49 protein-coding genes and 1 pseudogene (2 of these 50 only partly in view) are annotated in these 57,319 nt (G+C 71.5%); 28 read left to right on the forward strand and 22 right to left on the reverse strand.

Translation table 11 applies throughout. The features are described from left to right. Positions 1-618, forward strand: the end of a protein-coding gene (locus tag ABZT17_RS04580; RefSeq protein ID WP_356343600.1) for an EAL domain-containing protein. It extends 1,518 nt beyond the left edge of the window; 618 of the gene's 2,136 nt are visible here — the last part of the coding sequence; its start codon lies beyond the left edge, outside the window; its stop codon occupies positions 616-618. A 14-nt stretch (positions 619-632) separates the two neighbouring features. On the opposite strand, the gene ABZT17_RS04585 is transcribed toward ABZT17_RS04580, so the two are convergent. After that, on the reverse strand, positions 633-1,886 hold the full coding sequence (locus ABZT17_RS04585; RefSeq protein ID WP_356343602.1) for a PQQ-binding-like beta-propeller repeat protein: 1,254 nt from the start codon (positions 1,884-1,886) through the stop codon (positions 633-635). A 43-nt stretch (positions 1,887-1,929) separates the two neighbouring features. Next, the gene (locus tag ABZT17_RS04590; RefSeq protein ID WP_356343604.1) at positions 1,930-2,817 is read right to left on the reverse strand and encodes a LysR substrate-binding domain-containing protein; all 888 of its coding nucleotides are present in this window, start codon (positions 2,815-2,817) and stop codon (positions 1,930-1,932) included. A gap of 120 nt (positions 2,818-2,937) precedes the next feature. Here ABZT17_RS04590 and ABZT17_RS04595 point away from each other — a divergent pair, with 120 nt between their 5' ends. The 6 genes and pseudogenes from ABZT17_RS04595 to ABZT17_RS04620 all read left to right on the forward strand — a co-directional run. Next, on the forward strand, positions 2,938-3,609 hold the full coding sequence (locus tag ABZT17_RS04595) for a succinate dehydrogenase (protein WP_356343755.1): 672 nt from the start codon (positions 2,938-2,940) through the stop codon (positions 3,607-3,609). A 1-nt stretch (position 3,610) separates the two neighbouring features. Next, positions 3,611-5,557, forward strand: coding sequence for a fumarate reductase/succinate dehydrogenase flavoprotein subunit (locus ABZT17_RS04600; RefSeq protein ID WP_356343607.1), 1,947 nt, complete (start codon positions 3,611-3,613; stop codon positions 5,555-5,557). Beyond that, entirely contained in the window at positions 5,554-6,303 is a 750-nt protein-coding gene (locus ABZT17_RS04605) for a succinate dehydrogenase/fumarate reductase iron-sulfur subunit (RefSeq protein WP_356343609.1), read from the forward strand. Before ABZT17_RS04600 ends, ABZT17_RS04605 begins: the two co-directional genes overlap by 4 nt. A 223-nt stretch (positions 6,304-6,526) precedes the next feature. Continuing rightward, positions 6,527-7,297, forward strand: coding sequence for a GNAT family N-acyltransferase (locus ABZT17_RS04610; protein WP_356343611.1), 771 nt, complete (start codon positions 6,527-6,529; stop codon positions 7,295-7,297). Positions 7,298-7,308: 11 nt separating this feature from the next. Further along, a complete protein-coding gene (locus ABZT17_RS04615) occupies positions 7,309-8,250 on the forward strand; it encodes a lysophospholipid acyltransferase family protein (RefSeq protein ID WP_356343613.1) in 942 nt (313 codons plus the stop codon). A gap of 343 nt (positions 8,251-8,593) precedes the next feature. Then, positions 8,594-9,679 (forward strand): annotated as a pseudogene (locus ABZT17_RS04620) (right-handed parallel beta-helix repeat-containing protein); the annotation flags it as partial. Positions 9,680-9,989: 310 nt separating this feature from the next. Here ABZT17_RS04620 and ABZT17_RS04625 read toward each other — a convergent pair. Together ABZT17_RS04625 and ABZT17_RS04630 are read right to left on the reverse strand one after the other, a co-directional pair. Next, the gene (locus ABZT17_RS04625; protein WP_356343615.1) at positions 9,990-12,341 is read right to left on the reverse strand and encodes an excinuclease ABC subunit UvrA; all 2,352 of its coding nucleotides are present in this window, start codon (positions 12,339-12,341) and stop codon (positions 9,990-9,992) included. A 10-nt stretch (positions 12,342-12,351) separates the two neighbouring features. After that, positions 12,352-13,350, reverse strand: a complete 999-nt coding sequence (locus ABZT17_RS04630; RefSeq protein ID WP_356343617.1) for an LLM class flavin-dependent oxidoreductase — start codon at positions 13,348-13,350, stop codon at positions 12,352-12,354. A 150-nt stretch (positions 13,351-13,500) separates the two neighbouring features. Between ABZT17_RS04630 and ABZT17_RS04635 the strand changes: the two genes are divergently transcribed. From ABZT17_RS04635 to ABZT17_RS04650, 4 genes are all read left to right on the forward strand, one after another. After that, on the forward strand, positions 13,501-14,178 hold the full coding sequence (locus tag ABZT17_RS04635) for a nucleotidyltransferase domain-containing protein (protein ID WP_356343620.1): 678 nt from the start codon (positions 13,501-13,503) through the stop codon (positions 14,176-14,178). Between the two features lie 206 nt (positions 14,179-14,384). Continuing rightward, positions 14,385-14,807 carry a YciI family protein gene (locus ABZT17_RS04640; protein ID WP_356343622.1) on the forward strand — a complete coding sequence of 141 codons (423 nt, stop codon included), beginning with the start codon at positions 14,385-14,387 and terminating at the stop codon, positions 14,805-14,807. Beyond that, positions 14,800-15,945, forward strand: a complete 1,146-nt coding sequence (locus ABZT17_RS04645; RefSeq protein ID WP_356343624.1) for a DUF6596 domain-containing protein — start codon at positions 14,800-14,802, stop codon at positions 15,943-15,945. The genes ABZT17_RS04640 and ABZT17_RS04645 overlap by 8 nt, the downstream gene beginning before the upstream one ends. A 99-nt stretch (positions 15,946-16,044) precedes the next feature. Next, positions 16,045-16,536 carry a hypothetical protein gene (locus tag ABZT17_RS04650; RefSeq protein WP_356343626.1) on the forward strand — a complete coding sequence of 164 codons (492 nt, stop codon included), beginning with the start codon at positions 16,045-16,047 and terminating at the stop codon, positions 16,534-16,536. A gap of 4 nt (positions 16,537-16,540) precedes the next feature. On the opposite strand, the gene ABZT17_RS04655 is transcribed toward ABZT17_RS04650, so the two are convergent. Further along, complete coding sequence (locus ABZT17_RS04655) at positions 16,541-16,759, reverse strand: dodecin (protein WP_356343628.1); 219 nt, start codon at positions 16,757-16,759, stop codon at positions 16,541-16,543. Positions 16,760-16,988: 229 nt separating this feature from the next. On the opposite strand from ABZT17_RS04655, the gene ABZT17_RS04660 reads away from it, so the two are divergent. After that, entirely contained in the window at positions 16,989-18,242 is a 1,254-nt protein-coding gene (locus ABZT17_RS04660; RefSeq protein ID WP_356343631.1) for an extracellular solute-binding protein, read from the forward strand. Positions 18,243-18,414: 172 nt separating this feature from the next. On the opposite strand, the gene egtD is transcribed toward ABZT17_RS04660, so the two are convergent. From egtD to egtA, 4 genes are read right to left on the reverse strand one after another with little or no spacing between them, the layout of a single operon-like run. Continuing rightward, the gene (egtD, locus tag ABZT17_RS04665; RefSeq protein ID WP_356343633.1) at positions 18,415-19,377 is read right to left on the reverse strand and encodes an L-histidine N(alpha)-methyltransferase; all 963 of its coding nucleotides are present in this window, start codon (positions 19,375-19,377) and stop codon (positions 18,415-18,417) included. Further along, positions 19,374-20,165 carry an ergothioneine biosynthesis protein EgtC gene (egtC, locus tag ABZT17_RS04670; RefSeq protein ID WP_356343636.1) on the reverse strand — a complete coding sequence of 264 codons (792 nt, stop codon included), beginning with the start codon at positions 20,163-20,165 and terminating at the stop codon, positions 19,374-19,376. Before egtC ends, egtD begins: the two co-directional genes overlap by 4 nt. After that, positions 20,165-21,484 (reverse strand): ergothioneine biosynthesis protein EgtB, encoded by a 1,320-nt coding sequence (egtB, locus tag ABZT17_RS04675; protein ID WP_356343638.1) that lies wholly within the window; start codon positions 21,482-21,484, stop codon positions 20,165-20,167. The genes egtC and egtB overlap by 1 nt, the downstream gene beginning before the upstream one ends. After that, positions 21,481-22,788: an ergothioneine biosynthesis glutamate--cysteine ligase EgtA gene (gene egtA / locus ABZT17_RS04680; RefSeq protein WP_356343640.1), complete on the reverse strand. Its 1,308-nt coding sequence runs from the start codon at positions 22,786-22,788 to the stop codon at positions 21,481-21,483. The genes egtB and egtA overlap by 4 nt, the downstream gene beginning before the upstream one ends. A 290-nt stretch (positions 22,789-23,078) precedes the next feature. On the opposite strand from egtA, the gene ABZT17_RS04685 reads away from it, so the two are divergent. Next, complete coding sequence (locus ABZT17_RS04685; protein WP_356343643.1) at positions 23,079-23,927, forward strand: TIGR02452 family protein; 849 nt, start codon at positions 23,079-23,081, stop codon at positions 23,925-23,927. Positions 23,928-24,047: 120 nt separating this feature from the next. On the opposite strand, the gene ABZT17_RS04690 is transcribed toward ABZT17_RS04685, so the two are convergent. The 5 genes from ABZT17_RS04690 to ABZT17_RS04710 form a co-directional block, all read right to left on the reverse strand. Continuing rightward, positions 24,048-24,494, reverse strand: coding sequence for a type II toxin-antitoxin system PemK/MazF family toxin (locus ABZT17_RS04690; protein WP_356343646.1), 447 nt, complete (start codon positions 24,492-24,494; stop codon positions 24,048-24,050). Between the two features lie 22 nt (positions 24,495-24,516). Beyond that, positions 24,517-24,870 carry a VOC family protein gene (locus tag ABZT17_RS04695; RefSeq protein WP_356343648.1) on the reverse strand — a complete coding sequence of 118 codons (354 nt, stop codon included), beginning with the start codon at positions 24,868-24,870 and terminating at the stop codon, positions 24,517-24,519. Between the two features lie 95 nt (positions 24,871-24,965). Further along, positions 24,966-26,453 (reverse strand): SPFH domain-containing protein, encoded by a 1,488-nt coding sequence (locus ABZT17_RS04700; protein WP_356343650.1) that lies wholly within the window; start codon positions 26,451-26,453, stop codon positions 24,966-24,968. A 144-nt stretch (positions 26,454-26,597) separates the two neighbouring features. Further along, positions 26,598-26,816: a hypothetical protein gene (locus tag ABZT17_RS04705; protein ID WP_356343652.1), complete on the reverse strand. Its 219-nt coding sequence runs from the start codon at positions 26,814-26,816 to the stop codon at positions 26,598-26,600. Positions 26,817-26,843: 27 nt separating this feature from the next. Then, a complete protein-coding gene (locus tag ABZT17_RS04710) occupies positions 26,844-28,268 on the reverse strand; it encodes an amidase (RefSeq protein WP_356343655.1) in 1,425 nt (474 codons plus the stop codon). Between the two features lie 211 nt (positions 28,269-28,479). Between ABZT17_RS04710 and ABZT17_RS04715 the strand changes: the two genes are divergently transcribed. After that, positions 28,480-29,868, forward strand: coding sequence for an AbfB domain-containing protein (locus ABZT17_RS04715; RefSeq protein WP_356343657.1), 1,389 nt, complete (start codon positions 28,480-28,482; stop codon positions 29,866-29,868). 22 nt (positions 29,869-29,890) lie between these two features. Here ABZT17_RS04715 and ABZT17_RS04720 read toward each other — a convergent pair whose 3' ends face one another. The 3 genes from ABZT17_RS04720 to ABZT17_RS04730 all read right to left on the reverse strand — a co-directional run bounded on the left by ABZT17_RS04720 (position 29,891) and on the right by ABZT17_RS04730 (position 35,450). Continuing rightward, complete coding sequence (locus ABZT17_RS04720; RefSeq protein ID WP_356343659.1) at positions 29,891-30,673, reverse strand: NPP1 family protein; 783 nt, start codon at positions 30,671-30,673, stop codon at positions 29,891-29,893. 8 nt (positions 30,674-30,681) lie between these two features. Next, entirely contained in the window at positions 30,682-32,877 is a 2,196-nt protein-coding gene (locus tag ABZT17_RS04725) for an RICIN domain-containing protein (RefSeq protein WP_356343662.1), read from the reverse strand. 155 nt (positions 32,878-33,032) lie between these two features. Further along, positions 33,033-35,450, reverse strand: coding sequence for a PQQ-binding-like beta-propeller repeat protein (locus tag ABZT17_RS04730; protein ID WP_356343664.1), 2,418 nt, complete (start codon positions 35,448-35,450; stop codon positions 33,033-33,035). A 370-nt stretch (positions 35,451-35,820) separates the two neighbouring features. On the opposite strand from ABZT17_RS04730, the gene ABZT17_RS04735 reads away from it, so the two are divergent. Continuing rightward, positions 35,821-36,519, forward strand: a complete 699-nt coding sequence (locus ABZT17_RS04735; RefSeq protein WP_356343666.1) for a helix-turn-helix domain-containing protein — start codon at positions 35,821-35,823, stop codon at positions 36,517-36,519. A 66-nt stretch (positions 36,520-36,585) separates the two neighbouring features. Here ABZT17_RS04735 and ABZT17_RS04740 read toward each other — a convergent pair whose 3' ends face one another. Continuing rightward, positions 36,586-37,206, reverse strand: a complete 621-nt coding sequence (locus ABZT17_RS04740; RefSeq protein WP_356343668.1) for a helix-turn-helix domain-containing protein — start codon at positions 37,204-37,206, stop codon at positions 36,586-36,588. Between the two features lie 98 nt (positions 37,207-37,304). On the opposite strand from ABZT17_RS04740, the gene ABZT17_RS04745 reads away from it, so the two are divergent. From ABZT17_RS04745 to ABZT17_RS04760, 4 genes are all read left to right on the forward strand, one after another. Further along, complete coding sequence (locus tag ABZT17_RS04745) at positions 37,305-37,670, forward strand: xanthine dehydrogenase family protein (protein ID WP_356343670.1); 366 nt, start codon at positions 37,305-37,307, stop codon at positions 37,668-37,670. A 71-nt stretch (positions 37,671-37,741) separates the two neighbouring features. After that, positions 37,742-38,578 carry a mycofactocin-coupled SDR family oxidoreductase gene (locus ABZT17_RS04750; RefSeq protein ID WP_356343672.1) on the forward strand — a complete coding sequence of 279 codons (837 nt, stop codon included), beginning with the start codon at positions 37,742-37,744 and terminating at the stop codon, positions 38,576-38,578. Between the two features lie 25 nt (positions 38,579-38,603). Further along, positions 38,604-39,800 (forward strand): cytochrome P450, encoded by a 1,197-nt coding sequence (locus ABZT17_RS04755; RefSeq protein WP_356343674.1) that lies wholly within the window; start codon positions 38,604-38,606, stop codon positions 39,798-39,800. Further along, positions 39,797-40,027: a ferredoxin gene (locus ABZT17_RS04760; protein ID WP_356343676.1), complete on the forward strand. Its 231-nt coding sequence runs from the start codon at positions 39,797-39,799 to the stop codon at positions 40,025-40,027. Before ABZT17_RS04755 ends, ABZT17_RS04760 begins: the two co-directional genes overlap by 4 nt. 33 nt (positions 40,028-40,060) lie before the next feature. Here the strand turns inward: ABZT17_RS04760 and ABZT17_RS04765 are convergent, their stop codons facing one another. Genes ABZT17_RS04765 through ABZT17_RS04775 form a run of 3 tightly spaced genes read right to left on the reverse strand, consistent with a single transcriptional unit; the run spans position 40,061 to position 43,315 of the window. Further along, entirely contained in the window at positions 40,061-41,083 is a 1,023-nt protein-coding gene (locus ABZT17_RS04765) for a TolB-like translocation protein (RefSeq protein ID WP_356343678.1), read from the reverse strand. A 23-nt stretch (positions 41,084-41,106) separates the two neighbouring features. Continuing rightward, complete coding sequence (locus ABZT17_RS04770) at positions 41,107-42,435, reverse strand: MFS transporter (RefSeq protein ID WP_356343681.1); 1,329 nt, start codon at positions 42,433-42,435, stop codon at positions 41,107-41,109. A 25-nt stretch (positions 42,436-42,460) separates the two neighbouring features. Beyond that, positions 42,461-43,315, reverse strand: coding sequence for a glycosyltransferase (locus ABZT17_RS04775; RefSeq protein ID WP_356343683.1), 855 nt, complete (start codon positions 43,313-43,315; stop codon positions 42,461-42,463). Between the two features lie 288 nt (positions 43,316-43,603). Between ABZT17_RS04775 and ABZT17_RS04780 the strand changes: the two genes are divergently transcribed. The 8 genes from ABZT17_RS04780 to ABZT17_RS04815 all read left to right on the forward strand — a co-directional run bounded on the left by ABZT17_RS04780 (position 43,604) and on the right by ABZT17_RS04815 (position 54,877). Continuing rightward, on the forward strand, positions 43,604-45,043 hold the full coding sequence (locus tag ABZT17_RS04780) for a sugar transferase (protein WP_356343685.1): 1,440 nt from the start codon (positions 43,604-43,606) through the stop codon (positions 45,041-45,043). A gap of 23 nt (positions 45,044-45,066) precedes the next feature. Next, positions 45,067-46,122, forward strand: coding sequence for a Gfo/Idh/MocA family oxidoreductase (locus tag ABZT17_RS04785; RefSeq protein ID WP_356343687.1), 1,056 nt, complete (start codon positions 45,067-45,069; stop codon positions 46,120-46,122). Between the two features lie 24 nt (positions 46,123-46,146). Beyond that, positions 46,147-47,127 carry an SDR family NAD(P)-dependent oxidoreductase gene (locus tag ABZT17_RS04790; RefSeq protein WP_356343689.1) on the forward strand — a complete coding sequence of 327 codons (981 nt, stop codon included), beginning with the start codon at positions 46,147-46,149 and terminating at the stop codon, positions 47,125-47,127. Continuing rightward, complete coding sequence (locus ABZT17_RS04795) at positions 47,124-48,263, forward strand: DegT/DnrJ/EryC1/StrS family aminotransferase (protein WP_356343692.1); 1,140 nt, start codon at positions 47,124-47,126, stop codon at positions 48,261-48,263. The genes ABZT17_RS04790 and ABZT17_RS04795 overlap by 4 nt, the downstream gene beginning before the upstream one ends. Beyond that, positions 48,260-48,937: an acetyltransferase gene (locus ABZT17_RS04800; protein ID WP_356343694.1), complete on the forward strand. Its 678-nt coding sequence runs from the start codon at positions 48,260-48,262 to the stop codon at positions 48,935-48,937. Before ABZT17_RS04795 ends, ABZT17_RS04800 begins: the two co-directional genes overlap by 4 nt. 30 nt (positions 48,938-48,967) lie before the next feature. Continuing rightward, positions 48,968-50,086 (forward strand): DegT/DnrJ/EryC1/StrS family aminotransferase, encoded by a 1,119-nt coding sequence (locus ABZT17_RS04805; protein WP_356343696.1) that lies wholly within the window; start codon positions 48,968-48,970, stop codon positions 50,084-50,086. Between the two features lie 113 nt (positions 50,087-50,199). Continuing rightward, a complete protein-coding gene (locus tag ABZT17_RS04810) occupies positions 50,200-53,754 on the forward strand; it encodes a DUF4082 domain-containing protein (RefSeq protein WP_356343698.1) in 3,555 nt (1,184 codons plus the stop codon). 76 nt (positions 53,755-53,830) lie between these two features. Continuing rightward, positions 53,831-54,877 (forward strand): glycosyltransferase, encoded by a 1,047-nt coding sequence (locus ABZT17_RS04815; RefSeq protein ID WP_356343701.1) that lies wholly within the window; start codon positions 53,831-53,833, stop codon positions 54,875-54,877. Between the two features lie 17 nt (positions 54,878-54,894). Here the strand turns inward: ABZT17_RS04815 and ABZT17_RS04820 are convergent, their stop codons facing one another. After that, positions 54,895-55,536, reverse strand: a complete 642-nt coding sequence (locus ABZT17_RS04820; RefSeq protein ID WP_356343703.1) for a hypothetical protein — start codon at positions 55,534-55,536, stop codon at positions 54,895-54,897. Positions 55,537-55,622: 86 nt separating this feature from the next. Here ABZT17_RS04820 and ABZT17_RS04825 point away from each other — a divergent pair, with 86 nt between their 5' ends. Beyond that, positions 55,623-57,319: the 5' portion of an O-antigen ligase family protein gene (locus ABZT17_RS04825; RefSeq protein ID WP_356343705.1), read on the forward strand. It continues 325 nt past the right edge of the window; only the first 1,697 of its 2,022 coding nucleotides appear in the window; the start codon lies at positions 55,623-55,625; its stop codon lies off the right edge, out of view.

Raw genomic sequence — 57,319 nt, forward strand, 5'->3', positions numbered from 1 at the left:
GCCGAACACACCGGCCTGATCGTGCCGTTGGGCCGCTGGGTCCTCGAACAGTCCGTCCGCCAGGCGCGCGAGTGGCGAGAACGGTACGACGAAGCCGGCCCCCTCCGTATCAACGTCAACCTCTCGCCCTGCCAGCTCACCCACCCCGGCCTGGTCCAGGACACGGTCGACATCCTGGAGCGCGCGGGGGTCGAACCGGACGCGCTGTGCCTGGAGGTCACCGAATCGGCCCTCATCGGCGCCGACGACGACCTGCTCAAACCCCTGCGCCGTCTGGCCGAGATGGGCGTCGACATCGCCCTCGACGACTTCGGCACCGGCTACTCGAACCTGGCGAACCTCCGCCGCCTCCCGGTCAGCATCCTCAAGCTGGACCGCTCCTTCACCCAGAGCATGCAGCAGTTCCCGGCCGACCCGGTGGATCTGAAGATCGTCGAGGGGATCGTTTCGCTCGCCCACAGCCTGGACCTCGCGGTCACGGTCGAGGGCGTGGAAACCGGGGCCCAGGCCGAGCAGTTGCGGATACTGGGCTGCGACACGGCCCAGGGCTGGTACTACGCCCGCCCGGGCCCACCGGACCGGCTGCACGAGCTGGCCCTGGTGGACGCGACGGGCTGACGCCCGCCCGGGTCCTAGGGCAGCGGAAACGACCGCAGCGAACCGTGGGTGCGGGCCATGACGACGACGTGGCCCGTGTCCCCGCCCGGTACGACGAGTTCGGGGTGTTCGCCGTCCCTCGTCTGCGAGTAGGCCGGGGACATGCGGGGCGCCGCGCTTCCGGTGCCCTGGGGACCGGCGTGCAGGTCGATCGTGATCACGCGGCCCCGCGCGCTGCCGTTGCCGGGGGTGAAGGTCACGAACCGGCGTCCGGCCACGCCGGCGCCGTCCGTCCTGGTGGCGTACGTGCTCCACAGCCTGCGGTCGTTCTCGAGGTCGTACGCGTACCAGTCGCCCGCGCTCGTGTCCTCGGCGCCGGCCTCGTACAGCACCAGGATCCCGTCGTCGGAGATCACACCCTGCACGGGCTTGTCGATCGTGTTCCGCGGGGTCGGCAGCGGCTTCAGCGTCGCCGGATCCAGGCGCCGCATGGGCGGGAAGACGTCCCCGGCCGAGTATGGGCTGCCGGTGCAGACCAGGTAGTGGCCGCCGGTGACGAGGTGCTGGCACTCGACGCCCGCGGGACTGGTCGCCACGGTGGCGCCGGTGCGGGCGTCGCGGGCGGTGACCCGGGTGACGCCGTCGGCCGTGTAGACGCGGCCCCGGAAGGCGGCGAGGGGCTCGCCGGTGCTCCAGGTGACGTTCCGGTGCCACAGGGGCGTGCCGTCGGACGCGCGGACGGCGTCGAGGACGGCGCCGGTGCGGATGAAGGGGTCCGGTGCGTGCAGGGCGTAGACGATCCCGTCCGTGGCGGCGAGGGAGACGTAGGCGCGACCGGTGGGCAGTCGACGGGTCCACGCCTGCTCACCCGTCCGCAGGTCCGCCGCGCGGAGCACGCCCGCGACTCCGGCGACGGCCCGCTCGTCGGCCGCGTCGACGAGGAGTTGGACGGTCTTGCCGTGGGCGTCGCCGGGCACGGTCCAGGTGACTCGGCCGTCGGCTCTCGAACGCCCCACGAGCGTCCCGGAGTTGGTCGCGCACACCACCTGGTGCGCGGTCGCGCCGCAACTGCCGTGGGCCTCCGGGCGGGTGATGGACGCCGTCCATGCGCGCCAGGGGCCCGAGACGGACACCGAGGTCGTCTGCACCGTCGGCCCCGAGCCGCCGGACGGCGACGAGACCGCCGGGCTCTTCGGGCCGCCCGACGCGGAGTTGCCCGACGCGGAGCGGCCCGAGCACCCCACCAGCACCAGAAGCGCCGCGCCCACCGCGGCGATCCGCCGTTTCATCCCCGCCCACCCCCGTGTGAGAGAACCCCCATGCTACGACCCCTCAGCGCTCCAGCAGCATCCGCTGCAACTCCCGTGCCGCCCGCGGCGGGGCCACGTCGCTGCGGTGCGCGAGGGCGATCGCCCGATGCAGGCCGGGCCGCGCCAGGGGGGTGACCCGCAGTCCCCGGCCCGTCCGTGTCGCCACCATCCGCGGGACGACGGCCACCCCCAGCCCCGCCCGCACAAAGCCCAGCACCGCGTCCATCTCCCCGCCCTCCACGGCGAAGACGGGCTCGAACCCTTCGGCCCGGCAGGCTGCCACGGTCAGTTCACGCAGGTCGTAGCCGTGCCGGAACATCACCAGAGGCTCCGTCTCCAGGTCGGAGATCCGGACGGTCCGCCGGCCCCGGCCCCCGGGCGCGGGCGCCTCCGGTGACGAGACGACCACCAGGTCCTCGCGCAGCAGCTCCACCGTCGTCAGCGCGGGGGACGGCGTGGGCAGCGGCAGCACCACGAGGGCCAGGTCCAGGGCGCCGCGCGCCAGCTCCCGCACGAGGTCGTGCGAGCCGCCCTCCTCGATCAGCAGCCGAATACCGGGATAACGGTGGTGGAAGGCGCGCAGCACGTCGGGCAGCAGCCCGGTGCACAGACTCGGTGTCGCCCCCAGCCGCACCCGGCCGCTGCGCAGCTGCACCAGCTCCTGCACCTCGTGCCGGGCGGTGTCCGCGTCGGCCAGGATGCGGCGGGCCAGCGGCAGCAGCGCCTCGCCCGCGTCGGTCAGCGTGATGTTGCCGCGCGCCCGCAGGAACAGATCGGCCCCCAGCTCCCGCTCCAGCGCCTTGATCTGCTGGGACAGGGACGGCTGGGCGACATGGACCAGATCGGCGGCCCGGGTGAAGTGCCGGGTCTCGGCGACCGCCACGAAGTACTGGAGCTGCTGGAACTGCACCCGCCCAGCATAGGCTCCCGCTATCGAAACGAGCCAGACCATGTCTTGGACCGATGGGGTCTTTCGGCCCTAGCGTCTTGACCCATGGCTCTGGCAACGCGGACGGACCGACGGCCGTCCATGGCGCGCACCGTGTGGGACAGCACCGTCGGCAAGAAGACGGTGATGGCCGTCAGCGGGCTGCTCATGCTGCTGTACCTGGTCGTCCACATGATCGGCAACCTGAAGATCTTCTTCGGCGCGGGCGAGTTCAACCACTACGCGCACTGGCTGCGCACCATCGGCGAGCCGTTCATGCACTACGAGTGGACGCTCTGGCTGATCCGCGTCGTGCTCGTGGCCGCCGTCGTCGCGCACGCCGTCTCCGCCTACCAGCTAAGCCGACGCGACATCAGGGCACGGCCCAGCAAGTACGTGCACAAGAGGCCGAAGGCCACCTACGCGACCCGGACCATGCGCTGGGGCGGGACCATCCTCGGCCTGTTCATCGTCTGGCACATCCTCGACCTCACGACCGGCACCGTGCACAGCGGCGGCTTCCAGCCTGGCCACCCGTACCAGAACGTCGTGGACACCTTCTCCACCTGGTACGGCAACGTCATCTACATCGTCGCGATGCTCGCCCTCGGCCTGCACGTACGGCACGGCTTCTGGAGCGCCGCCCAGACCCTCGGGGTCGGCAGCCGCGCCCGCGACCGCGCCCTGAAGACCATCGGCAACGTCCTCGCAGTGCTGCTCACGGCCGGCTTCGTCGCCGTCCCCGTGGGCGTCATGACCGGAGTGGTGAGCTGACATGACCTACACCGACTACGTCACCGGCGAACCCGTCGCCGACACCAAGGCCCCGGACGGACCGGTGAACGAGCGCTGGGACAGGCGCCGTTTCGAGGCCAGGCTGGTCAACCCGGCCAACCGGCGCAAGCACACGGTCATCGTCGTCGGCACCGGCCTCGCCGGCGGCTCCGCCGGCGCGACCCTCGCCGAACAGGGCTACCACGTCGTCCAGTTCTGCTACCAGGACTCCCCGCGCCGCGCCCACTCCATCGCCGCGCAAGGAGGCATCAACGCGGCGAAGAACTACCGCAACGACGGCGACTCCGTCCACCGGCTGTTCTACGACACCGTCAAGGGCGGCGACTTCCGCGCCCGCGAGTCCAACGTCCACCGCCTCGCGCAGATCTCCGTCGAGATCATCGACCAGTGCGTGGCACAGGGCGTCCCCTTCGCCCGGGAGTACGGCGGTCTGCTGGACACCCGCTCCTTCGGCGGCGTACAGGTCTCGCGAACCTTCTACGCCCGTGGCCAGACGGGCCAGCAGCTGCTGCTGGGCGCGTATCAGGCGCTGAGCCGGCAGATCGCGGCGGGCAACATCGAGATGCACCCCCGTACCGAGATGCTCGACCTGATCGTGGTCGGCGGGCGGGCCCGCGGGATCGTGGCCCGGGACCTGGTCACCGGAAAGGTCGACACGTACTTCGCGGACGCCGTCGTACTGGCGAGCGGTGGCTACGGAAACGTCTTCTACCTGTCGACGAACGCCATGAACTCCAACGCGACGGCAGTCTGGCGGGCCCATCGCCGCGGCGCCTACTTCGCCAACCCCTGCTTCACCCAGATCCACCCCACCTGCATTCCGCGCACCGGCGACCACCAGTCGAAGCTGACCCTGATGAGCGAGTCGCTGCGCAACGACGGCCGGATCTGGGTGCCCAGGGCCAAGGGCGACGACCGGCCGCCGAACAGGATCCCCGAGGACGAGCGCGACTACTACCTGGAGCGTATCTACCCCTCCTTCGGCAACCTGGTCCCACGCGACATCGCCTCCCGCGCCGCGAAGAACGTCTGCGACGACGGACGCGGGGTGGGCCCCGGCGGCCAGGGCGTCTACCTCGACTTCGCCGACGCCATCAAGCGGATGGGGCGAAAAGCGGTCGAGGCCAAGTACGGCAACCTCTTCGACATGTACCAGCGGATCACCGACGAGGATCCGTACGAGGTGCCCATGCGGATCTACCCGGCGGTGCACTACACGATGGGCGGGCTCTGGGTCGACTACGACCTGCAGACCACCGTGCCGGGCCTGTTCGCGATCGGCGAGGCCAACTTCTCCGACCACGGGGCGAACCGGCTCGGTGCCTCCGCGCTGATGCAGGGCCTGGCCGACGGCTACTTCGTCCTCCCCGCCACCATCAACGACTACCTCGCCCGCAACCCGCACCAGGAACCGGTGACTGACCAACACCCGGTCGTGCAGGAGGCGTTGGCGGAGACCGAGGACCGGCTCAACCTGCTCCTGTCGGTCGACGGCGACCGCACCCCCGACTCCTTCCACCGCGAAGTCGGCGAGCTGATGTGGGAGTTCTGCGGGATGGCCCGGACGGACGCCGGTCTGCGCAAGGCCCTGGAGCGCATCCCGCAGATCCGCGAGGAGTTCTGGCGGCGCGTCAAGGTGCCCGGCACCGGCGAGGAGTTCAACCAGTCGCTGGAGAAGGCCAACCGCGTCGTCGACTACCTGGAGCTCGCCGAGCTGATGTGCCTCGACGCGCTGCACCGCGCCGAGTCCTGCGGCGGCCACTTCCGCGAGGAGTCGCAGACAGCGGACGGCGAGGCCGCCCGCCGGGACGACGCGTTCTCCTACGCGGCGGCCTGGGAGTTCACCGCCACCGGCGAGGCTCCCACCCTGCACAGGGAAGACCTGGTCTTCGAGTACGTCCACCCCACCCAGCGGAGCTACGCATGAAGCTCACCCTGCGCGTCTGGCGGCAGCGCGACGCCGACGCCGACGGCGCCATGTCCACGTACGAGGTGGACGGCATCTCCTCCGACATGTCGTTCCTGGAGATGCTCGACACGCTCAACGAGGAGCTCATCCTGCGCGGTGAGGACCCGGTGGCCTTCGACCACGACTGCCGCGAGGGCATCTGCGGCGCGTGTTCCCTGGTGATCAACGGGGACGCGCACGGTCCCGAGCGGACCACCACCTGTCAGCTGCACATGCGGTCCTTCAAGGACGGAGACACGATCGACGTCGAGCCGTGGCGGGCGTCGGCTTTCCCGGTGATCAAGGACCTGGTCGTCGACCGGTCCGCGTTCGACCGGATCATCCAGGCCGGCGGGTACATCACCGCGCCCACCGGGGCCGCACCCGAGGCGCACGCCACACCGGTGCCCAAGCCGGACGCCGACTTCGCCTTCGAGCACGCGGAGTGCATCGGCTGCGGGGCGTGTGTGGCGGCCTGTCCCAACGGGGCGGCGATGCTGTTCACCTCGGCCAAGGTCAACCATCTGAACGTGCTGCCGCAGGGAGCGCCCGAGCGGGAGACCCGGGTGCTGGACATGGTGGCGCAGATGGACGAGGAAGGCTTCGGCGGCTGCACGCTGACGGGCGAGTGCGCCACCGCCTGCCCCAAGGGCATTCCCCTGGTGTCGATCACGAGCATGAACAGGGAGTGGCTACGGGCCACGCGGAAGTCCGCGAAGCGCTAGCACTGTGAACGTTCGCCGAACTCGTGCGGACGGGCGGGGTCGGGAGGGTGCTCCCCGGCCCCGTCTCGCATGTCCGGGACTTGCCGTTCAGCAACCTCACACCCGCTCTCCCCGCACCGGACACGCGAAGGTCAGTCGGCATCGGAAGAACTGTTGCGGCCGGACCTACGGCACCGGCCCGCGCGTTGCTCCGCCGTCCCCGGCCGTTGACCAGGAGAGTGCCATGACCGGCGTAACCACCCTCGACCGCCCCGCGCAACCCGCGGCCCCCACCCGCTACTCCGTCTCCCTCGCCCGTGACGAGGCCGATGTGCGGGCCGCGCAGCGGCTGCGGCACGAGGTGTTCGCCGGGGAGATGGGCGCCCTGCTGAGCACCCCGCAGCCGGGCCACGACATCGACGCCTTCGACGCGTACTGCGACCACCTGCTGGTGCGCGAGGAGATCACCGGCCTGGTCGTCGGGACGTACCGGCTGCTGCCGCCCGAGCGGGCCGCGATCGCCGGACGGCTGTACTCCGAGGGCGAGTTCGACCTGACCGCGCTCGACGCGATCCGCCCCGGCCTGGTCGAGGTCGGCCGCTCCTGTGTGCACCCCGACCACCGTGACGGCGCCGTCATCGGCCTCATCTGGGCCGGCATCGCCCGCTACATGGTGGACCGCGGGCACGAGTGGCTGGCCGGCTGCTGCTCGATCCCGCTCGCCGACGGCGGCGCCCTCGCCTCCGCGACCTGGGACCGGGTGCGGGCCAAGCACCTGGCTCCCGAGGAGTACCGCGTACGGCCGCTGCTGCCCTGGGTCCCCACCGCCGCCGCCCCGGCCGCCCCCGCCGAGCTTCCCGCCCTCCTGCGCGGCTACCTCCGGCTCGGCGCCTGGGTGTGCGCCGAGCCCGCCCACGACCCGGACTTCGGGGTCGCCGACCTGTACGTGCTGCTGTCGATGCGCCGTGTCAACGCGCGCTATCTACGGCACTTCCTCTCCCTCGTCCCGGCCTGATGAGCGTCTGGATGCCGAGCGCGCCCTGCACCCCCGGGGCGTGCATCGAGCAGACGGGGTCCGCCACGGCCGTACCGCGTGCCGTGGCGCGGATCGCGGCGGTCGTGGTCCTGATGCTCGTCGGGATCGCGCTGACGCCGCTCGGCGGGAGGATCCCCGCCGAGTGGGTGCGGCGGTGGTGCCGGCTGATCGTACGGGCCGCGGGCGTCCGGGTCCGGGTCACCGGCGCCGCCGCGCCCGCCATCGGCGGAGTGCTGCTGGTCGCCAACCACATCTCCTGGCTGGACATCCCGCTGCTCGCCGCGGTCCGGCCCGCCAGGATGCTCGCCAAGTCCGACATCCGGGACTGGCCGGTCGCCGGTCCGCTGGCCGCCCGCGGCGGTGTCCTGTTCATCGACCGCAACCGGCTGCGGGCCCTGCCCGACACCGTGTCCCGGATCGCCGGCGCGCTGCGCTCCGGGCAGGCCGTCGGGGTCTTCCCCGAGGGCAGCACCTGGTGCGGGCGCGCCCAGGGCCCCTTCCGCCGCGCCGTCTTCCAGGCCGCCCTCGACGCCGAAGTCCCCGTCCAGCCCGTGCACCTGGGCTATCGGGTGGCCGACGGCCCCGCCAGCACGGCACCCGCCTTCATCGGGGAGGACTCACTGCTGGCCTCGGTGTGGCGGGTGGCGATGACACGGGGGCTCGTCGCCGAGGTGGAGGTACGGGAGACCATCCCGGCGGGCGCCCACCCCGACCGCCGCTCCCTGGCACGGGCCGCGCAGCCGGGGGCCACGGACCGACCCGACTGGACGCACGCCGCGTTGGCGGCCGCGGCCCGGCCCACCGGCCCGGGCCGCCGGGAAACCCCGGGCGCGGTCCGGAGGAGGGGCATCGCCGTCGCCTTCGCGGAGGTCACCGGGCGAACCCGGACCGCGGCCGCGCGAGCGGCCGGCTCCCCGGCTGCCGACGCCTGACCTCACCACGACCACCCGGCGCCCGGAAACGGACCGCCGGGCTTCGTCGTATCCGCGCCCGTGGACCTTCCTGGGCACACGCCTCCTCGGCACAGGCCTCCTCGGCAAGGCCGCTTCCGTTCATATCTGTGAATAAGAATCAAGAACCCGGCTATTGACGCGTTCACAGCAAGCGCTTACGTTCCCGTCTGAGAACACGAGAAAGCGCTTTCTCCTGCACGGCACCCCTGGTCCCCGCACGAACCGGAGGAACCCCATGCACGTGAGATCCGTCCTCGCGTCGGTCAGTCTGTTGGCCGGCGCACTCGTCGGGCTGTCGGGCACACCCGCCCAGGCCGCGAGCAGTACGCAGTACGTGTCACCCAGCGGCACCGACAGCGCGGCCGGCACCCAGTCCGCCCCGACCACGCTCGCCACGGCGATCAGCCGTATCGCCTCGGGCGGCACCATCTACCTGCGCGGCGGGACGTACAACTACTCGTCGACGGTCACGATCCCGGCGGGCAGCAACGGCACATCCGGCGCCCGCACCACGCTGACCTCCTACCCGGGCGAGACGCCGGTGCTGAACTTCTCGGCGCAGAGCGAGAGTTCGTCGAACCGGGGCATCCAGCTCAACGCCAACTACTGGCACCTCTACGGCATCACCGTCCAGCACGCCGGCGACAACGGCATCTACGTCGGCGGCAGCAACAACGTCGTGGAGCGCGTGGTGACGGCGTACAACCGGGACACGGGGCTGCAGTTGGGCCGTATCTCCTCCAGCACCCCGAGCTCGCAGTGGCCGTCGAACAACCTGATCGTCAGTTCCGAGTCCCACGACAACTCGGACTCCGACGGGGAGGACGCGGACGGTTTCGCCTCGAAGCTCACGACGGGCACCGGAAACGTGTTCCGCTACGACGTCTCGCACAACAACATCGACGACGGCTGGGACCTCTTCACCAAGACCGACACGGGTGCGATCGGCCCGGTGACCATCGAGTACTCGCTCTCCTACGGCAACGGCACGCTGAGCGACGGCACCGTGAACGCCAACGGCGACCGCAACGGCTACAAGCTCGGCGGCGACGACATCGCGGTCAACCACGTCGTCCGGCACAGCATCGCCTACCGCAACGGCCACCACGGGTTCACCTACAACAGCAACCCCGGCACGATGGCGATCTCCGACAACGTCGGCGTCGACAACGCGCAGCGCAACTTCTCCTTCGACGCCGGCACATCGGTCTTCCGCACCAACACCTCGTGCCGCTTCGCGGTCTCCGGCTCCAACGACAAGACGGTCGGCGACGCGGACAGCAGCAACCAGTTCTGGACCGGTACGAACGGCTCCCGCTGCTCCTCGTACTCCGGCGCCCTGGGCTGGTCCTTCGCCTCGAACGGCAGCCTCGCGGTGACGTTCGGCGGCAAGGTGGTGACGCCGTAGCGACCGGCAGGTGACGCGGGTCCCGGCCGCTGAGGGCCGGGACCCTCGTTGGCATGGCGCGTGTTCTCGGTCGCGGCTGAGTACACGCGCTCTGTCCCCACCCTCGGCATCGTCAGCCACGGTGGTTGGGCGGCCGGCGTCCGGGCCGCCGGGGCACTGCGGCTCGTGCTCACCGAACTCCAGGTGGCCACGGTCCGGGCCAGCCCGCGATACCGCTGCTCCCCACGTTCTCGACCGGTGGCTTCGTTCCCCAGGACGGAGACGGACGCCGCGGCCTGAGGCCTGTCGGCGGGCGGTGGCGGACGCGGCCTCAGCGCTCGCCCGGCCGCAACGCCCGCGTCAGATAGGGCGCCGTGGCGCTCTTCGCCGCCCCCGCCACCTCCCGGGGTGTCCCCGCCGCCACGATCCGTCCGCCCGCGTCCCCGCCGCCCGGCCCCAGGTCGATCACCCAGTCCGCGCCCGCCACCACCGACATGTCGTGCTCGACGACGATCACGGTGTGCCCGGCGTCGACCAGCCCGTGCAGCCGGCCCATCAGGACCTCGACGTCGGCCGGATGGAGACCGGTCGTCGGCTCGTCGAGGAGGTAGAGGGTCCGGGCGCGCCGGTCACGCTGCAACTCGCTCGCGAGCTTGATGCGTTGGGCCTCCCCGCCGGACAGTTCCGTCGCCGGCTGGCCGAGCCGGAGATAGCCGAGACCGACGTCCAGGAGGGTGGCCAGGCTTCTGGCCACGGCCGGGGTCCCGGCGAAGAAGGCCGCGGCGCTCTCCACGGTCAGGTCCAGCACCTGCGCGATGTTCCGTCCCCGGTAGGTCACTTCGAGCGTCTCGGGGTTGTAGCGCGCCCCGCCGCAGTCCGGGCACGGCGCGTAGGTGCTCGGCAGGAACAGCAGCTCCACGCTGACGAACCCCTCGCCCTGGCAGGTCTCGCAGCGTCCGCCCGCGACATTGAAGGAGAAGCGGCCGACACCGTAACCGCGCGACCGTGCCTCCTCGGTCGCCGCGAACTCCTTGCGCACGACGTCGAACAGACCCGTGTAGGTGGCCAGATTGGAGCGCGGGGTGCGCCCGATGGGCTTCTGGTCGACCGAGACCAGCCGCCGTACACCCGGCAGTTCCTCGGTGATCTCGCCGATGAGCGTGGACTTCCCGGAACCGGACACGCCGGTGACCGCGGTGAACACACCGAGCGGGAACTCGGCCGTCACCCCGCGCAGGTTGTGCCGGGTGACCGGGCCGACCGTCAACCGGCCGCGTGCGGTGCGGAGTTGGCGGGCCGGGGCGGGCGAGCGGTCGAACAGGTAGCGGGCCGTGGCCGACTCCTCGACCTTCACCAGGTCCGCCACCGGTCCGCTGTGCAGCACCCGGCCGCCGTGCTCCCCGGCGTGCGGGCCCACGTCCACGAGCCAGTCGGCGCCGCGCATGACGTCCAGGTGGTGCTCGACCACGAACACCGAGTTCCCGGCCGTCTTCAGCCGCTCCAGCACGGTCAGCAGGGCCTCGGTGTCCGCCGGGTGCAGACCGGCGGACGGTTCGTCGAGGACGTAGACGACACCGAACAGGCCGGAGCGCAACTGCGTGGCCAGGCGCAGGCGTTGGAGTTCGCCGGCCGAGAGGGTGGGGGTGGCGCGGTCCAGTCCGAGGTAGCCGAGGCCGAGTTCGAGGACCGGGGCGATACGGGCCCTGAGGTCCTCGGTGAGGACGCGGGCCGTCTCCGAGGTGCCGTGCAGGAGCGCGGTGAGTTCCACCAGGGGCAGGGCCGCCAGCTCCGCGATCGTACGGCCCGCGAAGGTCACCGCCAGCGCCTGGGGGCGGAGCCTGCTCCCGCCGCAGACCGGGCAGGGCGCGCTGGTCAGGAAGCGCTCCGCCTTGGCCCGCAGGGTCGGGCTCCTGGAGTCGGAGAAGGTCTTCATGACATAGCGGCGGGCGCTCATGTACGTGCCCTGGTAGGGCCGTTGGATACGGTCCGCGTCCCTGACCGGGTGGACGGTGACGACCGGCTGCTCGTCCGTGAACAGGATCCACTGCCGCTGTTCGGCGGGGAGTTCGCGCCACGGCCGGTCCACGTCGTGGCCGAGGGCGTCCAGGATGTCGCGCAGGTTCTTGCCCTGCCAGGCACCCGGCCACGCGGCGATCGCGCCCTCCCGGATCGACAGCGAGGGGTCGGGGACCAGCGACTCCTCGGTCGTACGGTGCACCCGGCCCAGCCCGTGGCACTCGGGGCAGGCGCCGACGGCCGTGTTGGGGGAGAAGGCGTCCGAGTCGAGCCGCTCGGCGCCGGGCGGGTAGTCGCCGGCGCGGGAGAACAGCATGCGCAGATAATTGGAGAGGTTGGTGACGGTGCCCACGGAGGAGCGGGACATCGGGGCGGCGCGGCGCTGCTGGAGGGAGACGGCGGGCGGCAGACCGGTGATCTCGGCGACCTTCGGCGCCCCCACCTGGTGGATCAGCCTGCGCGCGTACGGCGCGACCGACTCGAAGTAGCGGCGCTGGGCCTCGGCGTAGATGGTGCCGAACGCCAGCGAGGACTTCCCGGAACCCGACACACCGGTGAACACGGCCAGCACGTCGCGCGGGATGTCGACGTCCACGCCCTGGAGGTTGTGCTCGCGGGCGCCTCGGACACGGACGTACGGGTCGTGGGGGCCGCCGGGGTCGTGCATGGGGACGACTCTAACCGGAGGTGATCGCCGCCAGCCTGCGATAGGAGTCCAGCAGGGCCCCGCGGTCGTACGTGCTGGTCGTGACCAGGACCTCCTGCGCGCCCGTCTCCTTCAGCACCGTCTCCAGCTCGTGGGCGACCTGGTCCTCGGTGCCGGCGAGCTGCCCGGTCAGTCCGGCCTCGTAGAAGCCGCGTTCCTTCGCGGTCATCGTGAGCCCCTCGACGCGCTCGACGGGCGGCAGGGGCGGGAAGGTGCCATGGGTGCGGGAGTACGCCATCGACCAGGCCTCCGGGACGAGCAGCCGCCGGGCGTCCTCGGGCGTGGCGGCCACCGCGATGGTGCCGGAGACGACGACGTACGGCTCGGGCGCCCAGGGGGAGGGGCGGAACCGGGCGCGGTAGCGGTCGATGCCGCGCCGCATCCTCTCCCGGTCGCGGAGGTCGCCGATCACCATCGGCAGGCCCGCGCGGGCCGCGATGTCGGCGCCCTCGCCCATCGCCAGCACGAACGGCGGCACCGTCAGTCCCTCCGCCGGGCGGGCGTGCACCCCCGTGCCGGAGGTGCCCCGGAACCAGCCGAGCAGCTCGTCGAGCTGGCCGGCGAAGTCCTCGGCGGCCCCCTTGTCACGCCCCAGCGCCCTGCGCACCCCGTCGGTGAACCCGACGGACCGGCCGAGCCCCATGTCGATCCGGCCGGGGAAGAGGGACTCCAGCACCCCGAACTGCTCGGCCACGACCAGCGGTCGGTGGTTGGGCAACATCACTCCGCCCGTGCCGACCCGGATGGTCCGGGTCGCGCCCGCGACGGCGGCGGCCAGCACGGTCGGCGCGGAGCCGGCGACCCCCGGCACCCCGTGGTGCTCCGAGACCCAGAACCGGTGGTAGCCGAGCCGCTCCAGCTCCCGCGCCAGCCCCACGGTGTCCCGCAGCGCCTCCGCGTTCGAGTGGCCCTCGCGGGTGCGGGAGCGGTCGAGGACGGAGAAGCGGGTGGCGGCGATCACTGAACTCACACCGGGTTCAACAACCGTGCCCGCGCCGCATTCCCGCCGCGGCGGCACGGAAAACCGGATGCCCCGGATCCTCGCAGGTCAGCACAATGGGACGCGCCCGCTCCGCGGCCGTACCCGCTCGCTTCGCCCTGCCCGGAAAGGCGGCCGTCCATGACCGTCCCGAACGTACTGCTCTCCGGCATCGTCGGTTCGACCGCGTACGGACTCGCCCGCGAGGGCTCCGACGTCGACCGCCTCGGCCTGTTCGCCGCGCCCACCGAAACCCTGCTCGGGCTGCACGCGCCGAAGGAGTCCCACGTCGGCACGGCACCGGACCACACCCTGCACGAGGCGGCGAAGTGGTGCCGGCTCGCGCTGAGCGGCAACCCGACCGTCATGGAGCTGGTGTGGCTGCCGGACGAGCTGTACGAGGTGCGCACCCCGCTGGGCGACGAACTCATCGGCATCCGCGGGTCGTTGCTGTCCGCCAAGCGGGTCCGGGACGCCTATCTCGGCTACGCCACCCAGCAGTTCAGGCGACTGCAGGGCCGCGACGGCGACCGCCGCACCGCCAAGCACGCCCGGCACCTGAAGCGGCTGTGCCACCAGGGCCTGGAGCTGTACGCCACCGGGCGGCTGACGGTGCGGCTGGAGGATCCCGAGGAGTACCACCGCTTCGGCGAGCGCGTCGCCGCCGACCCCTCAGCCGCCCGGCCGGTGCTGGAGGCCTACGAGTCCGCCTTCGCCGAGACCCGGACCGTCCTGCCGGAACACCCCGACGAGGCACCGGCCGAGGCCTGGCTCCGCCGGGTTCGCGCGCACTTCTACGACACGACGGCCGCGGTGTGACCGGGCGCGCGCCCGGTCGGCGCGCGCCCTCAGCCCTCAGCACTCGGGCCGCCGGCAGCCCGCACTCGTAGGCCCGGACCAGGTGCTGCGGAGGTCCGTCGGACCGGCCGGAAAAAATCCGCTCGGCGATGTCGAGAACGCGTGCCCGGCTCCGTCCCCGGGGTGAACGCGACCACAATGGGTCGCCCGACGCCCAGGAGAACACCATGGCGAAGTACCTGTTGCTGAAGCACTACCGCGGGGCCCCGGCAGCCGTGAACGACGTGCCCATGGACCAGTGGACCCCGGAGGAGATCTCCGCGCATGTGCGGTACATGAACGACTTCGCGGCCCGGCTGGAGAAGACCGGGGAGTTCGTCGACAGCCAGGCACTCGCCCCCGGGGGCGAGTGGGTGCGCTACGACGGGGAGGGGCGCCCGCCGGTCACCGACGGCCCGTTCGCCGAGACCAAGGACGTCATCGCCGGCTGGATGATCATCGACGTCGACAGCCATGAGCGCGCCGTCGAACTCGCCGGTGAGCTGTCGGCCGCCCCCGGGGCGGGCGGGAAGCCGATCCACGAGTGGCTGGAGCTGCGCCCGTTCCTGCACGCCACGCCGACCGTCACGGAGTGCCTCATCCATGGATGAGGCTCTGCTCAGGAGCCTCACACCGGGCGTCCTCGCCGTCCTCGTCCGCCGCGGAGCCGACTTCGCGGCGGCCGAGGACGCCGTACAGGACGCGCTGGTCGAGGCGGTCCGCGTGTGGCCCGCCGACCCGCCGCGGGACGCGAAGGGCTGGCTGGTCACCGTGGCCTGGCGCAAGTTCCTCGACGCGACCCGGGCGGACACGGCCCGGCGCCGGCGCGAGGACCGGGTGGAGGACGAGCCCGGACCCGGGCCCGCGTCCGCCGTCGACGACACGCTCCGGCTCTACTTCCTCTGCGCCCACCCCTCGCTCACGCCGTCGTCCGCCGTCGCGCTCACCCTGCGCGCCGTCGGCGGGCTGACCACCCGGCAGATCGCCCAGGCCTACCTGGTGCCCGAGGCGACCATGGCCCAGCGGATCAGCAGAGCCAAGCGCACCGTGTCCGACGTGCGGTTCGACCGGCCCGGCGATGTGGCCACCGTTCTGCGCGTCCTCTACCTGGTCTTCAACGAGGGCTACTCGGGCGATGTCGACCTCGCCGCCGAGGCCGTCCGGCTCACCCGGCAGCTCGCCGCCGCCATCGACCACCCGGAGGTGTCCGGGCTGCTCGCCCTGATGCTGCTCCACCACGCCCGGCGCGCCGCCCGCACCGCGCCCGACGGCAGTCTGGTGCCGCTCGCCGAGCAGGACCGGAGCCGATGGGACACCGACGCGATCACCGAGGGCGTCGAGATCCTGCGGACGGCGCTCGCCCGGGACCGGCTGGGCGAGTTCCAGGCCCAGGCCGCCATCGCCGCCCTGCACGCCGATGCGCCGACCGCCGAGGAGACCGACTGGGTGCAGATCGTCGAGTGGTACGACGAACTCGCCCGTCTGACCGACAGCCCGGTCGTCCGCCTCAACCGCGCGGTCGCCGTCGGGGAGGCCGACGGACCGCGTGCGGGACTCGCCGCGCTCGCGGACCTGGACGACTCCCTGCCCCGGCACACCGCGGTGGCGGCCTACCTCCACGAGCGCGACGGCGACCTGCCGAAGGCGGCCCGCCTCTACGCCGAGGCGGCCCGCAGAGCCCCCAACCTCGCCGAGCGGGACCACCTCACCCGCCAGGCCGCCCGCCTCAACGCCCGTGCACGGCACTGACGAGGGCGGTCTCGCGCGTACCGAACCGCCCTGCCGCGCAGGTGACTTGCCCCGCACGCTGTCACGGCGGCCCGGTAGCGCCCCGCTTAGGGTGGAGAGGTGACCGACAGCAGCGCACGCCCCGTCGCCGTGTTCGACCTGGACAACACCCTCGCCGACACGGCCCACCGCCAGCGCTTCCTGGAGCGCAGGCCGCGCGACTGGGACGCCTTCTTCGCCGCCGCGCCCCATGATCCGCCGCTCGCGGAGGGCATCGCGCTGGTGCTGAAGAGCGCGAAGGAGTGCGAGATCGTCTACCTCACCGGGCGGCCCGAACGCTGTCGGCGCGACACGCTGGAGTGGCTGCGCGCGCAGGGCCTGCCCGAGGGGCGGGTCCATATGCGGCGCGACGACGACCGCAGGCCGGCCCGCCGCACCAAGCTGGAGATCCTGCGACGCCTCGCGCGGACCCGGGACGTCCGGATGCTTGTGGACGACGACGAGCTGGTCTGCGACGACGCCCGGCGCGCGGGCTTCACCGTCGTACGGGCACAGTGGACCGGCACCTCCGCCGTGCTGGAGGAGGCCCAGGAGGGCGAGGGACGGACCTGAGAGGTCAGTCCTCCGACTCGTCCAGCCGGAAGCCGACCTTCAGCCCCACCTGCCAGTGGGCGATCTGCCCTTGCTCGATCTGGCCGCGCACCTGCGTCACCTCGAACCAGTCCAGGTTGTGGAGGGTCTGCGAGGCGCGCGAGATGCCGTTGCGGATGGCCTGGTCGACGCCGTCGGGTGAGGTGCCGACGATCTCCGTGACCCGGTAGGTGTGGTTCGACATGCGGGTGCTCCTCTCCGTGCGGCCGTGATGACCGGAGCGTCACGTGTGTCACGCGTCACTCCACCGTGCCCCAAGCTGGGACGGAGCGCGAGACGTCCGACCGATGGCCCGCCGCCCCTTGACCCCCCGTATTGGTCCATACCAAAATCCGGCACACCCGTACGAGCCCCGCGCTCGTCCCCCCACGTCGGGTCTTCCGCCCTGTCCACCAGACACCCCAGGACCCCACGTGAGACGTCGCCACCTCCTCGCCCTGGCCCCGGCCGGCCTCGTCGGCGCCTGCGGGCTCCTGCCCTCCCGCACCGACCGCCGCACGGTGACCGTGTGGCTGATGAAGGACAGCGCCTCGCACGATTTCCTACGGCGTTTCACCGCGTCCTTCGAACGCGAGCACCAGGACCTCCGGCTCGACATCCGCATCCAGCAGTGGACCGGCATCGGGGACAAGGTGCAGGCCGCCCTCGGCGCCGACTCCGGGCCCGGACCCGATGTCATCGAGGTCGGCAACACCCAGGTCCCGCAGTACGTGGAGGGCGACCGGCTGCTCGATCTGACGCTGGAGGCGCTGCGCTGGGGCGACCACGACTGGCTGCCCGGCCTCGCCGACCCCGGCAGCCAGGTCGCGCACCAGTACGGCATCCCCTGGTACGCGGCCAACCGCGTCGTCATCCACCGCAAGGACCTGTTCGCGAAGGCCGGCGTCAAGACCCCGCCACGCACCCGCGAGGAATGGCTCACCGCCACCGAGAAGCTCGACTCCGGCGGAGACCAGGGGATCTACCTCGCCGGACAGGACTGGTACACCCTCGCCGGCTTCATCTGGGACGAGGGCGGCGACCTCGCGAGCAACGGCGGGACGGGCGGCGGCTGGCGCGGGACGCTGGACACACCGGCCGCCCTGCGCGGGATGGACTTCTACCGGCGTCTGCAGGCCCTGGGCGACGGACCGGTCCGCGCCGACGAGGAACACCCGCCGCAGGCGGGGGTGTTCGCGCAAGGCCATGTGGCGCAGATCGTCGCCGTCCCGGGCCAGGCCCGGGCCGTCGTCCAGCAGAACCCCGAACTCCGGGGCAGGCTCGGCTTCTTCCCCGTGCCCGGCAAGGCGGCGGGCCGTCCCGGCACGGTCTTCACCGGCGGCTCCGACCTCGTCATACCGAACAACACCGGCGACCGGGACGGTGCCGTCGCCGTCGTCGCCGCGCTCACCGGCGCCCGCTGGGACACCGCGTTGGCCAGGACCATGAACTACGTCCCCAACCGGAAGTCCCTCGCCAAGGCCGTCGCGGGGGAGGAGGGCGTCGCCGCCATGGCCGCCGGGGCCGCGAGAGGGCGGGCGACCCCGGCCACGCCCCAGTGGGGCGCCGTCGAGGCCGACAACCCGATCAAGGAGTACATGACCAAGGTGCTCACCGGGGCCGACCCGGCGACCGAGGCCCGCCGCGCCTCCCGGCGGATCACGGACCTGCTCAACCGCCTGGACTGACGGCGACGACCCGCCGTACGCCGCCCGCTCCCTGCCCGGGACCTCGCTCACCCCCGCGTCCAGCAGCGCCGCGACATGGCGATGGAACCCCCGCCTGCACCCCGCTCGGCCTGACGAAACGCCCGGGGCGGGAGCCGGACCGTGCCGGCTCCCGCCCTGTCTGTGCCGACCGTCAGCGCGCCACGCTGAGCGACAGCGCGAACCGTCCCGCCTCGTCCGTCCACCACCGGGTCAACTCCAGCCCGGCTGCGGCGAGTTCGGCGCGGACGCCCTCCTTGCGGAACTTCGCCGACACCTCGGTGCGCAGCTCCTCGCCCTCGGTGAAGTCGACCGCGAGGTCGACCCCCGGGATCTTCACCGTCTGTTCCCGGCGCGACCTCAGACGCATCTCGATCCACTCGTTCTCGGTGTCCCACAACGCGACATGGTCGAAGGCGTCGGGATCGAAGTCGGCGTGGAGTTCGCGGTTGACCACGGACAGGACGTTCTTGTTGAAGGCCGCCGTCACCCCGGACGCGTCGTCGTAGGCCTCGACCAGCGTCTTCTCCTCCTTGACCAGGTCCGTGCCGAGCAGCAGCGCGTCGCCGGGGGAGAGCAGGGAGCGGACGGAGGCGAGGAAGACGGCCCGTTCGGCGGGGACCAGATTGCCGATCGTGCCGCCCAGGAAGGCGATCAGCCGGGGGCCGGGGGTGTCCGGCAGGGCGAGGCTCACCGTGAAGTCGGCTATCAGCGCGTGGACCTGGAGGCCGGGGCGTTCCGCGAGCAGCGCGTGACCGGCCTGCGTCAGGGCGCTCTCGCTGACGTCCACGGGGACGTAGGTGTGCAGGCCGTCGAGCGCGTCCAGCAGATACCGCGTCTTCTCCGACGAACCGGAGCCCAGCTCCACCAGCGTGCGGGCCCGCGCCGCGGCGGCGATCTCGCCCGAGCGGGCCACGAGGATCTCGCGCTCGGCCCGGGTCGGGTAGTACTCGGGCAGTTCCGTGATCCGCTCGAACAGATCGCTGCCGTGGGCGTCGTAGAACCACTTCGGCGGGAGTGTCTTCGGTGTGCCGGTGAGGCCGCTGAGGACGTCGGCGCGCAGAGCCGCGTCCGTGGCGTCCTCGGGCAGGGTGCGGGTGAGATGGAACGGGCTCACGTACGGGGCTCCTTCGGCAGTGGGGTTGCCAAGGCGTCGCTCGGCTCCTTGAGAGGGGTGAGCAGCACATCGGTGCGGCTCGCCGCGAGGAGGGTGCGGTCGGGGACCTCCTGCCAGTGCGGGTCGTCGTCGTAGGGCTCGGACGCCACGACCGTGCCTCGGTCGGGCCGCGACAGGTACCACAGGGTGTCGCCCCAGGTGGTCGCGGTGATGGTCTCGCCGTTGGTGAGCAGCAGGTTGAGCCGGGACCCGGGGGCCGCCTCGGCGACCTCCAGGACCGTGTCGGCCAGCGCCTGCCCCTCGTCGTCCCCGGCCCGCAGCCGCGCCAGGACCAGCGCCCACACGAGCGCCGAGTCGTTGCGCGCCTCCAGCGACAGCACGTCGACGGCGGGCAGGGTCTCGACGAGAGGCGCGAGCGACCCGGGCCAGCCGCGCACCGCGCCGTTGTGGCTGAACAGCCAGGGCCCGGACGCGTACGGCGCCGCCGCGGCCTCCGCGTCCGCCCCGGACAGGGTCGCGTCGCGTACGGCGGCCAGCAGCGCGGCCGTGCGCACCACCCGCGCCAGATCGGCGAAGGACAGGTCCGCCCAGATGGGTCCCGCCCGACGGTAGCGGGCCGGCACCGGGTCGCCCTCGGTGTACCAACCCACCCCGAAACCATCGGCGTTGACCGTCCCGTACCGCTGCCGGCGGGGCGCCCAGGACTGCCGGTACAGACTGTGCGCGGGCTCCACGAGGAGTCGGCCGAGCGGCTCCTCGGGGCCCAGATACGCCAGATGACGGCACATCAGACGTCTCCCGCGGACCGGGCGGTGCGGAACCCGGAGAAGATCTGCCGCCGGATCGGATAGTCCCAGTTGCGGAACGTCCCCCGGCAGGCCACCGGATCCACGGCGAACGAACCGCCGCGCAGCACCTTGTACTCCGGCCCGAAGAACACCTCCGAGTACTCCTTGTAGGGGAAGGCCTGGAACCCCGGGTAGGGCGTCAGGTCGCTCGATGTCCACTCCCACACGTCACCGATCAACTGCCGCACCCCGAGCGGGGATTCACCGGACGGATAGCTGCCCGCGGGGGCCGGACGCAGATGCCGCTGCCCGAGGTTGGCGTGCTCGGGCGCCGGGTCCGCGTCGCCCCACGGGTAGCGGGTCGAGCGGCCAGTCGCCGGATCGTGGCGGGCCGCCTTCTCCCACTCGGCCTCGGTGGGCAGCCGCCGCCCGGCCCAGCGGGCGTAGGCGTCCGCCTCGTACCAGCACACGTGCACCACCGGCTCGTCGGCCGGCACCACCTCGGTCACCCCGAACCGGCGCCGCAGCCACTGCCTGCCGTCCCGGCTCCAGAACAGCGGGGCGTGAAGGGAGTTCCGGCGGACGTGCGCCCAGCCGTCGGCCGTCCACCAGCGTTCGTCGTCGTAGCCGCCGTCCTCGATGAACGCCTGGTAGGCGCCGTTCGTGACCGGGGTGGTGTCGATGAAGTACGGGGCCACCTCACGGCGGTGCGCCGGGCGTTCGTTGTCCAGCGCCCAGGGCTCGGTGGAGGTGCCCATGGTGAACGGGCCGCCGGGGACCAGGACTTCGGCCGGTCCGGTGAACAGCGGGACCGGGTCCGGGTCGGGGGCGGTCAGGGCCTGGGGGCCCTTGCGGAGCTGATGGGTGATCAGCATGGTCTCGTCGTGCTGCTGTTCGTGCTGGGCGATCATCCCGAAGGCGAAGCCCGCCTCGGTCAGCCGTGTGCCGTGGAAGTCGGCGCTCTCCAGCACGTCCATCACCCGGCCCCGCACCTCGGCCGCGTACGCGCGGGCCTCGGCGGGCGGCAGCAGCGGCAGCGAGGGGCGTTCGGAGCGCGGATGCTCGAAGGCGTCGTAGAGGCCGTCGATCTCTGGGCGCATCGCCTCCCGGCCGGCGACGCCCCGCAGCAGCCACAGCTCCTCCTGGTTGCCGATGTGCGCGAGGTCCCAGACCAGCGGTGACATCAGCGGGGAGTGCTGGGCGGTGAGGTCCGGGTCCTCGACACAGCTGGTCAGCAGCGTGGTGCGGTCCCGGGCGGTGGTGAGGGTGGTCAGGGCCCGCTTCCGGAGCGCGTCGGCGTCGATGGCGGGGTCGGTCATGTGCGGTCCTTCCCATGGGTGTGAGCGCTCGTCTCGCGCAGGCGGTCCAGCAGGTCGTCGGCGGGGGTGCGGCCCTGGAGGACATAGCGCTCCAGGTACGCCGTCACGGCGTCCGTGACCCGGTCGCTCGCGCCGAGCCGGGGCAGGGCGTCCAGCGCCGCCGCGAAGCAGCCGACGGCCGCCTCGTGCAGTTCGGGGTCGGCCAGGCCGTACCGGGCCGCGTCGGACCAGAGCGGATTGTGCGGCGCCGGCAGTCCGAGCGCCCGCTCCGCGAGGGGCTTGACCAGGCGATAGGCGGTCTCCGCGGCCTCCGTGTCCTCGAAGAGCGCGGTCGTCACGGCGAGCGGCACGATCCAGCCGTCGTCGCCGGGCTGCGCGTCGATCATGCGCAGCTCCAGGAACCCGCGGGGTCTGACCGGCGGGAACAGCGTCGAGATGTGGTAGTCGAGGTCCTCGCGGGTGGGCGGCCGGGGCGCCCCCGACCTGGTCCACTGCCGGAAGGTGAACCCCTCCGGGACGTCCCAGGGCCCACTCTCCCGCCGAATGCACATCACCGGCGAGTCGAGGACGTGCCGGGCCCAGGTCTCCCGTGGATCGCCGTCCAGCGGGGGCCCGCCGGCCCGGTCCGCGCCGATCTCCATCCACGTCAGCTGCCGGGTGGAGCGCCAGCCCGTGGGCTCGCGGCCGACCAGCGGCGAATTGGCGAAGGCGGCCACCAGGACCGCGCCCAGCTGGTGCGCCAGCCACCAGCGCCGCCCGTGGCCCAGGGGACCGGGCTCCTCGTATCCGGCGTCCAGGCAGACCTGAACGGAGGCCGAGGTGCACATCATGCGGCGCCCGGCCGGTCCGGTCCGGTCGAGGCAGGTCTCCATGGCGTCGTAGCGCGGCTGGCGCAGAAAGCGCCGGGGCTGGTGCCAGGGGTCGTGGCCGACGCCGACGAGGCCGAGGTCGTGCCCGGCGAGCGCCGTACGGACGGCGTCCAGGTCGGCGGAGACGGTGTCCACGCACTCCATCAGGGAGGCGGCGGGCGGCGAGCTCAGCTCCAGCTGGCCGCCGGGCTCGATGGTGAGCGCCGACCTCAGGGGTACGGACCGCAGTGCGGCGTAGGCCGCTTCGAGTCGTTCGGTTGTCACGGGTAGCTGCGGCAGACGCAGCTCGTGGACGAGCCATTCCACCTCGACGCCGACGCCGCGGGGCGGGCCGGTCTTGAAGCAGATGCCCCTGACCAGGGCCTCCACCTCGGCTTCGGTCAGGGCGGTGCGAGGCTCCGTACAGTCGCCGCAGTCTGTTGCCGAATCGGACATGCCGGATCCCTTCTGAGATTCCACCGTGTCGTCGGCCGGGCCCTTCCAGGCGCCCGGACGGCGACACTCGTCCCACCCAAGACCCTCGCGTCGCTTCGCACAAGGGTGCGTACTGGTACGTTCCGGCTCGGTAATCTCCTCGTTCCCGGCGTTTCCTGTGGCTTTCCCGGGTGTTCTCGGACGCGGAAAACTCCGTTGCACCGCATGTCCAGCATCACCCACGATGCATGCATGAGCACGACGGGGGAGCGCGCAGGCCGCGTGCTCATGGCGCGTACGGGGGTCGCGCCATGAGCACGCGCCTGCGCGGCATCGCGCACGAGACGGAGAAGATCGTCGAGGCGGGGGCGTACCGCGCCGCCGACGGGCGCGAGGTGTCCATCGCCGCGGCCGTGGACGCCGCGCGCGCCGGTACGAGGGTGTTCGGCCCGGAACCGGTCCGAACACCTCCGACGGCCCGCGTCGACACGCTCTTCGAGGTCACCGGTGAGAGCAGCCTGGAGGCGGCCCGCCGGATCGGCGGCACGGTCGCCGTCCTGAACTTCGCCTCGGCCCGCAACCCCGGCGGCGGCTTTCTGAACGGCGCCCAGGCCCAGGAGGAGGCCCTGTGCCGCTCCTCCGCGCTGTACCGCTGCCTGCTCGAAGCCCCGCGGTTCTACGACCACCACCGCGCCCACCGCGACCCGTTCTACACCGACCGGGTCATCCACTCACCGGCCGTGCCGGTCTTCCGTGACGACCGCGGCCGCCTCCTGGACGAGCCCTACGCGGTGGGTTTCCTCACGGCCGCGGCACCGAACGCGGGCGTCATCCGGCGTACGGCCCCGGAGCGCGCCGCGGCGATCCCGGCCGCGCTGATGACGCGCGCCGAGCGGGTGCTGGAGACGGGCGCGGCCCATGGCTACCGGCGCCTGGTGCTGGGCGCCTGGGGCTGCGGGGTCTTCCAGAACGACCCGGCGCAGGTGGCCGGCGTCTTCCGGTCGTTGCTCGGTCCGGGCGGACGCTTCGCGGCGAGCTTCGCGCACGTGGTGTTCGGGGTGCTGGACCACAGGCCGGACAGCCCTCTGCGGGCGGCGTTCGCCTGGGAGTTCCCGGTGGGGCGGATCCGGCGGGGGGCGGCGGGGACCGGACCTGGGTGAGGCCCCCGCGGACGGGGGATGCCACGGGGGCCTCACCCAGGAAGACGGACGAGAGGCGGGCCGGGTTCCCGATGCTGCCGGCGACGATCCGGAGGCCGAAACCGGACCCGGCACCGGGGGTCAGTTCCAGCCGTAGCGCTCGTGCAGCCGCTGCCGGACCAGGTTGAACCGCCCCCGGTCCAGGGCGCAGGCCTCCCGGCGCATGCCTTCCTCGTGCAGTCGCAGTACCCGGTCGACGTCCACCCAGGAGTCACGTCCCGACCGGTCCCACGGTCCGCCGCCGATCGCCACCCACTCGCGGTCGCCGTCATGCCGTTTGCTGGACAGCTGCACGGCGAGCAGGGTGCCGGCCGCCTCGCGGGCGACGACGAGCACCGGCCGGTCCTTGCCGCGGCCGTCGTTCTCCTCGAAGGGCACCCAGGTCCAGACGATCTCGCCGGGGTCGGGGTCGCCGTCGTGCGCGGGGGAGTACTCGGTCCGCACCCTGCCGACCTGGCGCGGATCGGCCTCGGTGGTGGCGGCGGGGCCGAAGCGGCCCGGGACGTTCTCATCGGTAGACGCAGTCACGCAGGCACCTTACGGGACACGGTCAGGCGGGCTGCCACAGTTCGATCCGGTTGCCCTCGGGATCGGTGACCCAGCCGAAGCGGCCGACACCGTCCATGTCCTGGGCCTCCGCCGCCACGTCCGCCCCCTTGGCGCGCAGTTGGGCGAGCATCGCGTCCAGGTCGCGGACCCTGAAGTTGAGCATGGTCTGCTGGGCGGGGGAGCCGAAGTAGTCGGTCCCGGACTCGAAGGCCGCGAACACCGTCGGACCGGCCTCCTGCCGCCACAGGCCGTGTTCGTCGGCGTCCAGGCCCAGGCAGTCGCGGTACCACGCGCTCAGGGCCGCCGGGTCGGCCGCCCGCAGGAAGTATCCGCCGATTCCAAGCACACGTTCCATGCGGTCATCCTGCCAGGCCGAGGACGGCGATCGGGGGAAGAGGGAACCCGGGGGCCTCGTGGCCGAGACCCCCGGGCGCGGTGGCGCGGGTGGGACTAGCCCTCCTTCTCCACCGGTACCTTCTGCGACGGCGGTGCCGTGATCCCGTTCAGGGAGGGTGAAGTCCCGTGCGGGGGCTGTCCGTTCTGGTTCATCGAGGCCAGCAGCTGGCGGGCCAGACCGAGGCCGGTGCCGCCCATGGTGAGCGCCTTGGCGAGCATGTCGGCCATGCCGTCCGCGCCGTTGAGTACCACCATGTTGTCGACGCTGCCGAAGGCGGACGCGCCCGCCTTCACGATCTCCGGCCAGTTCTCGGCGAGTTGCTGGGCGACGACGGCCTCCTGGTTCTCGGCGAGGGCGGACGCCCGCGCCTTGATGGCCTCCGCCTCGGCGAGACCCTGGGCCTTGGTCGCCTCGGCCTCCGCCAGACCGCGTGCCTGCGCGGCGGCCGCCTCGGCCTCACCGGTGGCCCGGGTGGCGGCCGCCATGGCGGCACCCCGGGACTTCGTCGCCTCGGCCTCGGCACCCGCGGCCGTCTTGACGCGGGTGGCCTCGGCCGCCGCCGCGAGCTCCGTCTCCTTCGCCTTGGCCTCGGCCGCGGAGATACGCGCGTCACGCTCGGCCTCGGCCAGCGTCCGCTTCTCGTACGCCTTGGCGTCGGCCGGCTTGCGGACGTCCGCCTGGAGCTGCTGCTCCCGCCGGTGCGCCTCCAGTTCGGCGACCCGGGTCTCCTGGACGACGACCTCCTGCCGGGCCCCCGCGTCGGCGAGGGGACCGGCCTGACGCGCCTTCGCCGCCGCCTTGTCCCGCTCGGCCTGGTAGCCGGCCTGAAGGATCTCGCTGTCCCGGGTGGCCTCGGCCATCCGGGCGTACGACTGCTGCTCGGCCTCGGTGGCGAGCCGGTTCGCCTCCGCCTGCGCGATGCGCGCGTCCCGCTGGACGGCCGCCGCGTGGGGCATCGCCAGGTTCTGGATGTACCCCGTCGGGTCCTCGATCTCGTGGATCTGCAGGGAGTCGACGATGAGTCCCAGCTTCTCCATCTCCGTGCCGCAGGCGGCCCGGGTCTGCGCGGTGAGCTTCTCCCGGTCGCGGATCATGTCCTCGACGGTCAACCCGCCGACGATGGACCGCAGATGACCGGCGAACACGTTGTGCACCCGCTCGGACATCATCTTCTGCTGGTCCAGGAACCGCCGGGACGCGTTCGCGATCGACACGAAGTCGTCGCCCACCTTGAAGATGACCACGCCCCGCACCTTGAGCGGAATGCCCTGGTGGGTCACGCAGTCCACATGCAGCTCGGTCTCGTTCAGGTCCAGCGAGAGCTTGCGCACCGCCTGCACGCCGGGCAGCACCAGCGTGCCGCGCCCCGTGACGATGCGGAATCCCATGCCCTCCTCCAAGCCCTCCGTACGGTGCTTGGAACCGGAGATGACCAGCGCCTCATTGGGCTCGGCGACGCGCCACATCATCTTGAACAGACCGACCAGTACGGCGATGGCAAGAACGGCCACCCCCGCAACGACGCCGACAACCATCGGCATACGCCCCCTTTGGATGGTGCCCTTTCGGCACCGAACGAAGGGAGTGTGCTCCTGTGTGAAGCCCGGGTGAAGACGCCGGTGAATCCTTGTCGCAATCTTGACGCACAGACCCAAAAACCCGCTCTCACCTGGGGTGGAGCGTGCTCAACTGTCGTATGCGGCGGTCACGTAGACCGTGCGGGGCGGCAGGTACTCGACGACCATCACCACCGTGCCCCGCTCGATCCGGTCGCCGCCGGCGGCGCCGTACGCGAGGAAGTGCTCGGCGCCGCCGCGCACCCGGACGATCACCTCGCCGACGAGCCCGGGCCCGACCGTTCCGGTGACCCGCCCCATGAGCCCCACCATCGACGCATCGTCCATGCTCACAGGGTACGGGCGGAACATCCGCTAGGCGGCCGGCGAGTCCGTGACGAGCGGCTGCGGCGGCCATGCCTCGTGCCAGCGCGCCTGGGCCTCCAGCTGGGCGGCGAGCGAGATCAGCAACGGCTCGCTCCCGGCGGGGCCGAGGAGTTGGGCGCCGACGGGCAGGCCGTCCCCGACGAAACCGGCGGGCACGTTGACTCCCGGCCAGCCCAGCACGTTCCACGGCCAGGCATAGGGACAGGCGGCGATCATCGCGCGATCGGTGGCGAAGCCGCTCAGCGGCAGCATCGCGCCGACGCGGGGCGGGGGAGCGGCGGTCGTGGGCGCGAGAACGACGTCGTAGGAGGTGAGGAAGTGGCCGATACGACGGTGCAGCACCGCCTCCGCCCGCCGTGCCGCCCGCAGCGGTGCCCCGCCCAGGAGGCGGCCCAGCCGGGCGGCGTCCCGGGTGCGCCGGTCGAGGAGGGCCGGGAAGGGGGCCTCACCCACGCGTTCGGCGAGGCCGGCGGTGGCACGGGGGATGAAGGTGAGCCCGATCTGGCCGTAGGGCGGGTCGGCCTCCTCGACCGTGTGGCCCAAGGCGGCGAGATCCTCGGCGAGTTGGCGCACCCGCGCCGCTACCTCCGGCTGGAGGCGGGCGGGCAGCGCGGTGAACGGCGGCTTGAGCGAGAGCGCGATGCGCAGCCGCCCGGGATCGCGGGTGACCGCCGCGGAGGCGTCGATGGCCTGCGGCCGGTGCGGGTCGTGCTCGTGGTTGCCGCTCGCCGCGTCCAGCAGCAGGGCCGCGTCCGCGACCGTGCGGGCGAGGGTGCCGTTGACGGTGATGCCCTGGAAGGACTCGCCGCGCGGCCAGGTGGAGATACGGCCGCGCTGGGGCTTGATGCCGACGAGGTGGGTCCAGGAGGCCGGGATGCGTACCGAACCGGCGCCGTCGGAGCCGAGGGCGGCGGGCACCAGACCGGCGGCGACCGCGGCGGCCGACCCGCCGGAGGAACCGCCCGGGGTGTGCGCGGGGTTCCACGGATTGCGGGTCGCGCCGAACGCGGGTCCCTCGGTGAACGGCCACTGCCCGAACTCGCAGGTGTTGGTCTTGCCGACGATCACGGCTCCGGCCGCCCGCAGCCGGCGTACCGCCTCCCCGTCCTGGGCGACCGCCGGGAACTCCCCCTCGCATCCGAACGCGGTGGGCTCGCCGGCCACGTCCATGTCGTCCTTGACGGCGACGGGCACACCGAGCAGGGGCTTGCGCACCCCGGCGGCCAACTCCCTGTCCGCGGCGTCGGCTTCGGCGAGCGCGGCCCGCGTCCGCACCACCCGGAAGGCGTTGAGGCTGCCCTGTGTCGCCTCGATCCGCGCCAGTGCGCGCTCGAGAAGGGCCCGCGAGGTGACCTCGCCGGCGGCGAGCGCTCGGGCGGACTCCGCCAGGCCTGCGGAACGGTCGAGCGTCATGCGGGACACCTCCGGGAGCGCGTTGTCTACCGCACGGTAACGTCCGGCGGGCCGCCGCGATACACAGCCGCCTCCAAGCCCTGCACAAAGCATTGACGTGCACACGCCTCCCTCTTACCTTTCCCTCTTACCTTCTGGCCGAATTTCCGAACCACGTTCGTAATGACGAACGTCACGGCCCTCTTCTTTCGGTTCGATCAAGGAGCCGCACGTGAGCACCCGACCCCCCACCCCGTCCCGTCGCGCCCTGCTGCGCGCGCTGGCCGCCCTGCCCGCCTCGGCGCTGGTGCTGGGCGAACTGCCCGGCCTGCTCGGCACGGCACGGGCCGCCGCACCGGCGAGCGGCTCCGCCACCCGGTACACCATCGTGCCGTTCCTCGACAGCGACGACGGCACCGTGAACGTCTACGAGTCCGACGACGCCACGGACTTCCGTCTGGTGCGGTCCTCCGCCTACACGCCGCCCAGCGACAGGATCCGCGACGCGAGCGTCTTCAAGCACACCAACGGCTACTACTACCTCACCTACACCACCCACACCTGGCAGGACGTCAGCACGACCATCGGCTTCGCGCGCAGCTCGGACCGGGTCGACTGGACCTTCCTGTACGACTACACCGTGCCCATCACCGACCTGTCCCGGGCGTGGGCGCCGGAGTGGTTCGTCGACGGCGACGGCGGTGTGTACGTCATCGTGTCCTGCTCGACGGCCGACGACGAGTGGATCTTCACTCCGTACGCGCTGAAGGCCGCCGACTCGGCTCTCACGGCGTGGGGTTCACCGGTCGCCCTGTCCGGCATCGGCGCGAACCACATCGACACGTACATCGTGCGGATCGGCTCGACGTACCACGCCTTCACCAAGAACGAGACGGCCAAGTACATCGAGTACGGGACGGCTTCGAGCCTCACCGGGCCCTACATGATCTCCCGGACCGGCGACTGGGCGGGCTGGGGCAGCTACCGCGAGGGCCCCTCCGTCGTCCGGCTCGACAACGGCGCCTGGCGGATCTTCTTCGACGGCTACGGCGACGGCACCTACTACTACAGCGACAGCTACGACACGTTCGCCACCTGGACCGCGCCGAAGGCCCTGCCCTCGGTCTCCGGCACGGCCAGGCACTTCACGGTCGTCAAGGAGACGGTGACGGGCGGCCCGAGCCTCGCGACGAACATCTCCCGCTCCTTCCGGTCCGCCAACTACCCCACCCGGTACTGGCAGCAGCAGTCCAGCCTGCTCAACCTGCCCGTGGTCACCGCCTCCAGCACCGGCGCGGAGAAGTCCGCGGCCACCTTCACGGTCGTGGCCGGCCTGGCCGACCCGGGCGCCTTCTCCTTCCGGGACACGTCCGGCAACTATCTGCGCCACTACGGCTTCCGGGCCCGCTTCGACGCCGACGACGGCACGACGACCTTCGCGAAGGACGCGACGTTCGTCGCCAGAACGGGCTCGGCCTCGGGCTCGATCCGCTTCGAGTCGTACAACTACCCCGGCTACTACCTGCGGCACTACAACTACCAGCTGCAGGTGGCCGTGACGGACGGGACGGATCTGTTCCGCCAGGACAGCTCCTTCGTGCCGGTGAGCGCCTGGGCCTGATCCGTGCCGCCGCCCCGTGCCGTCAGGCGTTCGGGTCGAAGGGGATGCCCGACGGCATGGAGCGGGCGAGGGCGTACGCGAAGTCCCCGTCCCTGATCTTGATGGTGGCCGCGCCGAAGTCGGCGCTCAGGAGCTTGTCGCGGTAGCCGGCCGGGTAGCCGTTCCAGCCGACCAGGCGCGGGTGGAACCAGCCGCCGGTGGCGTTCTCCGGTGGCTCGTCGTTGGTGTTGGCGAAGCGGAAGTCATGGGTCGAGACACCGTCCTTGTGGTACACGATCTTGGGGTGGGTGCCGTCGAAGCGCACGGCCGAGGCGGCCGCGACCTGGTAACCGCTGTGCTGGGACACGGAGACGTACCGCACCTGGTTGTCGCTGATCCACACGACCACGTGTTCCCAGTCGTGCCGGTGCCCGATCGCCGCCGGGCCCAGCGTCGCCTGGTCCTTCTCGAAGTAGCTGGCGTACATCACGGCGCACCAGCCGTTGTCGCACTTCTCGCGTGAGTAGGTGTTGGCGTTGGCGAGTTGGGCCTGGTCGTGGCAGTGGCCGTTCACGTCGCCGCCGAGCGCCAGGCCCGGGTTGAGGGTGCCGTCGGCGCCGATGGCCGCGGTGGCGTAGCAACCGTCGCGGTCGTAGTCGTAGGCGGGGGAGAAGGTCTGTTCCAGGCCGTCGGCGTTCTGGGGGAGCAGGGTCAGCACGTCGGCGCCGGCCGGGGACGGGAGGGCGAGGACTAGAGCCAGCCCGCCGAGCGCGGCGGCGAGCGCCGTCCTGAGGGGTCTTCTTGCCGCGGGGCGAGGGTCGGGCACGTCAACTCCTACGGGTAGCTGGTCAGGTCGGCGACATTGGTGCCGGAGTTCGACGGGCCCCCGGTGTTGTTGACGATGTGGCTGATGGTGCCCGTGCCGCCGAGGGAGACCGTCACCATGCTGGTGAAACGGACGCCCGAGGTGTTCGGCGCCTCGATCGCGCGGGCGGCGACGACACCGGGGTCGGCATTGAAGTAGCAGTAGCTGCCGAGGCCGTAGGCCTGGTGGCTGGTGACCGAGCCGGCGACCTTGTAGGCGGCGTAGCCCTGGGTGGAACCGTTCATCCAGGCGGCCTGGTCGGGCGGGTCGTACGGCATCTCGTTCTGGAAGAAGTAGGTGCGGCCGCCGTTGCCGTTCCAGACCGTCTGGTACTTCTGGAAGTGCTCCACGAACAGGCCGTACAGGGTGACGTCGTCGCCGTTGACGATCAGCCCGGTGTCCGCGGTGTTGCTGGTCCAGCCGACGCCGCTGCCGTGGTCGGCGCGCCAGATCCACATGTGGTCGCCGATCACGTTGTCGCTGTTGACGACGAGGGCGGTGGTCGTCCTGCCGACACCGGCGCCGCCGACGCGGAAGTACACGTCGTGCAGGGAGGCCGGGTCGGCGGTGTGGGACGCGGCGGAGCCGGCCGGCCCCATCTCCAGCAGGGACGGCGAGTTGGTGGTGCCGGCGTCGAAGAGCAGGCCCGCGATCTTCACACCGTCGACGTCGGCGACCTTCATCGCGGTGATGCCGTTGTCCGGGACGAAGGTGGCCAGTCCCAGGCCGAGTACGACCGTGTCCGCGCGGTCGATCCGCAGGGTCCGGTCGAGATGGTAGACGCCTGGGGTGACCAGGAGGTTCTTGCCGGCGGCGAGCGCGGAGTCGATCTGGGAGGCGGTGGCGCCCGGCTTGACGACGTAGAAGCTGTCCAGCGGGAGCGAGGTGCCGGCCGGGTTGCCGCTTCCCCAGCTGGTGCCGGTGGAGTCGGAGCGCACGGACGGCACGAACACCTGGTAGGCGCCGGCGCCGTCGACGTACAGGAACGGCTTCTCGCGGGAGACCGGGCTCTGGGCGACCGTGGTGTACGGCGGACGGGGGAAGCTGGTGGCGGGCACGCCCGTACTGCCGGTGAAGACCATGTTCCAGTTGGCGCCGGTCCAGCCGCCCAACTGGGAGTTGCGGGTCAACCACTGCTGCTGCGAACCGGAGTCGACCCGGCCGTCGATCCCGCTGTCGGCGATGAGGCCGCCGCTGGACCAACCGCCGTCGTCCAGCGCGAGGTTGCCGCGCAGATGCATCCGGCGGTACGGCGCCGCCTGCGAGACCGCCCAACGGTCGCTGCCGCCGGTCGGGTTGACGGAGAGGTTCTCCGCGCCGCGCCAGAAGTTCTGGGTGGCGTTGCCCTGGAACCAGTCCGCCTCGGCGTGCACCGCGCCGTTGATCGTGACCGCGTCCGGTGACAGGCCGAGGCCCGAGACCTGGGTGTAGAAGCCGACGTTGACATCGGCGCTGTAGGCGCCGGGCTTGAACAGCACGGCGTAGCGCTGGGCGCCGAACTGGTTGGTCTCCTGCTGGTGGAAGACGGAGTCCAGCCTGCCCTGGATCGCCGACGAGGACATCGACGGGTCGAGGACGAGGACGTTCGGGCCGAGATCGGGGTTCGCGGCCGACTGGGTCACGGGGACCACCTGGAAGCGCTGGGCGGCGGTGCCGTTGCAGGTGTACTGCACGAACTGCACGCCGTCGGCGGTCGAGGCGCCCGGGTCGTCCAGACACTTGCCGCTGTTGCGGTTGACGAAGTGGTAGGCGCCGCCGCCGTCGTCCACGGGCAGCCACTGCTGGTTGGCGCCGCCGCCGTAACTCCAGAGGTGGACCTGCGCGTTGTCGGCGGTGGAGACATCGGCGACGTCCACGACCTGGCGGGTGTCGTTGGCGTTGTTGATCCGCACGTATCCGTCGCCGGCGGCGGTGAGGCTCCACTGCTGGGCCGCGGTGCCGTTGCAGCCGTACTGCTGCACGACGGTGCCGTTGGCGGTGGCGGCCGATCTGGCGTCGAGGCATCTGCCGCTCGCGGCGTTCATGACGGTCGCGAAACCCGTGGGCAGGGCGGAGGTCGCGGCCCGTGCGGGGGCGCCGGTGAGCAGGGCGGCGGCCGTGACGGCCACCAGGGCCGCCGCGGCGTGTCTGGCGCGACGGGGTGGGGAGGACAGGGGTCCGGCCATGAGGGGGCGGCCTTTCGTGGGGGGTGGGTCGCCCGGTGAAACTAGAGGTCCGGACCACTTACGTCAAGGCGTGAAGTAAGAGTTGAGGAAAGAGGGTTGAGCGTGCGGCCCGGCGGCCCGTCCTTGCCTCTCGGCTCGCCTGGGGGTGGTCCCGGTCAGTCGGCCGGCAGTCCGTAGGCCCGGTCGTAGTGCGTGGCCACCAGGTGTCCGGCCGCGTCGCAGGAGATCTGCCAGTCGTTGACGCCGGTCTCGCGGCCGTCGGTGAAGTTCCAGAGCAGGCGGCCGGTGGCGCTGTCGACGGCGAAGAAGCCGTCCTTGTTCTCCAGGGCCGGGACGTAGACGGTGTGCGCTCCGACGGCGATCGGGTTGTCGACGTTGAGCCGGGGCGTCTCGCAGAACCAGCGCCGGGAACCGGTCTCCGCGTCGAAGGCGTAGACGCCGTAGGGGTCGTTGCCCGTGGCGTAGACGGTGTCGCCGCCCACTCCCAGGGACGCGAACAAGCCGTGCTCGGCCTTCGCACGCCAGCGGAGCCTGCCCGTGCTCAGCTCCAGGGCGATCAGCTCCGAGCCGATGGCGAAGACCGTCCGGCCGAGTACGGCGAGTCCGGGGCGCAGGTCGTAGCCGACATGGTGCCGCCAGCGCAGGCTGCCCCCGTCCGTGGTGTTGCGGACCGCGACGTTGCGCAGTCCGTCGGCGTAGACGAAGTACTCGGAGGTGACGACCGGTTGCAGCGGGACGCCGACGTCCTCCGGGCTGATCGGGATGACCAGGGCCCGGCGGGCGCGCAGGTCGACGCCGAAGACCGCGCTGTTGGACGTCGCCACGCCCTGTTCCGACGACCGGCGCTGCAGCCGGGTGCCGAGGACGGACAGCGCGTAGCCGCTGTAGGTGCCGAGCAGTTGGTTGAACTGGACGTCCTGGCCGAAGTCGAGGGCGAAGTTCTGGGCGCCGCTGGTCGGGTCGACGCCGATTACGGTGGCGCCGGTACCGAGCGCGACGGCGGAGCCGTAGGTCAGCAGCACGGGAGTGGGCGAGAGGCTGATTCCGGGATAGACCCACTTGGGCCGGGAGCCGTTCTCGACGTCCAGACAGATCATGTCGCCCGGCCTGCCCTTGAGCAGGGCCGTACCGGCGTTGAAGACGGCCGGTGTCTGCAGCAGCGGGTCCCCGCGGTAGACCCAGGTGGGCTCGGGGGCCCGACCGCGCGGCCGCACCGGGCGGGCGCTCGTCGCCCGCCGGGAGGCGAGGAGGACCCCGCCCCCGACGACCGCCGTCCCGACGACCGCCGTCCCCACCGTCGCGGCCAGGATCGCGCGACGGGACAGGGCGGGGCGGGCGCGACGGTGCACGGGGGGCGTGGCGGGGCCGGGCGAGGGTCTCTCGGGTGACGCCGGGTGGCGGTGGAGGGACTCCGGTGCGGGTGCCCCGGGTGCCCCGGGTGCCCCGGGTGGCCCGGGTTTCACGGTGGTGAGTGGCGAGCCGCCGATGCTGTCGGTCTTCCACTCGGTCACGCCCCCGACCGGGGCGGCGGAGTGCGTCCGGCCCACCGCGCCGTCCACGCCGATGACCGGTCGGTGCGCGGGCCGGGTCGCCGTCGCGTGGGCCGAACTCTGCCGGTCGGTGGCCGACGGCACCGCGTCGGATGTGTCGGGGCACCGCGTGGGAGCAGGCGCCTGGGCGAGGAGGCCGAGATCCGCGACGGCCGCCTTGTGCCCGGCGATCGCGGCCGCCACGGGCGTGGGCAGCCAGTCGCCCGTGAACAGCTGTTCCACGCCGCCGGGAGCACAGGCCGCGGCCAGCCGGTCGGGGGTGATGCGAAGAGCGGGGTCCTTGGCCAGACAGAGACTGACGATCTTGTCGAGGGGCTCCGGCACCCCGGCGAGGTCCGGTGAACCGTGCACCACCTGGTACAGCAGGGTGGCCGCGGCGGCTCCACTGAACGGAGGGCGTCCGCACGCGGCGAACGCCAGCACCGCCCCGAGACAGAAGACATCGCCCTCCGGTCCCATGGGGTCGCCGGTGGCCTGCTCGGGGCACATGTACTCGAGGGAGCCGAACAGACCGCCGGTTCCGGTGAGCTGATAGCCGTCGCGGGCGCGCACGATGCCGAAGTCGATGACCCGGGGGCCGTCCTCGGCGAGCAGCACGTTGGACGGCTTGAGGTCGCGGTGCACGAGCCCTTCGGCATGCACCGCGCTCAGCGCCTCCGCGATGCCCGCGCCGAGGGCGAGGACCGACTCCAGCGGCAGCGGCCCGTGCGCGGCGACGGCCTCGGCCAGGGTGGGGCCGGGTATGTAGGCGGTGGCGAGCCAGGGCGTCTCCGCGTCCGGGGCCGCGTCCACCACGGGGGCCGTGAAGACACCGCCGACCGCCGCCGCGGCCGCCACCTCGCGCCGGAAGCGGATGCGGAAGTTCTTGTCCTCCGCCATCTCGGAACGGATGACCTTGACCGCCACGATGCGGCCGTCCGCCGAGGCCGCCAGGTAGACCCGCCCCATGCCGCCTGCTCCGAGCCGAGCCACGAGTCGGTACGGGCCCAGCTGTTCGGGATCTTCTGGGCGAAGTGGCTTCATTGCCTCAGCCGCCTGTTCTGGGTGGTGGCGGGCGGCAGTGGTGCCCGCTGTGTGGGGATGAGGGGCCCGGAGGGGGCTGGCACCACAGTAGAGGCTGAAGCGACATGTGAGGTCTCGCCCAGCGGTCGTCCGCGTTTACCGATAAGTAGATGACCAGCCCTTCTCCCGCTGTTCCAGGGTGATGTGATGGGTCGTCAGGTGACTGGTGACTCGTGTCTGTACAGCGGGAACGGTGCGCGATACGCAACAAGGGGCCGCCGGAACGGCTGTAGAGGCCACAGATCTCTCATGTGTCGAAGCTCACCCCGAGCTCGCCCGGCCCGTGGTCACCGAAAGTGGATAGATTGCTCCGATTGGTAGGGTGGCGGTCATGACACCTGGCGCCCAGCATCCCGACGCCCCCGCTCCCCAGCCGCTGCGCAGCGATGCCGAGCGCAATCGGGAGCGGATCGTCGCGGCGGCCCGCAAGGTGTTCGCGCGCGACGGACTGGGCGCCTCCATGGCGTCCGTGGCGCGTGAGGCCGGGGTCGGGATCGCCACCATGTTCCGTCGCTTCCCCACCAAGGAGGAGCTGGTCGACGCCGTCTTCGCCGACCGGATGGACGCCTACGCCCAGGCCGTCGCCGTCGCCCTGGACGACCCCGACCCCTGGCACGGATTCGTCGGTTACATCGAGGCCGCCTGCGCGATGCAGGCCGCCGACGTCGGCTTCGCCGATGTGCTCACCGCGGTGTTCCCCGGCGCCAAGGCCCTGGAGCGGCGGCGCGACGAGGCCTACGAAGGGATGGTGCGGCTCATCGGCCGCGCCAAGGAGACCGGACGCCTGCGCGAGGACTTCGACCCCTCGGACCTGGTGCTGCTGCACATGGCCAACGCCGGAGTCGTCAGCTCCACCGGCGACGCCGCCCCCGACGCCTGGCGTCGCGTCGCCGCCCTGTTCACGCAGTCCTTCGAGGCCCCGGCCCGCGGCCCCCTCCCGGCCTCGCCTCGGCACGAAGCCCTGTACCAGGCCATGCTGCGCACCGCCCCGGCGGGCGCGGGCGCGCCGGCGCCCGATAAGAAGGGCTGACCGGGGGACCGGCTCACTCAGCGGACCGTCGGTCGCCCGTGCGGGCTGCGCCTTGCGGGTGGGAGGTCACGAGCGCCGCCGATCGGACTCCTCGCCCGTCTTCGCCGCGGGCTCGTACCGCTGGAGGAAGTGCTCCACGAACTCGACGGCCTCCGCGTGCCGGGTCGTCATGCCCATGGTGTTCTCCATCATGAGGATGCGGCCGAGGGCGTTCGTCAGCATGAGCAGCACGGCCGGTGTCACCTCGGCCGGCAGACGCACGTCCGTCTGTGCGAGACGGCGGGTGAGTGCCTCGAGCTGTGCCTCGCGGTAGCGGTCGGCGTAGGCGGCGAGTTCGGTGCGGATCGACTTGCGGTGATTGGCCAGTGCGGCGAACTCCGTGGTGAGCGCGTTGCCCGGGTGGCTGGCGATCCGCCACAGCGTGTGCAGCGGCCGAGGACCGTCCAGCAGACGGGCCACCCGCTCCATCTCGTGGTCGCCGCGCCGCCGGAGCATGGCGAGGAAGAGGTCGTCCAGCGTGCGGAAGTAGTACAGGACCAGCGCCGGGGCCACCTCGGCCTCACGGGCCACCCGGCGGATGCCGACGGAGGCGTACCCCTCCTCCAGCATCAGCCGCTCGGCGACGTCGAGCAGGACCTGGCGGGTCTTGGAGTTCTCGGTGCCCATACGGCGAGGCGCGGCAGTCATACGGCTCATTGTCCTTGACGGCCCCGCGCCCGCGCTGTTAAACAGTTGTTCAGCGCTCGTGTTAAACACTCGTTCAGCATGGACGGAGGGCCTGGTCGATGGCTCGTCATACGGGCACCAGAACCCCGCGCGTCGAGGATCCACGCCTGTTGACCGGCACCGGCACCTATGTCGACGACGTCGTCCGCCCCGGCCCGCTGCACGCCCGCTTCGTCCGCAGCCCGGTCACCCGCGCCCGCATCGCCGCCGTACGACTGCCCGCCGCGCTCAAGTGGATCGAGGGGCGGCAGGAGCATCTGCTCACGGCCGGCCAGGCCCGCCACGAGCACGGCGAGGCCCGTCTCGCCCCCGACCACGACGGCCGTATCCACGCCGCCACCCTCGACCACGTCCAGGACGCCGCGCTCGCCGCGCCGCTCCTCCGCGCGCTCCTCCCGCGCGGCCGCCGACGCGTCGCCCGGTGACCGGGCCTCCCCGCCGCCGTCGCCCCAGCTCACACCCGCGCACCTCACCCACCCCAGAAACGAGGTCACTCATGCCCGGACGAGTCGAAGGAAAGGTCGCCTTCATCACCGGTGCCGCCCGCGGTCAGGGCCGCGGCCACGCCGTACGGCTGGCCGAGGAGGGCGCCGACATCATCGCCGTGGACGTGTGCAGGCAGCTCGACGGCGTCACGTTTCCCATGTCCACGCCCGAGGACCTGCAGGAGACCGTCGACCAGGTGCGGAAACTGGGCCGGCGCATCCACGCCGTACAGGCGGACGTGCGTGACCACGACGCGCTCAAGGCGGCCGTGGACGACGGTGTCGCCGAGTTCGGCCGGCTGGACATCGTGGTGGCCAACGCGGGCCTCGGCAGCGGCGGCGCCACGCTCGAGGCCATGGAGGAGAAGACCTGGCGCGACATGATCGACGTCAACCTGACCGGCGTCTGGCTGTCCACCAAGGTCTCCACCCCGCACATCGTCGCCGGCGGCCGAGGGGGCTCGGTCGTCCTGACCAGCTCGGTGGGAGGCCTGAAGGCCTACCCGAACATCGGCCACTACATCGCCGCCAAACATGGCGTGGTGGGCCTGATGCGCACGCTGGCGGCGGAGTTGGGGCAGCACCGGATCCGGGTCAACAGTCTGCATCCGACCCAGGTGAGCACCCCGATGGTGATGCACGAGGGCACCTACCGGATGTTCCGTCCGGATCTGGAGAACCCCACCGTGGACGACTTCGCGGCGGTGTCCCAGGGCATGCACCTGCTCCCGACCCCCTGGGTGGACGCGGTGGACATCAGCAACGCCGTGCTGTTCCTCGCCTCCGACGAGTCCCGTTTCGTCACCGGGGTCACCCTGCCCATCGACGCCGGCGCCCTCCTCAAGTGAGTCGCACAGCAAAGGAGTTGTGCCCGTGACCACCGCCGACATCCTCCACTGGGACCCCTACGACCCCACCCTGGCCCGCGACCCCTACCCGCTGTACGCGCGACTGCGCGACGAGGCCCCGCTCTACTACAACGACCAGCACGATTTCTACGCCGTCAGCCGTCACGCCGACGTGCAGCGGGGCCTCGCCGACTGGCAGACCTTCTCCTCCGCCCGCGGCGACATCCTGGAGATCATCCAGGCGGACATCGAACTCCCGCCCGGCACCCTCATCTTCGAGGACCCGCCCGTCCACGACATCCACCGCCGTCTGCTCGCCCGGGTGTTCACGCCCAGGCGGATCGCCGCCCTGGAACCGCAGGTGCGGGCCTTCTGCCGGCGCGCGCTCGAACCGGTCACCGGCGCCCAGCGGTTCGACCTCGTCGAGGCCGTCGGCGCCGAGATGCCGATGCGGGTGATCGGCATGCTGCTGGGCATCCCGGAGGCCGACCAGCCCGCCATCCGCGACTACACCGACGAGACCCTGGGCACGGTGGACGGCGGAAAGATGAACGAGGCGGACATCCTCAGCACCGAGGCGTTCCGGGAGTACGTCGAGTGGCGCAAGAAGCACCCCTCGGACGACCTCATGACCGAGTTGATGACCGCCGAGTTCGAGGACGAGAGGGGCGTCACCCGTACCCTCACCGACGACGAGGTCCTCACCTACTGCACGGTGGTCGCCGGCGCCGGCAACGAGACCACCGGGCGCCTCATCGGCTGGTTCGGCGCCCTGATGGCCCGATACCCGCAGGCCCGGCGGGAGTTGGCCGCCGATCCGGCCCGCATCCCCAACGCGGTCGAGGAGATCCTGCGCTTCGAGCCGACCGGACCGTTCACCGCGCGGTATGTCACCAAGGACGTGGAGCTGTACGGCCGCACGGTACCGGCGGGCAGCGCCATCCTCTTCATCCAGGCCGCCGCCAACCGTGACCCCCGCCGCTTCGACGACCCGGACCGCTTCGACATCCACCGGGTTACCCAGCACCTGAGCTTCGGCGTCGGCGCCCACTACTGCCTCGGTGCGGCACTGGCCCGGCTGGAGGGCCGGGTGGCCGCGGAGGAGATCCTCGAACGGTTCCCCGGCTGGGACGTGGACTGGGACCACGCGGAGCTGGCGCAGACGTCGACCGTCCGCGGCTGGAAGACCCTGCCGCTGGTCATCGAGGGAGGGCGCCGATGACCGAGCTGTGGTCCGTCACCGTCGACAAGAGGGTGTGCGTCCGCACCGGCTTGTGCGCCGCCTCCGCGCCCGAACGGTTCGAACTCGACGAGAACGGCCAGGGGCGGGCGAGGTCCGCGACACTGCCGGCGTCCGAAGAGGTGCTGGAAGTGGCCGAGTCCTGCCCGATCGAGGCTATCTCGATCGTGGACGCCAGGTCCGGCGGAAAGGTGTTTCCACCGGAGTGACCGGTCCGGTGCGCCGCCGGGTCCCGCCCTCCCCTAGAGCGGCGCCGGGGAGGTCGCGCCCGGGATCAGCAGACGGGGGCTGCCCGTGCCGTCGGCGGGGACGCTCCACAGGTCGCTGCTGCCGACCTTGCCCTGGGTCGGCAGGGCGTAGGCGACGGTGTGGTCGTCGAGCCAGGTGGCCTGGTCGTCGACGCTGTGGCGTTCGGCCAGCGCCGTCTCCTTCAGGGTGCGCAGGTCGAGGACGTACTCGTGCCAGAGGTCGGTCCGGGACAGCACCCGCTTCTTGAAGGCGACCCGGGTCTCGTCCGGGGAGAGCGAGGGGCACTCCACGTTCTCGACCAGGGTGGTGACCTTGCGCTGGGCGAGCGAACCGCGGACCAGGTAGGTCTTGTCCGCGGTGTTGAGGGTGGCGTAGAACGTGTCGTCGTCGGAGGCGAAGGTGACGCCCCAGAAGTTGATGTCCGAGGCGTGGTAGGGCTTGCCGTCCTTCACCACGGAGAAGTTCTCCAGGCTCGGGATCAGCTTCATGGTGCGGGTGTCCAGGATCGAGGTCCGGGTCGAGAAGAAGGCGGACGAATAGGACTCGCCGGAGACGAACACGGTCCAGGCGACCAGGCGGCCGCTCGGTGAGACCCGGGCCCGGCTGGGGGTGCCCGCGAGCGGATACGCGTGCCGGGTGCGGAGGTTCGCGTCCAGCAGCAGGGCGCGGTTGCTCTGCTTGAGGACGCCGGTGGTGGACTGCAGGCAGACGCCGGTGCCGGCCGCCGCGTAGAACCGGGCGCACTTCAGGTCCGAGGCGATCCGCTTGCCCCCGGGGTCGGCGGAGGCGACCGAGGCCACCGCGGTGCGGTGCGGGCCCGCCGCGCCGTTGACGAAGGCCAGACGGCTCTTCTGGCCGAGGGTCAGCCTGCCCGCGCTGACGGTGGGGTCGCCCGCCCGGGGCCGGTCGGCGCGGTCCGCGCGGGCGGCGGCGTGCAGGACCACGGCGGTTCCCACCCCGGCGAGGAGCAGCACCGCCGTGACGAGAACGATCAGGCGGCGGCGGAGCGGTGTCATCTGGATCCTTGTGGCTGGGGTGGTCATCGGGTCTCTCCGGCCGGCCGCAGCACGAAACCGGCGACGGCCGCGCAGCACAGCAGGCCGACCGCCGATCCCGCCAGCGCCGGGCCGTCTCCCCACGCCGTCCAGGCGGCGCCGAAGGCCAGTGAGCAGCAGAACCGGGCCAGCGCCTGGCTGGTGCCGACGATGGCCAGACCGCTGGCGCGCAGCTGTTCGGGCACGATACCGGCGAGAGCGGCCGGGAGTACGCCGTCGGTGGCCGCGTAGAACACGCCGTGCAGGGCGAGCACCAGCGGGGGCAGGGCCGGGGTGTCCGGGGCCCAGAGCAGAAGGGCGTAGGCGACGAGCAGCACCGCGTGCCCGGCGAGGAACACGGTGCGCCGTCCGACCCGGTCGGCCAGCGCGCCGACCGGCACGGCCAGCAGGAGGAACACTACGGCGGTGCCCAGTGGGAGCAGCGGGAACCACTCCTCGCCGATGCCCGCGCGCCGTTGCAGCAGCAGATAGACGAAGGCGTCGCTGACGGTGGTCAGCCCCAGCAGCGCGGCACATCCGGCGAGTGCGCGCAGCCGCGGTATCCGCAGCAGCGCGAGCGCCTCGCGGAGGCGGACGGGCGGTCTGCCGTGCGGCGCGTCGGCGGCTTCCGGGCCGGGGGGCGGCGCGTCCGCGGCCTTCCCGTCGCTCGGCGCGTCCGCTGCGGGCTGTGCTGCGCCCTGCCCCCTGCCGGGCACGAACAGCACCAGTACGACCACGCCCAGCACCGCCACGCAGGTGCTCACGCCGAACACCGCGTCGTAGCCGTCCGCCGCCGCGCGCAGGATGAGGAAGGCCGTCAGGGGGCCGAGCATGGCGCCCGTGGTGTCCATCGCGCGGTGCACGCCGAAGGCCCGGCCCTGTTTCTCGGCCGGTGTGGACAGGGAGATCATCGCGTCGCGCGGGGCGGTGCGCAGCCCCTTGCCGGTGCGGTCCAGGGCGAGGACCGTGCCGAGGGTGCCGATGCTTCCGGCGATCAGGAGCAGCGGCTTGCACAGCGCCGACAGTCCGTAGCCGAGCCCGGCGAGCAGCTTGTGGTTGCGGATGCGGTCGGCGAGATGACCGCCGGTCAGCTGGACCAGCGCGCTGACGCCGTTGTAGACGCCGTCGAGCGTGCCGAAGCCCAGCGGGCTGAAGCCCAGGGTGGTGACGAGGTAGAGCGGCAGGACCGCGGTGACCATCTCCGAGGAGATGTCGGTGATCAGGCTGACCGTGCCCAGGACGAGCACGACCGGGGCGACTCGGGGCCGCAGACCGCGTCTTCGGGCGGGCTCGGTGTCGGCCTGCGCGGGCGCGGAGCGGTCGGTGAGGTACAAAGCCAGTACTCCAGGTGCGGTGCGTTCAGTTCTGCCGGCTGCTCTCGTCCCGTAGCCAGGTGCCGAAGTCCTGGGCCCGGACGGCCTTGCGGGCCCGGCGCCGGGCGGTGACCGCCGCCGCGACGAAGACCACGACACCCGGCAGCAGCCCGGGGTTCTCCCGCAGCAGGGCGATCAGATCGGCCTTGCCGGTGCGTGCCGAGGCGTCCTCCGGGCTCTTGTGCTGTTGTTCGAGCTGGGCCGTGGAGACCATGGCGCGGATCCGCCGCTTGATCAAGTCCGACCAGGTGCGCGGTGGACGGACCACGACCCGGGCGGCGTCGATCACCAGCCGTTCTTCGGGGCCGAACGCCAGCGACGCGGCCAGGTCGTCCGCCATCAGCGGGGGCAGCTCGGCGATCCGGGCGTGCCCGGCCTTGGAGACCGCGATGACGCCCCGGCCGAACAGGCCCTGGCGTACGGCGGGCAGCCGCTGCCAGACCCGGTAGTAGGCGCGCACCCGCCAGGCACAGCCGGCCAACGGGATGTTCCGTTCCGGGGCCGTGGCGAGGATACCGGACGACTCGTCCGCCAACGGCTCCGCGAGGGCCCGTACATCCGCGTCGGTGATCACGACGTCGGCGTCCACGTAGAGGCGCGGGAAGCCGCGCGCGTGGTCGTCGCCCGCCCGCAGCGCCGCGTGCTTGGAGGGCACGGGTATCTCCACCACCCGTACGCGGGGGCCGCGGGCGGAGGCGATTCGCGCTGTTTCGTCCGTGCACCCGTTGCATACGACCACGATGTCGGTGTCGTCCTCGGGTGAGGAATCGGCCAACAGTGAATCGAGGAGGCGGGCGATGACTCGGGCCTCATTGTGGGCCGGGATCACGATGCTCGTCACGGGGGCAGTATGCCGTCGGTGTCACTATTGCGACATGTGTTTCGTCCAACTGTTCCCGAGACTGCGCCGCGTGGTCTAGATTGACGGTCGCCGGACCGGTTTAGGTGGGGAACTTGTTCTTGACTGCATGTCAGGTTCGGCTTTCTGAACGTCAATGAACGAACCAGTTGCCAGCATGCTGGGGGCACGAGGCGGTTGGGGAACCGCTGAGGCCTCCCTCGCTTTCCGGTGCCGCTGAGTCCAGGGCACTTCGGTCAGGGGTGGAGTCGCGCATGTGGTGGGGGGAGCATGACCATTGAGGTCACGCATGAGCATCTGCTTGTGGAACACAGGAGTCCACAAGCCCGTCGAAGACGCGGGGAACGCCAATACCGCATCGTCCTGCTGGTCGCGGACGGCCTGGCGGCCGTTGCCGCGGCCTTCCTGATCCACGCGGCGTACGGCCGGTGGGCGGTGGCCCTGGTGCTGCCTCCGACCTGGATCGTGGCCATGCTCGCCCACCGTTCCTACGACCGCAGCACGCTGGGTCTGGGGACCGAGGAGTACCGACGGGTGCTCCGGGGGGCGGTGGCGCTGCCGGCGCTGGCCGCGGTCGTCCACTGGCTGTTCGCGCACGATGCGGGCCTCCTCCATGACATGATCATGGCCGCGGTGCCGGTCGCGGTGTTCGCCGTGCCCCTCAGGTACGCGCTGCGCCGTGGACTGCACCGGAGATGGGCCCGCAGCCGGGACCGCAGTGCGACGCTCCTGGTCGGACCGTCCAACGGCATCGTGGACATGGTCTCCGTGCTGCGGCGCGGCGGCGAACAGGAACTCCGGGCCGCCGGCGTCTGCCTGAGCGATCCGGAGAACGCCGCGGCGGTCCGCCGGCTGGGCATCCCCGTCCTCGGTGGTGTCGGCGGTATGAACGACGTCGTCCGGGCCCTGGGCATCAGCACCGTGGTGGTGCTGCCCGCGCCCGAGTTCGACGCCTCCGTCCTGCGCCGGATGTCCTGGACGGCGGCCGTCCAGGGCGTCGACTTCCTGCTCGCCCCCGTGCTGACGGACGTGTCCGCGGCCCGGCTCGCGGTGCGGACCACCAACGGGGTGCCGCTGGTGCGGATCCACCCGCCGAACCTCTCCCGCTTCTCCCGTCTGCCCAAGGAGCTCCTGGACCGCACGCTCGCGGCCCTGCTCCTGGCCCTTCTCGCGGTGCCCCTGCTGCTGGTCGCCCTGATGGTCCGGCTGGACAGCTCCGGGCCCGCCCTGTTCCGGCAGCAGCGGGTGGGCCGCTACGGCGACCACTTCACCATGCTGAAGTTCCGCACCATGCGGGCCGACTCGGAGGCCCTGCGCGCCGAGCTGGAACACCTCAACCAGAACAGTGACGGGCTGCTGTTCAAGGTGAAGGAGGACCCGCGGATCACCCGCGTCGGATCCTTCCTGCGGCGCAGCTCGCTCGATGAGCTGCCCCAGCTGATCAACGTGGTCCTGGGCCAGATGTCGCTCGTCGGCCCGCGCCCTCCGCTGCCCGAGGAGGTGGAGGAGTACACGCCGGACATCAAGCGCCGGCTGCTGGTGAAGCCGGGACTCACCGGACTGTGGCAGGTCAGCGGACGCTCCGACCTGCCCTGGGACGAGGCGGTCCGGCTCGATCTCGGATACGTGGACAACTGGTCGATGAGCCTCGACCTGTCGATCTTGGTGCGCACCGGGTCCGCCGTGGTGCGAGGAACGGGGGCCTACTGATGGACCGCACGAAGGGGAGCCGAGTGACGCAGACCAGGGAGCCGTTGGGGGTCGCGGTCGTCGGGGCCGGCTACTGGGGTCCCAACCTCGTACGCAACTTCCAGGCCAGTGACCGCTTCCGGCTGCGCTGGCTGTGCGACCTCGACGTGGACCGGGCCCAGAAGGTCCTCGGCGGCTACTCGACGGTCCAGGCCACCGCGGACTACGCGGCCGTCCTCGCCGACCCCGAGGTGGCGGCCGTCGCCGTGGCCACGCCCGCCGGGACCCACCTCGACATCGCCCTGGCCGCCCTGCGCGCCGGCAAGCACGTCCTCGTGGAGAAGCCGCTCGCGGCGACCCACGCCGACGGGCTGCGCCTGGTGACCGAGGCGGAGGAGCGCGGTCTCACCCTGATGTGCGACCACACCTACTGCTACACGCCCGCCGTGGGCCGTATCCGCGAACTGGTCCGCTCCGGCGAGCTGGGCGAGATCCACTTCGTCGACTCGGTCCGCATCAACCTCGGGCTCGTCCAGAAGGACATCGACGTGATGTGGGACCTGGCCCCGCACGACCTGTCGATCCTGGACTTCATCCTCCCCGCGGGCGTCGAACCGGTCGCCGTCGCCGCCCACGGCGCCGACCCGATCGGCGCGGGCCAGGCCTGCGTGGCCTATCTGACGCTCACGCTCAACACCGGCGCCATCGCCCATGTGCACGTCAACTGGCTGTCGCCGACCAAGGTGCGCACCACCATGGTGGGCGGATCCAAGCGGACCCTCGTCTGGGACGACCTCAACCCCGCCCAGCGGGTGGCGGTCTTCGACCGGGGCGTGGACCTGGCCTCGCCGCAGGAGATCGGCGCGGACGAGCGCCGGGACATGCTCGTCTCGTACCGCTCCGGGGACATGGTCGCGCCCGCCATCGGTGAGAAGGAGGCGCTCCGCAGCATGGTCGACGAGTTCGGCGACTCGATCGCCCAGGGCCGGGCACCGCTGACCGACGGCCGGGCCGGACTCCGGGTGCTGGACATCCTGGAGGCGGCGTCCCGCAGTCTCGAGTTCAAGGGCGCGGTCGTCGGCCTGCGCGCCGGGCGTTGACAGAACCAATCCGCTGAGAGGTAAGTGCAGTTGAGCAGCGTACGCGGCAAGAAGATCCTGGTCACCGGGGGAGCGGGCACCATCGGCTCCAACCTGGTCGACCTGCTGGCCGAGGGTGGCGCCCGCGAGATAGTCGTACTCGACAACTTCGTGCGCGGGCGGCGGGCCAACCTCGCCGAGGCCCTGCCCAGCGGTGTCGTGGAGATCGTCGAGGGTGACATCCGGGACGCCGAGACGGTACGGAAGGTCACCGAGGGCGCCGACCTGGTGTTCCACCTCGCCGCGATCCGTATCACCCAGTGCGCGGAGGAACCCCGGCTGGCCAACGAGGTGCTGGTCGACGGCACCTTCAACGTCCTGGAGGCGGCGGCCGAGGCAGGTGTGGCCAAGGTGATCGCCTCGTCCTCGGCGTCCGTCTACGGCATGGCCGAGGAGTTCCCGACCACCGAGCGCCACCACCCGTACAACAACGACACGTTCTACGGCGCGGCCAAGGCCTTCAACGAGGGCATGCTGCGCAGCTTCCACTCCATGTACGGCCTGGACTACGTAGCCCTGCGCTACTTCAACGTCTACGGCCCCCGCATGGACATCCACGGTCTCTACACCGAGGTCCTCATCCGCTGGATGGAGCGCATCGAGGCGGGCGAGCCGCCGCTGATCCTCGGCGACGGCACCCAGACCATGGACTTCGTCGACGTCCGCGACATCGCGAGAGCGAACGTCCTGGCCGCCGAGTCGGACCTCACCGACGAGGTGTTCAACGTGGCCAGCGGTACGGAGACCTCGCTCAAGGAGCTCGCCGAGGGCCTCCTGGAGGCGATGGGGGCCGACGGACTGGAGCCCGTGCACGGTCCCGCCCGCACCGTGAACTCCGTGGTGCGCCGGCTCGCGGACACCTCGCAGGCTGCCGACCGGCTCGGCTTCACCGCGCAGATCGACCTGCGTACGGGCCTCAGCGACCTGGTGCAGTGGTGGCGCGCGGAGCGGGAGGCCGCCAAGTGAGCACCGACCGCATCCCCGTGATGATCCCCTGGCTCGGTGAGGAGGAGGCCAGGGCCGCCTCCGACGCCGTGCTGTCCGGATGGGTGGCCCAGGGCCCCCGCGTCGCCGAGTTCGAGCGGGTCTTCGCCGAGCGGGTGGGTGCCGAGCACGCCGTCGCCGTCAGCTCCTGCACCACCGCCCTGCACCTGTCCCTCGTCGCGCTCGGGCTCGGCCCCGGCGACGAGGTCATCGTGCCCTCGCTGTCGTTCATCGCCACCGCCAACGCCGTACGGTACGTCGGTGCCGAGCCGGTGTTCGCCGACGTGGACCCGGCCACCGGCAACCTCACCGCGGCGACCGTGGACGCGGTGCGCACCCCGCGCACCGAGGCCGTCCTCGCCGTCCACCAGGGCGGGGTACCGGCCGATGTGCACAGCCTGCGGGCCGCCTGCGCCGAGTGGGACCTGCCCCTGGTCGAGGACGCGGCCTGCGCCATCGGCTCGACCGTCGGCGGCAAGCCCGTCGGGCACGGCGCCCTGCTCGCCGCCTGGTCCTTCCACCCCCGCAAGCTCGTCACCACCGGCGAGGGCGGCATGGTCACCACCGACGACGCCGAATGGGCGGCCCGGCTGCGCCGGCTGCGCGAGCACGGCATGAACGCCTCGGCGGCCGAGCGCCACGCCAGCAACAAGCCGGTCCTGGAGAGCTACCTCGAAGTCGGCTTCAACTACCGGATGACGGACGTCCAGGCCGCGATCGGCCTGGTCCAGCTCGGCAAGCTCGACGCGATGATCGCCCGGCGCCGTGAACTGGCGGCCCGGTACGACGAGCTGCTGCGGGACGTCGTGGGGCTCACCCCGGTGCGCGACCCCGCGCACGGGCAGAGCAACTTCCAGTCCTACTGGGTGCTGCTGGACGAGGACTTCCCCGTCGGCCGCGACGACCTGCTCGCCGCGCTCGCCGACGCCGGTGTCTCGGCGCGGCGCGGGATCATGGCCGCGCACCTCGAACCCGCCTACGCGGACCACCCGCACGCGCCCCTTCCGGTCACCGAGCGGCTCACCCGCCGCTCGCTGATCCTGCCGCTCTTCCACACCATGACCGAGGCCCAGCAGGACCGGGTCGTGGCGGCGCTGCGCGAACAGGCCGGTGGATGAACGAACTCCTGATCGTCGGCGCGGGCGGCTTCGCCCGGGAGACCGCCCAGGCCGTCGCGGACTCGGGCGAGTTCAAGCTGCTCGGACACCTCGACGACAACCCGGCCCTGCACGGCACCGAGGTGGACGGTGTGCCCGTCGTCGGCGGCTGCGAACTGGTCCACGACCTGCCCGAGGCGCGGGTGGTGATCTGCGTCGGCAACCCGAGGGACTACGCGGCCCGCGCCCGCCTGGTCCGCCGGCTCGGCCTGCCCGCGGACCGCTACGCCACCGTCATCCACCCGACGGCGGCGGTCTCGGCGACCTCGCGGGTCGGCCCCGGCTCGGTCCTCCTCGCGCACTGCGTGCTGACCGCCTCCGTGGAGGTCGGGGCGCATGTCGCCGTGATGCCGCACGTGGTGCTCACCCACGACGACGTCGTCGGGGACCACGCGACGCTCGCCTCCGGCGTCCGCCTGGGCGGGGGAGCGCGGCTGGAGCGGGGCGCCTATGTCGGCTCCGGGGCCCTGGTCAGGGAGGGCACGACGGTCGGCGCCTGGTCGCTGATCGGGATGGGAAGCAGTGTGCTCGGCGACATACCGCCGGGCGAGGTCTGGGTGGGGAGCCCGGCCCGACGACTGCGCGCGGCGGACGCGCCCGCGCTGGACGAACTCGCGAAGCGAACAGAACAGTGATGCGAACAGAACAGTGGGGGGACCGCTGACATGAACCAGATTCCGCTTGTGGACCTCAAGGCGGCCCATGAGGAGGTCGCCGAAGAGGTGCGCGCCGGATTCGAACGGGTCCTGGCGGGCACCGCGTTCATCGGGGGCGACGAGGTCCGTCAGTTCGAGCGTGAATACGCCGAGTTCGGCGGTGTGGCGCACTGCGTGGGCGTCGCCAACGGCACCGACGCGGTCGAACTCGCCCTGCGCGCGAGCGGTGTCGGTCCCGGCGACGAGGTCGTCGTACCCGCCAACACCTTCATCGCCACCGCCGGCGCGGTCGCGCGGATCGGGGCCCGCCCGGTCCTGGCGGACTGCCTGCCCGACAGCCACCTCCTGGACCCGCGGGCCGCGCTGGACGCGGTCGGCCCCGCCACCCGCGCGGTCGTACCCGTGCACCTGTACGGCCAGATGGCCGAGGTGACCGAGCTGGCGGCCCAACTGCCCGACCGGGTACGGGTCGTCGAGGACGCCGCCCAGTGCCAGGGCGCCACCCGCGACGGCCGCACGCCCGGCAGCGGCGGGATCGCGGCCACCAGCTTCTACCCGGGCAAGAACCTGGGCGCCTACGGCGACGCGGGCGCGGTCCTCACCGACGACGAGGAAGCCGCCGACCTGGTCCGCGCTATCGCCAACCACGGCGGCGTCGCCAAGTACCGCCACGACGTACCCGGGTTCAACAGCCGGCTGGACGGACTGCAGGCCGTCGTCCTGCGCGCGAAGCTGGCACGGCTGGCCGACGGCAACGCGGCCCGGCGCGCCGCCGCGGCCCGCTACGACGCGCTGCTCGCCGACCTCGCGGCCACCGGACAGATCGTGCTCCCCGTCACGGCACCCGGCAACGTCCACGTCTGGCACCTGTACGTCGTCCAGGTCCCCGGCGCCGACCGGGACGCCGTCGTCGGCAAGCTCAACGCGGAGGGCATCGGCGCGGGCGTGCACTACCCAGCCCCCGTCCACCTCACCCCGGCCTACAGCCACCTCGGCCACTCCCGGGGCGAGTTCCCCCATGCGGAGCAGGCGGCGGAGCGCATCCTTTCGCTCCCGCTGCACCCGCACATCACCCCAGACCAGCAGCAGCGCGTCGTGGACACGCTCATCCACGCGCTTCGCGGCTGACCCCCCACGGCTTCACGCTCCACGCAGGCCGCAGGGTCGGCCCTGCACAGCACCGCTGAGAGGTACACATGAAAAGATGGACCAGACGGATCAGAGGCAGTCGCCTCGCCGTCGTGGCAGCGTTGATATTGGCGGTGCTCCCGCTGACCGGGTCCGCCCAGGCGGCGTCCGATCCGTGTGGTTCGGGATCGAACCCGATCGTCTGCGAGAACTCCAAGACGGGCAGCCCCATGTCCGACTGGTTCTCGCCCAACGCCTATGGCGACATCCAGGGTTTCACCACCAAGGAGAGCGTCCAGGCGGGTGACACCGTCCAGTTCAAGGTCCAGTCGAATACCTCGTACAACATCCAGATCTACCGGCTGGGCTGGTACGGCGGCGACGGCGCGCGCCAGATGTCCACGTCGGCGCAGGCTGCGGTGACCTACCCGGCCAACTACTCGTCCAAGCCCGCCAGTTGCACCACCAAGAGCAGCACCGGACTGGTCGACTGCGGCAACTGGCCGGTGACCGCGAGCTGGACCGTGCCCAGCGACGCCGTGTCGGGCCTGTACATCGCCAACCTGACGCAGACCGACGGCAACGGCCTCATGCCGTACCCCTTCGTGGTCCGCAACGACTCCAGCACCTCCAACATCGTCGTACAGACCAGTGACCAGACCTGGCAGGCGTACAACGACTACGGCGGTCAGGACCTCTACGGCGGCACCGGCCCCGCGCCCGACGGCCGTGCCTACGAGGTCAGTTACAACCGGCCGCTGGACATCGGCGGCGACAACGGCATCTACGGCTCCGAGTACATGATGCTGTCCTGGCTGGAGCGCAACGGCTACGACGTCAGCTACACCTCCGGCGTGGACGTGTCGGGCAGCAACGGTGCCACCCTGCTGAAGAAGCACAAGGTGTACATCTCCTCCGGGCACGACGAGTACTGGACGCAGAGCCAGTACTCCAATGTGCTCGCGGCCAGAAAGGCCGGAGTCAGGGAGGCCTTCTTCAGCGGCAACGAGGTCTTCTGGAAGACCCGGCTCGCCCCGAGCATCGACGGCACCAGCACCGCCGACCGCACCCTGGTCTGCTACAAGATGACCAAGATGGCGCAGAACAACGGCATCGCCGACCCCAGCGGCGTCTGGACCGGCACCTGGATGGACCCGACCAGCACCAACTACGGTCAGACCTACCAGCCGCCGAACATCCTCACCGGCTCCATGTTCACGGTCAACGGCTACCGCAGCGACGCCATCACGGTCCCGGGTTCGTACGGCAAGAACCGGATCTGGCGCAACACCTCGATCGCGAACCTCACTTCGAGCCAGACCGCCACCTTCCCGACGGGCACCCTCGGGTACGAGTGGGACAGCGACATCGACAACGCCACCAGACCCGCCGGCGCCATCGACGTGTCGTCCACGACGGTCGACATCAACGACGGCAAGCTCCGCCAGGACTGGGGCAACGTCTACGGCAACGGCACGGCGACGCACAATCTCGTCGAGTTCCGCGACCAGGACTCCGGAGCCCTGGTGTTCGGCTCGGGGACCGTGCAGTGGTCGTGGGGCCTGACCAACATCCCGACGTACAACCCCGATGACACGGTGGTCACCGAGGACTCGCGGATGCAGCAGGCGACCGTGAACATCCTCGCCGACATGGGCGTCCAGCCGCTGACCCTGCAGAGCAACCTGGTCGGCGCCTCCGCCTCCACCGACACCACCGGTCCCAGCATCACCGTGACCAGTCCGTCCTCCGGGACCACCGTCCCGGCGCTGAAGCCGGTCACCATCAAGGGCACCGCCACCGACTCGGGCGGGGTCGTGGCCCGCGTCGAGGTGTCCACCGACGGCGGATCGACCTGGCAGGCGGCCACCGGTCTGTCGTCCTGGAGCTACAGCTGGACCCCGTCGACGCCGGGCTCGGCGTCCATCAAGGTCCGCGCGGTCGACGACAGCGTCAACATCGGTGCCGTCACCACCATCCCGATCACGGTCGGCCCCCAGGCCTGCCCCTGCTCCATCTTCGCGGCCTCGTCCGTGCCCGGCACGGTCAACGCCGGTGACGGCAGCTCGCTGGAGCTCGGCGTCAAGTTCCGCACCACGGTGGCCGGTTCGATCACCGCGGTCCGCTTCTACAAGTCGCCGGCCAACACCGGCACCCACACCGGCAGCCTGTGGAGCGCCTCCGGCACCCGCCTGGCCACCGGCACCTTCACCAACGAGACGGCGTCCGGCTGGCAGCAGCTGAACTTCGCCGCCCCGGTGACCGTCAAGGCCAACACCACCTATGTCGCCTCGTACTTCGCGCCCAACGGCGGGTACTCCTTCGACAACACCTTCGCGAACAGCGCCGCCGGCCTGGCCCCGCTGACGGGTCTGCAGACCGGTACCGACGGCGGCAACGGCGTCTACCACTACGGCTCGACGAGCGCCTTCCCGTCCTCGCAGTCCTCGGGCAGCAACTACTGGGTCGACGTGGTGCTGGACACCTCGACGGCCAGCACCACCCCGCCCACCGTCAGCTCGACGTCCCCGACCTCCGGGGCGACCGGCACCTCGATCACCGCACCGGTGTCGGCCACCTTCAGCTCGGCGATCGACACCGACAGCGTGACGTTCACCGTGAAGGACCCGGACGGCAACACCGTGCCCGGCGCGGTCACCTTCCCCGCGTCGAACAAGGTCACCTTCACCCCGTCGACGGAACTGGAGCTGAACAGCGCCTACACCGCCTCCGTCCAGGCCTCCGACGTCTGGGGCAACGCGATGACGGCCCCGGTGACCTGGAGCTTCACCACCAGCTCCACACCACCGGCGGTGACCTGCCCCTGCACGCTGTGGAGTTCGTCCGCGGTGCCGGCCACCACCGATGTGACCGGTGACACCAACTCGGTCGAGCTGGGCACCCGGTTCACGTCCTCCTCGGCGGGCTGGATCACCGGTGTCACCTTCTACAAGGGCACCGGCAACACGGGCACCCACACCGGCAGCCTGTGGGGCGACGACGGCACCCTGCTCGCCAGCGGCACCTTCACCAACGAGACGGCGTCCGGCTGGCAGACGCTGACCTTCGCCACCCCGGTGGCGATCACCGCGGACACGGCGTACGTCGTCTCCTACCACGCGCCGAACGGCAACTACGCGGTGGACGGCGGCTACTTCTCGGCGGCCCACCAGTCCTATCCGCTGACGGCCACGGCCGACACGACCGCGCACCACAACGGGCTCTACCGGTACGGCAGCAGCTCGGCCTTCCCGAACAGCTCCTACGGATCGTCGAACTACTGGGTCGGCCCGGTCTTCACCGCCGACAACCCGAGCGCCCAGCTGGCGAAGGTCTCCTCCTCCGAGGTGACCACGTCCCTGCTGGCGCACACCGCCGACGCGACCAGCCCGCTGGTGGCGAGCCTGCCCGCCGATGTGAAGCTGTCGTCGGTCCAGGCGACGGTGACCGTCCTGAAGGGCTCCAAGGCGGCCAAGAAGCTCCATGTCACGGCCGTCACCTCCTACAACCGGTCCACCCACAAGGTGACCGTCCATCTGTCCAGCCCGCTGCCGGACGGCACCCGGTTCAAGGTCACGCTCACGGTGAAGGACCGGAACCGTCACACGGTGAAGTCCCACACCTGGACGCTGACCAGCAAGACCACCGTCCGCAAGAAGAAGAACTGACCGACATCACCCCACCGGTGGTGGTCCCCCGCGAGGCCGCGGGGGACCACCACCGGGGATTGGCTTCCCCCATCAGATGAGCACCGTCAGTGTTGTGATCCCGTGCTACAAGTACGGCCATTTCCTCGCCGACTGCGTGAGCAGCGTCCTGGACGAGCAGGACGGCGTGGACGTCCGGGTACTCATCATCGACGACGCCTCACCCGACGACTCGGCGGAGGTCGCGCAGAAGCTGGCGGCCTCCGACCCGCGTATCGACGTCCTCGTCCACAGGACCAACAAGGGCCATATCGCCACCTATAACGAGGGCCTGCTGGAGTGGGCCGACAGCGACTACGTCGCCCTTCTGTCGGCCGACGACCGCCTGGTTCCCGGCGCCCTGGTCCGCGCCGCCGCCCTCCTGGACGCCCACCCCGAGGCCGGGTTCGCCTACGGGCGCCCCCTGCGCTTCCAGCACGGCGGCCCGCTGCCCAAGGCCCGTACGCACAGCACCGGTTCGGTGGTCTACCCCGGCCACTGGTGGCTGGAGCGGCGCTTTCGCGAGGGCACCGGCTGCATCACCTCACCCGAGGTCGTCGTCCGCACCAGCCTGCAGCGGAAGGTCGGCGGCTACGACCCCGCCCTCCCCCACGCCGGTGACATCGAGATGTGGATGCGGCTCGCCGCCCACGCCGACGTCGGCTACGTCCGCGGCGCCGACCAGGCCTTCTACCGCGTCCACGGCAACAACATGTCCACCACCGACTTCGGTGGCCAGCTCGACGACCTGCGCCAGCGCCTGGTCGCCTTCGACTCGGTCCTCACCAAGTGCGGCGACCTGCTCCCGCACGCCGACCGCCTGGCCGACCAGGTCCACACCCGTCTCGCCCGCTTCGCGCTGCGCCGGGCCTACCGGGCCTACGACCGCGGGCGCACCGGTGTCGTACCGGTCGACGACTGCGTGGCCTTCGCCGAGCAGTGCCTGCCCGGGTACCGGCGGCTGCCCGAGTACCGCGCGCTGCGGCTGCGCGAGCGGATCGGGCCCAGGGCCATGCCCTATCTGCAACCGCTGGTCTGGTCGGCCGTGTTCGAGCGCGGGCGCGAGATGCTGTGGTGGGAGTCCTGGAAGCGCCGCGGTATCTGATGAGCCGGCACCACCACTCAGTTGGGCACGGGCACCGGGCCGGCGTGCCGGCGCGTGGAGTCCTTGCGGCGGCTCAGCGCGAACCGGTCGACCCACAGCGCGCCCACGACGCCGGCGGCCAGTCCCAGCAGCGCCACTCCCGCCAGGCCCCGGCTCTTGTTGCCCTGCACCTCGGCGGCGCTCGGGGCGACCAGGACGGAGGCGGTGATCCGCCCCTCGGAGGGGACCTGCTGCCCCGTCTGGATCTGCTCGACATGCCGGGTGTAGACGTCGATCACTCGGCGCACGGCCGTCACCGCGGCGTCGGCGCCGGAGGCCTGCGACTGCACCTGGAGGGAGGGGATCAGATAGCGGGGCGTGGCGCTCGTACCGCTGTTGCGGGGGATCAGATGGTAGGTCCCCCGCACGCCGGCCGCCCTCAGCTCCCTGGTCCCCGCCGGAGACTGCAGCTGCTGGATGACCGAGTACGAGACCATCGCCAGCGGCGGCTGGAGGTTGGTCAGCTGGTTGGGCTGGTTCTGTGTCACGGGCGGCTTGAGGACGACCACCGCGGACCCCACATACTGGGGGGTGGGGCGGATCACCGAGTACGCCCCGGCGGCCGTCAACAGCAGTGCGGCCACCAGCACGTACCAGCGGCGCAGCAGTGCATCGGCCACGTTCCCAGGCGACATTCGGGTTCCTTCCGTCACTGCCGATACTGGCAGGCTGTGGGGCGGGATGCCACCGGATCGGGGGAGGAATTGTGAGCCTTGGCGAGATATGGGCCATTCTGCGCCGGCGTTGGTACTTCATGGTGCCCTTCACCGTGCTCAGCCTGCTCGGCGGCGCCTATCTGTATGTGTCCGTCCCCGTCTCCTACGAGTCGCAGAGCTCGGTCGCGCTGCTCGACTCCTCGGCCGTCGCCCGGCTGGCCCCGACCTTCGGCAACCCCATCTCGAACGCGGGCGGTTCGCTGATCGTCACCGCCGACGTGCTGATCAGGACCCTGGAATCCAGCGACGCCGCCAAGGAGTTGCAGGGCCGGGGCGTCACCGACCAGTACACGGCCGGCTTCGCCCCGGAGAGCGACAGCCCGCTGCTGGTGCTCGGCGTCACCGGCACCGACCGGGCGAAGGTGCTCAAGGAGACCAACACCCTGACCACCTTCGCCGGTGAGCAGCTCGACGCGCTGCAGGCCGCCGCCAAGGTCCCGCCGGCCTATCTCGTGCAGACCGCGCCCGTCGTGCTGCCGCAGACCCCGGTGGCGAAGTCCAAGAGCCGCTACCAGGACATCGCGGCCGTGATCATCCTGGGTGTCGTCAGCGCCTTCCTGCTGTCGATCCTGATGGAGGGCGTCGCCGTGGTCCGCCGCCGGCGCAGCCTGTCCAAGCGTGTCGCGCCGAAGCCGACGAGGACCCCGCAGCGGGAACGGCCGGGCTGGCTGAGCCGCAGGGTGGACGCGACCGCGGTCCTCACCGTCTATCTGGTGCTGGCCTTCTTCATCCCGTCCAACCTGGCCCTGCCCGCCCTCGGCGGCGTCGGCACCCCGGCCAACGTCTTCGCCCTGCTGGGGCTGCTGTGGTACCTCGCGACCTGGCTCGGCGGCCGGGTCCTGCCCGCGCCGGGCACCCGGCTGGTCCGGATCGCGCTGTGCGTGCTCGGACTCGCCGTCATGGCGGCGTACATCGCGGACGCCATGCGCGAGAGCTCCCACGAGGAGGTACTCGGCGCCGACCGCGGGCTCATCGGGTTCCTGGTGTGGGTCTCCCTGGTCGTGCTGACCTCTGCGGCCGTCCAGGAGCGCGACCGACTGGACGTGCTGATGCGCCGTGTCGTGGTGATGGCGTCCCTCGTGGCCGCGATCGGCTTCTACGACTTCTTCGCGGCCACCAACATCGCCGACTCCATCCACATCCCGGGTCTGCAGAGCAGCGTGGCCGCGGTGACCACCCTGGACCGGGGCGCCTTCACCCGCCCCCGTGCCACCACCGCCCAGCCGCTGGAGTTCGCCGGCATGCTGGCGATCCTGCTGCCCTTCGCGATCCAGCAGGCCCTCGATCCGGTACGCCGCCATCTGCACGTCCTGCGCCGCTGGGCGCCGGTGGCGCTGATGGCCGGTGCGCTGCCCCTGTCGGTGTCGAGGACCTCGATCATCGGTCTGCTCATCGTCGCCCTGGTGATGGTGCCCCGCTGGAAGCCGGCCCGCCGCTGGGCCGCGATCGGCGTGATGACGGCCTCCGTGGCCGTCTTCAAGGTGCTGATCCCCGGGCTGATCGGCACGATCACTGGCCTCTTCGCGTCGTTCCTGTCCAACTCCGACAGCAGCACCCAGGCCCGCACCGTCAAGTACAGCGCGATCGTGCCTTACCTGAAGGAACATCCGCTGTTCGGACGGGGCTTCGGCACCTTCACCCCCGACCTGTACTTCTTCACGGACAACCAGTACATGCTCGGTCTGGC

The sequence above is a fragment of the Streptomyces sp. NPDC005648 genome (assembly GCF_040605395.1).
In the GTDB taxonomy this organism is placed as follows: domain Bacteria; phylum Actinomycetota; class Actinomycetes; order Streptomycetales; family Streptomycetaceae; genus Streptomyces.

Bases quoted from the DNA above. Each gene is read 5' to 3' on its own strand.
- ABZT17_RS04585 (WP_356343602.1), bottom strand. From the start codon at position 1,886: ATGAAACGGCGGATCGCCGCGGTGGGCGCGGCGCTTCTGGTGCTGGTG.
- ABZT17_RS04595 (WP_356343755.1), top strand. From the start codon at position 2,938: ATGGCGCGCACCGTGTGGGACAGCACCGTCGGCAAGAAGACGGTGATG.
- ABZT17_RS04600 (WP_356343607.1), top strand. From the start codon at position 3,611: ATGACCTACACCGACTACGTCACCGGCGAACCCGTCGCCGACACCAAG.
- ABZT17_RS04605 (WP_356343609.1), top strand. From the start codon at position 5,554: ATGAAGCTCACCCTGCGCGTCTGGCGGCAGCGCGACGCCGACGCCGAC.
- ABZT17_RS04610 (WP_356343611.1), top strand. From the start codon at position 6,527: ATGACCGGCGTAACCACCCTCGACCGCCCCGCGCAACCCGCGGCCCCC.
- ABZT17_RS04615 (WP_356343613.1), top strand. From the start codon at position 7,309: ATGCCGAGCGCGCCCTGCACCCCCGGGGCGTGCATCGAGCAGACGGGG.
- ABZT17_RS04625 (WP_356343615.1), bottom strand. From the start codon at position 12,341: ATGCACGACCCCGGCGGCCCCCACGACCCGTACGTCCGTGTCCGAGGC.
- ABZT17_RS04635 (WP_356343620.1), top strand. From the start codon at position 13,501: ATGACCGTCCCGAACGTACTGCTCTCCGGCATCGTCGGTTCGACCGCG.
- ABZT17_RS04640 (WP_356343622.1), top strand. From the start codon at position 14,385: ATGGCGAAGTACCTGTTGCTGAAGCACTACCGCGGGGCCCCGGCAGCC.
- ABZT17_RS04645 (WP_356343624.1), top strand. From the start codon at position 14,800: ATGGATGAGGCTCTGCTCAGGAGCCTCACACCGGGCGTCCTCGCCGTC.
- ABZT17_RS04655 (WP_356343628.1), bottom strand. From the start codon at position 16,759: ATGTCGAACCACACCTACCGGGTCACGGAGATCGTCGGCACCTCACCC.
- egtC (WP_356343636.1), bottom strand. From the start codon at position 20,165: ATGTGCCGTCATCTGGCGTATCTGGGCCCCGAGGAGCCGCTCGGCCGA.
- egtB (WP_356343638.1), bottom strand. From the start codon at position 21,484: ATGACCGACCCCGCCATCGACGCCGACGCGCTCCGGAAGCGGGCCCTG.
- egtA (WP_356343640.1), bottom strand. From the start codon at position 22,788: ATGTCCGATTCGGCAACAGACTGCGGCGACTGTACGGAGCCTCGCACC.
- ABZT17_RS04685 (WP_356343643.1), top strand. From the start codon at position 23,079: ATGAGCACGCGCCTGCGCGGCATCGCGCACGAGACGGAGAAGATCGTC.
- ABZT17_RS04695 (WP_356343648.1), bottom strand. From the start codon at position 24,870: ATGGAACGTGTGCTTGGAATCGGCGGATACTTCCTGCGGGCGGCCGAC.
- ABZT17_RS04700 (WP_356343650.1), bottom strand. From the start codon at position 26,453: ATGCCGATGGTTGTCGGCGTCGTTGCGGGGGTGGCCGTTCTTGCCATC.
- ABZT17_RS04705 (WP_356343652.1), bottom strand. From the start codon at position 26,816: ATGGACGATGCGTCGATGGTGGGGCTCATGGGGCGGGTCACCGGAACG.
- ABZT17_RS04710 (WP_356343655.1), bottom strand. From the start codon at position 28,268: ATGACGCTCGACCGTTCCGCAGGCCTGGCGGAGTCCGCCCGAGCGCTC.
- ABZT17_RS04725 (WP_356343662.1), bottom strand. From the start codon at position 32,877: ATGGCCGGACCCCTGTCCTCCCCACCCCGTCGCGCCAGACACGCCGCG.
- ABZT17_RS04730 (WP_356343664.1), bottom strand. From the start codon at position 35,450: ATGAAGCCACTTCGCCCAGAAGATCCCGAACAGCTGGGCCCGTACCGA.
- ABZT17_RS04735 (WP_356343666.1), top strand. From the start codon at position 35,821: ATGACACCTGGCGCCCAGCATCCCGACGCCCCCGCTCCCCAGCCGCTG.
- ABZT17_RS04740 (WP_356343668.1), bottom strand. From the start codon at position 37,206: ATGACTGCCGCGCCTCGCCGTATGGGCACCGAGAACTCCAAGACCCGC.
- ABZT17_RS04745 (WP_356343670.1), top strand. From the start codon at position 37,305: ATGGCTCGTCATACGGGCACCAGAACCCCGCGCGTCGAGGATCCACGC.
- ABZT17_RS04750 (WP_356343672.1), top strand. From the start codon at position 37,742: ATGCCCGGACGAGTCGAAGGAAAGGTCGCCTTCATCACCGGTGCCGCC.
- ABZT17_RS04760 (WP_356343676.1), top strand. From the start codon at position 39,797: ATGACCGAGCTGTGGTCCGTCACCGTCGACAAGAGGGTGTGCGTCCGC.
- ABZT17_RS04765 (WP_356343678.1), bottom strand. From the start codon at position 41,083: ATGACACCGCTCCGCCGCCGCCTGATCGTTCTCGTCACGGCGGTGCTG.
- ABZT17_RS04780 (WP_356343685.1), top strand. From the start codon at position 43,604: ATGACCATTGAGGTCACGCATGAGCATCTGCTTGTGGAACACAGGAGT.
- ABZT17_RS04800 (WP_356343694.1), top strand. From the start codon at position 48,260: ATGAACGAACTCCTGATCGTCGGCGCGGGCGGCTTCGCCCGGGAGACC.
- ABZT17_RS04805 (WP_356343696.1), top strand. From the start codon at position 48,968: ATGAACCAGATTCCGCTTGTGGACCTCAAGGCGGCCCATGAGGAGGTC.
- ABZT17_RS04815 (WP_356343701.1), top strand. From the start codon at position 53,831: ATGAGCACCGTCAGTGTTGTGATCCCGTGCTACAAGTACGGCCATTTC.